The organism is Pedococcus sp. P1_H8, from assembly GCF_056405175.1.
In genome coordinates this window covers 337,273-392,338 of the sequence record NZ_JBFUCP010000003.1, presented here as the reverse complement: position 1 = coordinate 392,338, position 55,066 = coordinate 337,273, and the positions used below count along the sequence as shown (strand labels likewise).

59 protein-coding genes and 4 tRNA genes (2 of these 63 running past the window's edge) are annotated in these 55,066 nt (G+C 69.8%); 29 read left to right on the top strand and 34 right to left on the bottom strand.

The features are described 5' to 3' along the window. The 3 genes from AC1DYG_RS05360 to AC1DYG_RS05350 form a co-directional block, all read right to left on the bottom strand. Positions 1 to 45, bottom strand: the start of a protein-coding gene (locus AC1DYG_RS05360; protein WP_477638848.1) for an RNA polymerase sigma factor. The gene continues 1,095 nt to the left of window position 1, outside the view; the window shows 45 of its 1,140 coding nt (coding positions 1–45); its start codon is at positions 43 to 45; its stop codon lies beyond the left edge, outside the window. A 7-nt stretch (positions 46 to 52) separates the two neighbouring features. Then, positions 53 to 466 carry a YciI family protein gene (locus AC1DYG_RS05355; RefSeq protein ID WP_477638847.1) on the bottom strand — a complete coding sequence of 138 codons (414 nt, stop codon included), beginning with the start codon at positions 464 to 466 and terminating at the stop codon, positions 53 to 55. 98 nt (positions 467 to 564) lie between these two features. Further along, positions 565 to 1,497, bottom strand: a complete 933-nt coding sequence (locus AC1DYG_RS05350; RefSeq protein WP_477638846.1) for a lysophospholipase — start codon at positions 1,495 to 1,497, stop codon at positions 565 to 567. 231 nt (positions 1,498 to 1,728) lie between these two features. Here AC1DYG_RS05350 and AC1DYG_RS05345 point away from each other — a divergent pair, with 231 nt between their 5' ends. Further along, the gene (locus AC1DYG_RS05345) at positions 1,729 to 2,280 is read left to right on the top strand and encodes a dihydrofolate reductase family protein (RefSeq protein WP_477638845.1); all 552 of its coding nucleotides are present in this window, start codon (positions 1,729 to 1,731) and stop codon (positions 2,278 to 2,280) included. Positions 2,281 to 2,332: 52 nt separating this feature from the next. On the opposite strand, the gene AC1DYG_RS05340 is transcribed toward AC1DYG_RS05345, so the two are convergent. Then, positions 2,333 to 3,904, bottom strand: coding sequence for a LuxR C-terminal-related transcriptional regulator (locus tag AC1DYG_RS05340; RefSeq protein ID WP_477638844.1), 1,572 nt, complete (start codon positions 3,902 to 3,904; stop codon positions 2,333 to 2,335). A 427-nt stretch (positions 3,905 to 4,331) separates the two neighbouring features. On the opposite strand from AC1DYG_RS05340, the gene AC1DYG_RS05335 reads away from it, so the two are divergent. Next, positions 4,332 to 4,976 carry an RNA polymerase sigma factor gene (locus AC1DYG_RS05335; protein WP_477638842.1) on the top strand — a complete coding sequence of 215 codons (645 nt, stop codon included), beginning with the start codon at positions 4,332 to 4,334 and terminating at the stop codon, positions 4,974 to 4,976. Between the two features lie 9 nt (positions 4,977 to 4,985). Here the strand turns inward: AC1DYG_RS05335 and AC1DYG_RS05330 are convergent, their stop codons facing one another. Then, complete coding sequence (locus tag AC1DYG_RS05330) at positions 4,986 to 5,663, bottom strand: NADPH-dependent F420 reductase (RefSeq protein ID WP_477638841.1); 678 nt, start codon at positions 5,661 to 5,663, stop codon at positions 4,986 to 4,988. Between the two features lie 140 nt (positions 5,664 to 5,803). Then, a tRNA-Leu gene (locus AC1DYG_RS05325) sits at positions 5,804 to 5,886 on the bottom strand. 195 nt (positions 5,887 to 6,081) lie between these two features. Here AC1DYG_RS05325 and AC1DYG_RS05320 point away from each other — a divergent pair. From AC1DYG_RS05320 to pknB, 7 genes are read left to right on the top strand one after another with little or no spacing between them, the layout of a single operon-like run. After that, complete coding sequence (locus AC1DYG_RS05320; protein ID WP_477638840.1) at positions 6,082 to 6,930, top strand: FhaA domain-containing protein; 849 nt, start codon at positions 6,082 to 6,084, stop codon at positions 6,928 to 6,930. Between the two features lie 9 nt (positions 6,931 to 6,939). After that, positions 6,940 to 7,440: an FHA domain-containing protein FhaB/FipA gene (locus AC1DYG_RS05315; RefSeq protein ID WP_477638839.1), complete on the top strand. Its 501-nt coding sequence runs from the start codon at positions 6,940 to 6,942 to the stop codon at positions 7,438 to 7,440. Between the two features lie 12 nt (positions 7,441 to 7,452). Then, positions 7,453 to 8,814, top strand: a complete 1,362-nt coding sequence (locus AC1DYG_RS05310; protein ID WP_477638838.1) for a PP2C family protein-serine/threonine phosphatase — start codon at positions 7,453 to 7,455, stop codon at positions 8,812 to 8,814. Next, the gene (locus AC1DYG_RS05305; RefSeq protein ID WP_477638837.1) at positions 8,811 to 10,187 is read left to right on the top strand and encodes an FtsW/RodA/SpoVE family cell cycle protein; all 1,377 of its coding nucleotides are present in this window, start codon (positions 8,811 to 8,813) and stop codon (positions 10,185 to 10,187) included. The genes AC1DYG_RS05310 and AC1DYG_RS05305 overlap by 4 nt, the downstream gene beginning before the upstream one ends. Beyond that, positions 10,184 to 11,641 carry a peptidoglycan D,D-transpeptidase FtsI family protein gene (locus AC1DYG_RS05300; RefSeq protein WP_477638836.1) on the top strand — a complete coding sequence of 486 codons (1,458 nt, stop codon included), beginning with the start codon at positions 10,184 to 10,186 and terminating at the stop codon, positions 11,639 to 11,641. The genes AC1DYG_RS05305 and AC1DYG_RS05300 overlap by 4 nt, the downstream gene beginning before the upstream one ends. After that, positions 11,638 to 12,897 (top strand): serine/threonine-protein kinase, encoded by a 1,260-nt coding sequence (locus AC1DYG_RS05295; protein ID WP_477638835.1) that lies wholly within the window; start codon positions 11,638 to 11,640, stop codon positions 12,895 to 12,897. The genes AC1DYG_RS05300 and AC1DYG_RS05295 overlap by 4 nt, the downstream gene beginning before the upstream one ends. Further along, positions 12,894 to 14,741, top strand: coding sequence for a Stk1 family PASTA domain-containing Ser/Thr kinase (pknB, locus tag AC1DYG_RS05290; RefSeq protein ID WP_477638834.1), 1,848 nt, complete (start codon positions 12,894 to 12,896; stop codon positions 14,739 to 14,741). Before AC1DYG_RS05295 ends, pknB begins: the two co-directional genes overlap by 4 nt. A gap of 40 nt (positions 14,742 to 14,781) precedes the next feature. On the opposite strand, the gene AC1DYG_RS05285 is transcribed toward pknB, so the two are convergent. Genes AC1DYG_RS05285 through AC1DYG_RS05270 form a run of 4 tightly spaced genes read right to left on the bottom strand, consistent with a single transcriptional unit; the run spans position 14,782 to position 17,121 of the window. After that, the gene (locus AC1DYG_RS05285) at positions 14,782 to 15,438 is read right to left on the bottom strand and encodes an aminodeoxychorismate/anthranilate synthase component II (protein WP_477638833.1); all 657 of its coding nucleotides are present in this window, start codon (positions 15,436 to 15,438) and stop codon (positions 14,782 to 14,784) included. A 13-nt stretch (positions 15,439 to 15,451) separates the two neighbouring features. Beyond that, a complete protein-coding gene (locus AC1DYG_RS05280) occupies positions 15,452 to 15,685 on the bottom strand; it encodes a hypothetical protein (protein WP_477638832.1) in 234 nt (77 codons plus the stop codon). A 3-nt stretch (positions 15,686 to 15,688) separates the two neighbouring features. Next, positions 15,689 to 16,372: a class E sortase gene (locus tag AC1DYG_RS05275; protein WP_477638831.1), complete on the bottom strand. Its 684-nt coding sequence runs from the start codon at positions 16,370 to 16,372 to the stop codon at positions 15,689 to 15,691. Beyond that, entirely contained in the window at positions 16,369 to 17,121 is a 753-nt protein-coding gene (locus tag AC1DYG_RS05270; RefSeq protein ID WP_477638830.1) for a DUF881 domain-containing protein, read from the bottom strand. The genes AC1DYG_RS05275 and AC1DYG_RS05270 overlap by 4 nt, the downstream gene beginning before the upstream one ends. 64 nt (positions 17,122 to 17,185) lie before the next feature. Here AC1DYG_RS05270 and AC1DYG_RS05265 point away from each other — a divergent pair, with 64 nt between their 5' ends. After that, positions 17,186 to 17,434, top strand: a complete 249-nt coding sequence (locus AC1DYG_RS05265) for a cell division protein CrgA (RefSeq protein WP_477617790.1) — start codon at positions 17,186 to 17,188, stop codon at positions 17,432 to 17,434. Positions 17,435 to 17,636: 202 nt separating this feature from the next. Here AC1DYG_RS05265 and AC1DYG_RS05260 read toward each other — a convergent pair whose 3' ends face one another. Both AC1DYG_RS05260 and AC1DYG_RS05255 read right to left on the bottom strand, forming a co-directional pair. After that, entirely contained in the window at positions 17,637 to 18,518 is an 882-nt protein-coding gene (locus AC1DYG_RS05260) for a rhomboid family intramembrane serine protease (RefSeq protein WP_477638829.1), read from the bottom strand. A 38-nt stretch (positions 18,519 to 18,556) separates the two neighbouring features. After that, positions 18,557 to 19,075: a peptidylprolyl isomerase gene (locus AC1DYG_RS05255; protein ID WP_457254409.1), complete on the bottom strand. Its 519-nt coding sequence runs from the start codon at positions 19,073 to 19,075 to the stop codon at positions 18,557 to 18,559. A 186-nt stretch (positions 19,076 to 19,261) separates the two neighbouring features. Here AC1DYG_RS05255 and AC1DYG_RS05250 point away from each other — a divergent pair, with 186 nt between their 5' ends. The 5 genes from AC1DYG_RS05250 to AC1DYG_RS05230 all read left to right on the top strand — a co-directional run bounded on the left by AC1DYG_RS05250 (position 19,262) and on the right by AC1DYG_RS05230 (position 24,188). Then, positions 19,262 to 20,641, top strand: a complete 1,380-nt coding sequence (locus AC1DYG_RS05250) for a MauE/DoxX family redox-associated membrane protein (RefSeq protein ID WP_477638828.1) — start codon at positions 19,262 to 19,264, stop codon at positions 20,639 to 20,641. Positions 20,642 to 20,658: 17 nt separating this feature from the next. After that, on the top strand, positions 20,659 to 21,540 hold the full coding sequence (locus AC1DYG_RS05245; protein ID WP_477638827.1) for a hypothetical protein: 882 nt from the start codon (positions 20,659 to 20,661) through the stop codon (positions 21,538 to 21,540). Positions 21,541 to 21,631: 91 nt separating this feature from the next. Continuing rightward, positions 21,632 to 22,231, top strand: coding sequence for a hypothetical protein (locus AC1DYG_RS05240; protein WP_477638826.1), 600 nt, complete (start codon positions 21,632 to 21,634; stop codon positions 22,229 to 22,231). 20 nt (positions 22,232 to 22,251) lie between these two features. Continuing rightward, a complete protein-coding gene (locus tag AC1DYG_RS05235; protein ID WP_477638825.1) occupies positions 22,252 to 22,791 on the top strand; it encodes a hypothetical protein in 540 nt (179 codons plus the stop codon). Next, on the top strand, positions 22,788 to 24,188 hold the full coding sequence (locus AC1DYG_RS05230; protein ID WP_477638824.1) for an LGFP repeat-containing protein: 1,401 nt from the start codon (positions 22,788 to 22,790) through the stop codon (positions 24,186 to 24,188). Before AC1DYG_RS05235 ends, AC1DYG_RS05230 begins: the two co-directional genes overlap by 4 nt. Here AC1DYG_RS05230 and AC1DYG_RS05225 read toward each other — a convergent pair. From AC1DYG_RS05225 to AC1DYG_RS05215, 3 genes are all read right to left on the bottom strand, one after another. Beyond that, positions 24,178 to 25,632 carry a selenocysteine-specific translation elongation factor gene (locus tag AC1DYG_RS05225; protein WP_477638873.1) on the bottom strand — a complete coding sequence of 485 codons (1,455 nt, stop codon included), beginning with the start codon at positions 25,630 to 25,632 and terminating at the stop codon, positions 24,178 to 24,180. The genes AC1DYG_RS05230 and AC1DYG_RS05225 overlap by 11 nt on opposite strands. Positions 25,633 to 25,646: 14 nt before the next feature. Beyond that, positions 25,647 to 26,948 (bottom strand): L-seryl-tRNA(Sec) selenium transferase, encoded by a 1,302-nt coding sequence (gene selA / locus AC1DYG_RS05220; RefSeq protein ID WP_477638823.1) that lies wholly within the window; start codon positions 26,946 to 26,948, stop codon positions 25,647 to 25,649. A gap of 15 nt (positions 26,949 to 26,963) precedes the next feature. Beyond that, a tRNA-Sec gene (locus AC1DYG_RS05215) sits at positions 26,964 to 27,059 on the bottom strand. A gap of 48 nt (positions 27,060 to 27,107) precedes the next feature. Between AC1DYG_RS05215 and selD the strand changes: the two genes are divergently transcribed. From selD to AC1DYG_RS05190, 5 genes are all read left to right on the top strand, one after another. Then, positions 27,108 to 28,100, top strand: a complete 993-nt coding sequence (gene selD, locus AC1DYG_RS05210; protein WP_477638872.1) for a selenide, water dikinase SelD — start codon at positions 27,108 to 27,110, stop codon at positions 28,098 to 28,100. Positions 28,101 to 28,173: 73 nt separating this feature from the next. Next, positions 28,174 to 28,494 carry a hypothetical protein gene (locus AC1DYG_RS05205; RefSeq protein ID WP_477638822.1) on the top strand — a complete coding sequence of 107 codons (321 nt, stop codon included), beginning with the start codon at positions 28,174 to 28,176 and terminating at the stop codon, positions 28,492 to 28,494. Between the two features lie 70 nt (positions 28,495 to 28,564). After that, entirely contained in the window at positions 28,565 to 28,999 is a 435-nt protein-coding gene (locus AC1DYG_RS05200) for an SRPBCC family protein (RefSeq protein ID WP_477638821.1), read from the top strand. Positions 29,000 to 29,112: 113 nt separating this feature from the next. Further along, entirely contained in the window at positions 29,113 to 29,316 is a 204-nt protein-coding gene (locus AC1DYG_RS05195; protein WP_477638820.1) for a YegP family protein, read from the top strand. 18 nt (positions 29,317 to 29,334) lie between these two features. After that, positions 29,335 to 29,835, top strand: a complete 501-nt coding sequence (locus AC1DYG_RS05190; protein WP_477638819.1) for a hypothetical protein — start codon at positions 29,335 to 29,337, stop codon at positions 29,833 to 29,835. 45 nt (positions 29,836 to 29,880) lie between these two features. Here AC1DYG_RS05190 and AC1DYG_RS05185 read toward each other — a convergent pair whose 3' ends face one another. Further along, a complete protein-coding gene (locus AC1DYG_RS05185) occupies positions 29,881 to 30,312 on the bottom strand; it encodes a hypothetical protein (protein ID WP_477638818.1) in 432 nt (143 codons plus the stop codon). A gap of 80 nt (positions 30,313 to 30,392) precedes the next feature. Here AC1DYG_RS05185 and AC1DYG_RS05180 point away from each other — a divergent pair, with 80 nt between their 5' ends. Beyond that, entirely contained in the window at positions 30,393 to 30,953 is a 561-nt protein-coding gene (locus tag AC1DYG_RS05180) for a TetR/AcrR family transcriptional regulator (protein WP_477638817.1), read from the top strand. Between the two features lie 15 nt (positions 30,954 to 30,968). Here AC1DYG_RS05180 and AC1DYG_RS05175 read toward each other — a convergent pair whose 3' ends face one another. The 15 genes from AC1DYG_RS05175 to dnaA form a co-directional block, all read right to left on the bottom strand. Then, positions 30,969 to 31,184 (bottom strand): PF20097 family protein, encoded by a 216-nt coding sequence (locus AC1DYG_RS05175; RefSeq protein WP_477638816.1) that lies wholly within the window; start codon positions 31,182 to 31,184, stop codon positions 30,969 to 30,971. Between the two features lie 82 nt (positions 31,185 to 31,266). Beyond that, a complete protein-coding gene (locus AC1DYG_RS05170; RefSeq protein WP_477638815.1) occupies positions 31,267 to 31,668 on the bottom strand; it encodes a hypothetical protein in 402 nt (133 codons plus the stop codon). 118 nt (positions 31,669 to 31,786) lie between these two features. Next, positions 31,787 to 31,975, bottom strand: a complete 189-nt coding sequence (locus tag AC1DYG_RS05165) for a hypothetical protein (protein ID WP_477638814.1) — start codon at positions 31,973 to 31,975, stop codon at positions 31,787 to 31,789. A gap of 223 nt (positions 31,976 to 32,198) precedes the next feature. Next, positions 32,199 to 32,271: transfer RNA gene (locus AC1DYG_RS05160), tRNA-Ala, on the bottom strand. Between the two features lie 63 nt (positions 32,272 to 32,334). Further along, positions 32,335 to 32,454 carry a DLW-39 family protein gene (locus tag AC1DYG_RS05155; protein WP_477638813.1) on the bottom strand — a complete coding sequence of 40 codons (120 nt, stop codon included), beginning with the start codon at positions 32,452 to 32,454 and terminating at the stop codon, positions 32,335 to 32,337. 43 nt (positions 32,455 to 32,497) lie between these two features. Beyond that, positions 32,498 to 32,574, bottom strand: a tRNA-Ile gene (locus AC1DYG_RS05150). Positions 32,575 to 32,772: 198 nt separating this feature from the next. Next, positions 32,773 to 33,294, bottom strand: a complete 522-nt coding sequence (locus tag AC1DYG_RS05145; RefSeq protein ID WP_477638812.1) for a DUF3566 domain-containing protein — start codon at positions 33,292 to 33,294, stop codon at positions 32,773 to 32,775. Then, positions 33,291 to 36,002, bottom strand: coding sequence for a DNA gyrase subunit A (gyrA, locus tag AC1DYG_RS05140; RefSeq protein WP_477638811.1), 2,712 nt, complete (start codon positions 36,000 to 36,002; stop codon positions 33,291 to 33,293). The genes AC1DYG_RS05145 and gyrA overlap by 4 nt, the downstream gene beginning before the upstream one ends. A 121-nt stretch (positions 36,003 to 36,123) precedes the next feature. Then, positions 36,124 to 38,133, bottom strand: coding sequence for a DNA topoisomerase (ATP-hydrolyzing) subunit B (gyrB, locus tag AC1DYG_RS05135; protein WP_477638871.1), 2,010 nt, complete (start codon positions 38,131 to 38,133; stop codon positions 36,124 to 36,126). Between the two features lie 521 nt (positions 38,134 to 38,654). Further along, positions 38,655 to 39,101 carry an acyl-CoA thioesterase gene (locus tag AC1DYG_RS05130; protein WP_477638810.1) on the bottom strand — a complete coding sequence of 149 codons (447 nt, stop codon included), beginning with the start codon at positions 39,099 to 39,101 and terminating at the stop codon, positions 38,655 to 38,657. Positions 39,102 to 39,158: 57 nt separating this feature from the next. Then, the gene (locus AC1DYG_RS05125; protein WP_477638809.1) at positions 39,159 to 39,668 is read right to left on the bottom strand and encodes a DciA family protein; all 510 of its coding nucleotides are present in this window, start codon (positions 39,666 to 39,668) and stop codon (positions 39,159 to 39,161) included. 100 nt (positions 39,669 to 39,768) lie between these two features. Next, positions 39,769 to 40,971 carry a DNA replication/repair protein RecF gene (recF, locus tag AC1DYG_RS05120; RefSeq protein WP_477638808.1) on the bottom strand — a complete coding sequence of 401 codons (1,203 nt, stop codon included), beginning with the start codon at positions 40,969 to 40,971 and terminating at the stop codon, positions 39,769 to 39,771. A gap of 29 nt (positions 40,972 to 41,000) precedes the next feature. Continuing rightward, on the bottom strand, positions 41,001 to 42,092 hold the full coding sequence (gnd, locus tag AC1DYG_RS05115) for a phosphogluconate dehydrogenase (NAD(+)-dependent, decarboxylating) (RefSeq protein ID WP_477638807.1): 1,092 nt from the start codon (positions 42,090 to 42,092) through the stop codon (positions 41,001 to 41,003). 97 nt (positions 42,093 to 42,189) lie between these two features. Continuing rightward, positions 42,190 to 43,323 (bottom strand): DNA polymerase III subunit beta, encoded by a 1,134-nt coding sequence (dnaN, locus tag AC1DYG_RS05110; RefSeq protein WP_477638806.1) that lies wholly within the window; start codon positions 43,321 to 43,323, stop codon positions 42,190 to 42,192. A 743-nt stretch (positions 43,324 to 44,066) separates the two neighbouring features. Next, positions 44,067 to 45,554: a chromosomal replication initiator protein DnaA gene (gene dnaA, locus AC1DYG_RS05105; RefSeq protein WP_477638805.1), complete on the bottom strand. Its 1,488-nt coding sequence runs from the start codon at positions 45,552 to 45,554 to the stop codon at positions 44,067 to 44,069. A 516-nt stretch (positions 45,555 to 46,070) separates the two neighbouring features. On the opposite strand from dnaA, the gene rpmH reads away from it, so the two are divergent. The 8 genes from rpmH (at position 46,071) to AC1DYG_RS05065 (ending at position 52,266) form a co-directional block, all read left to right on the top strand. Then, positions 46,071 to 46,208: a 50S ribosomal protein L34 gene (gene rpmH, locus AC1DYG_RS05100; protein WP_140739978.1), complete on the top strand. Its 138-nt coding sequence runs from the start codon at positions 46,071 to 46,073 to the stop codon at positions 46,206 to 46,208. Beyond that, positions 46,147 to 46,587, top strand: a complete 441-nt coding sequence (gene rnpA, locus AC1DYG_RS05095) for a ribonuclease P protein component (protein WP_477638804.1) — start codon at positions 46,147 to 46,149, stop codon at positions 46,585 to 46,587. Before rpmH ends, rnpA begins: the two co-directional genes overlap by 62 nt. Further along, entirely contained in the window at positions 46,584 to 46,844 is a 261-nt protein-coding gene (yidD, locus tag AC1DYG_RS05090) for a membrane protein insertion efficiency factor YidD (RefSeq protein ID WP_477638803.1), read from the top strand. The genes rnpA and yidD overlap by 4 nt, the downstream gene beginning before the upstream one ends. 101 nt (positions 46,845 to 46,945) lie before the next feature. Further along, on the top strand, positions 46,946 to 47,962 hold the full coding sequence (gene yidC, locus AC1DYG_RS05085; RefSeq protein ID WP_477638802.1) for a membrane protein insertase YidC: 1,017 nt from the start codon (positions 46,946 to 46,948) through the stop codon (positions 47,960 to 47,962). Between the two features lie 11 nt (positions 47,963 to 47,973). After that, positions 47,974 to 48,705, top strand: coding sequence for a Jag family protein (locus AC1DYG_RS05080; protein WP_477638801.1), 732 nt, complete (start codon positions 47,974 to 47,976; stop codon positions 48,703 to 48,705). Between the two features lie 40 nt (positions 48,706 to 48,745). Then, positions 48,746 to 49,537, top strand: a complete 792-nt coding sequence (gene rsmG, locus AC1DYG_RS05075) for a 16S rRNA (guanine(527)-N(7))-methyltransferase RsmG (RefSeq protein ID WP_477638800.1) — start codon at positions 48,746 to 48,748, stop codon at positions 49,535 to 49,537. A 423-nt stretch (positions 49,538 to 49,960) separates the two neighbouring features. Continuing rightward, entirely contained in the window at positions 49,961 to 51,055 is a 1,095-nt protein-coding gene (locus tag AC1DYG_RS05070; RefSeq protein WP_477638799.1) for a ParA family protein, read from the top strand. Positions 51,056 to 51,066: 11 nt separating this feature from the next. After that, positions 51,067 to 52,266: a ParB/RepB/Spo0J family partition protein gene (locus tag AC1DYG_RS05065; RefSeq protein WP_477638798.1), complete on the top strand. Its 1,200-nt coding sequence runs from the start codon at positions 51,067 to 51,069 to the stop codon at positions 52,264 to 52,266. 149 nt (positions 52,267 to 52,415) lie between these two features. Here AC1DYG_RS05065 and AC1DYG_RS05060 read toward each other — a convergent pair whose 3' ends face one another. The 3 genes from AC1DYG_RS05060 to trxB all read right to left on the bottom strand — a co-directional run. After that, entirely contained in the window at positions 52,416 to 53,669 is a 1,254-nt protein-coding gene (locus AC1DYG_RS05060; protein WP_477638797.1) for an N-acetylmuramoyl-L-alanine amidase, read from the bottom strand. A 339-nt stretch (positions 53,670 to 54,008) separates the two neighbouring features. Next, on the bottom strand, positions 54,009 to 54,335 hold the full coding sequence (gene trxA / locus AC1DYG_RS05055) for a thioredoxin (protein ID WP_477614208.1): 327 nt from the start codon (positions 54,333 to 54,335) through the stop codon (positions 54,009 to 54,011). A gap of 132 nt (positions 54,336 to 54,467) precedes the next feature. Then, a protein-coding gene (gene trxB, locus AC1DYG_RS05050; RefSeq protein WP_477638796.1) for a thioredoxin-disulfide reductase crosses the window boundary here: on the bottom strand, positions 54,468 to 55,066 show its 3' portion. The gene runs 406 nt beyond the window's last position; the window shows 599 of its 1,005 coding nt (coding positions 407–1,005); its start codon lies beyond the right edge, outside the window — the gene reads right to left on this strand; its stop codon occupies positions 54,468 to 54,470.

Sequence of the window (55,066 nt, the reverse complement as noted above, 5' to 3'; positions counted from 1 at the left end):
CACCTGCGGTGCGACGTGCTTGAGGAGCTCGTCGAGGTCGCTCACGGGTGCGTCACTTGGTGATGACTGGCGGCTCGGACATGAACGCCCGGACCTCGATCCACTCGTTGAGCGGGATGCCACCAGGGCCCGGGGCCGACGAGAGGAACGCCGCCGCCTCGTGCGCGCGCTCGACCGAGTCGACGTCGATCACCATCCAGCCGGCGATCAGGTCCTTGGTCTCGGCGAACGGGCCGTCGGTCACCAGCGGCTTGCCCTCGCCGTCGTACCGCACGAACGCACCGTCGGGTGAGAGCCCTTCGCCCTCGACGAACTCGCCCCGCTCGCGGAGGGTGTCGGCGACGTGGTGCATGAACCCGATGTGGTCCGAGATCTCCTGAGGAGTCCACTGGTCCATGGGGATGCAGCCCTGGGGACTGCGTTCCGGACCGCCTCGGTAGTGCTTGAGCAGCAGGTACTTGGCCATCGTCGTCTCCTTCGTCCGTGTCGGCCATTCTGGCCGCCATCACCCCCAGGACGGAGCCGTGGGCCCGTTCTCGACATGGTCGCGCACGACTTTTCTGGTCACGCCGTTGGGAGGTGGGCGTCGAGCCAGCCGACCACCTCGTCCATCACCTCGTCGCGGTTGGTCTCGTTCAGGACCTCGTGGCGCGCGTCGGGCCACAGCTTCACGCTGACGTCCTGGACGCCCACTCGGCGGTACTGGTCGGCGACCTGCTGGACGCCCTTGCCCTTGGCGCCGACGGGGTCGAGCGATCCGGAGACGAGGTGGATGGGCAGTTCCTTGGGCACGCGGGCCACGACCGAGTCCGAGTTGACCGAGGCGAGCCCGCGGAGCAGGTCGACGAAGAAGCCGGTCGTGAACACGTTGCCGCAACGCTCGTCGGCGACGTACTTGTCGACCTCCGCCTCGTCGCGGGAGAGCCAGTCGAACTTGGTGCGGTTCGGCTTGAAGGCCGCGCCGTACTGGCCGAACGTGAGCTGGTCCATCAGGCCGCTGGGGTGGTGGCGGCCGCGCAGCCGCGCCTGGGCGGACGCGAGCGCGAGTCCGACCTTGCCGAGGGCGCCGGGGTCGCCGGCCGTGCCGGACAGCACCAGCCCGTCGAGCTCCGCGCCGAACCGGGTCACGAAGGAACGGCTGAGGAACGAGCCCATGCTGTGGCCGAAGAGGAAGAACGCAAGCCCCGGGTTCTCCGCGCGCGCGTGCTCGGTGACCAGGTGCAGGTCATCCACCACGGTGTCCCACCCGTGGTCGTCGGCGAAGTAGCCCGCATCCTGGGCAGTGCGCGCCGTGGAGCCGTGGCCGCGATGGTCGCTCGCGTACACGGCATACCCAGCCGCCGTGAGCCGCTCACCGAACCGCGCGTAACGGTCCGAGTGCTCGGCCATGCCGTGCGCGACCTGGACCACGGCCTTCGGTGGGGCGTCGGGCAGCCACCGGTTGACGTGCAGCTGCGTGCCGTCGGATGTGGCCAGGGTGAGGGTGTTCGACTGCATCAGGCCTCGCTCTTTCGCTGGAAATCGCTGTGCTGGGACAGCGAACTGCGTCGCTGCGTGGGGGTGGTGGTCGCTGCGCTGACAATAGCCACGGGCCGCGCCGCCGGGCGGCGCCTTGCGCATTCTGTGGCGCTCCCCACGTGGCGCGTCGCGCGTTCTGCGGCGCGATGAGTTCTGCGCGGTGGCATGGTCTGTATCGACGAAACCACCTTCGTGCGAAAGGCTTCGACCATGACCAGAAAAGTCTCGGCCCACCTGTTCAACTCCGTCAACGGCGTCGTGGAGTCCCCGGACCAGTGGCAGTTCGACCGCTTCGGGCCCGAGGAGATGGAGATGATGGGCTCGGCCATCGGCGGCGTCACGGACGTCGTCATCGGCCGCAAGCTGTGGGACGAGTGGTCGCAGTACTGGCAGTCCGCGGGCGCCGACGACCCGTTCGCGCAGTTCATCAACCCCGTCCGCAAGCACGTGGTGTCCACGACGCGATCGGGTGACCTCGGCTGGAACAGCACGGTCATCGATGGCGACCCGGCCGCCCACGTCGAGGCGCTCAAGGAGTCCGAGGGCGGTGACATCTCGGTCGTGGGCGGCATCGACACCATCCGTTCGCTGTTCCTGGCGGGGGTCATCGACGAGCTGACGCTGACCACCCACCCCGTGGCTGGGGTGGGACGGCGACTGTTCGACGAGTCGGTGCCGGTCACCCGTCTCGAGCTGGTCACGAGCCAGGTCACCGCGGTCGGCAACGCGGTCCTGACCTATCGCCTGCGACCTGCGGACTGAGCTCCCGTTGCGGCCGCAGGACTGAGCTACCGGCTGGGGCCGCGGAACTGAGCTACCGGCTGGGGCCGCGGAACTGGGCTCCGGCCACCACCTCCGGCCGAGTGAGGACCAAGCCCACCAGCTGGGTCCGACTGGTCAGGCCGAGCTTGTCGCGGATTCCGTCCAGGTGTCCTTCCACCGTGCGCACGGTGATCACGAGGACGTCCGCGATCTCCCGGTTCGACAGGCCCCGCGCGACGAGGATCGCGATCTCCTTCTGGCGCTCGGTCAGGGCGAGGGCGATGCGGCGGTCGTCGTCGGGGGCTGTCGGGTCGGCCTCGTGCCGTCCCCGGGTGACGTCGGTGAGGAACTGGCCGGGAGACCCCGAGGCGACCTCGACCACGTCGACGGTGGCGATCGAGATGGCGGGCGTGACCGAGCCAGCCGATGGAATCGAGCCCACCTCCCCGCGCAAGGCCCCTGCCAGGCGCTCAACCGTCGTGCCTTGGCCACGGACCAGCACCGCGAAGTACCCGAACCCGAGGGTCGCCACGAAGCGATCTGACCCCCGCAACCGGTCAGCGAGCCCCACCATCACCGTGTCGGCCGCCTGGATGCCGTCCAGGTGGACGATCATCCCGACGTTGGTCACCTCGACGACCGCCATCACCACCTCGGCCCCCTGAGCCTGCCGTCCGTGCCACTCGAGGCTTCGCTGGACCCGGTCCTCCAGCTCGGCTCTCGTGGGCAGGCCCGTCATCGGGTCGCGCGAGAAGAACGGGTCGAGGACGCCCGGGGCTGACGCGGCGGAGTCGGGCAGCACCGAGTGGCTCCCCACGATGGAGACCACCTGGTGCGCATCATCGTGGAGGCCCCGGGCCGTGATCCTGACCAGGACGTTCCCGTCAGGCACAGGCACGACGACGGCGACGCTCAAGGTTTGCGCCCGCCCTTCGGCAATGGCGGCGATCCCGTCGCGCAGGGCTGAGCGCTGCTCCTCGGGGAAGCCCTGCAACCACTGCTCGATGGACCAGCTCCCTGCGGCGGCCAAACCGTAGTGGCGAAGGATGGAGGGCGACAGCCTGAGTCGCCCGTTCGCGGGTTCGTAGTCCCACGAACCGATCGGCTCCCGAATCGCGGCGCCGTCCTGGTCGGCGACCTGCACTGACCCGGTCGAGGTGGCCACGCCCAGGGAGTCGTGGATGGCCTCGCGGGCCGACAGCAGCAGTCGACGATCCGCCGGGCTGAAGTCGCGAGGCGAGTCGTTGAGGACACAGATGGTCCCGAAGACCTCACCGTCCGGCCAGTACACGGGGAATCCCAGGTAGGCCAGCAACCCGAGTCGGGCATCAGGGTTCTCCACCCACTCGGCCTCGCTGCGGCTGTCGGCCACCACGAGCTCGGCCTGGTTGGTGATGACGTACTCACACAGCAGGCCTGGTTCGAGACTCAGCCGCTCGCCGGGTTCGTAGTACTCCTGGTCGAGACTGGGCGCGGTCATCTCGATCCCACCGTCATCCGTGCAGCGGGTCACGAGCCCCAGCTTCACGTCCATCGACCGTGCGCAGACGGTCATCAGCTGCCGCCACGACCCCACCATCTCCTCCGATGGCGCGCGCGTGGCTACCGACTTCTGGTCCGGCATCTCCTCATCCCCCTGCGTCGAGTTGTCTCCCCACCCGTCCAGGTGCCCTGGGCGGCCCGCACCGCCGGCACACCAAGACAGGTAGTTCCCCCCGTGTGTGCGGAGATCTCGGTGGCCACTCTGGAGTTGTCCGTCCGCGCCACAGCGTTCGGCCCACAACTCGACAGAGACAGCACAACGTGTTGACCGGCCGAAGCCGACGTCCCTCGAAGGGTCGGGTCGACACCCCGGAGACGGGTGCCGTGACCACGGCCCCCCTGAGTTGGTCGCCTCACCCGTCCTCCCCTTCCGGGTCCGGGGTCGGTATGCCGTCGGCTTGCGTACCGGCCCGCCACCCCTGCAGACGCTCAACAACCAATCGAGAACTTAGCCCCGCCGAGTCGGTGTCAGCAACCGGCGGCTCCCGCCCCTTGATGAGGAGTACACGATGTCAGCTGCATTGCGACCGCTCGACGAGGAACCGCTCGGGACCACGCGCCCGACCGACGCCGAGGAGCAGCACGATCCCGCCGACCGTCACGCGGCCGGAGAGGAGGCCGACGCAGCGCTGATCCACGCGATCAGGGCCGGCGACTCCGCCGCCACCGAAGCGCTGTACATCCGCCACCACGCTGCGGCGCTCCGGGCGGCGAGGGGGATCGCGGGGGACGGTGTGGCCGAGGACCTGGTCTCCGAGGGCTTCACCAAGGTCCTCGTGGCCATCCTCCAGGGGGCCGGTCCGCAGCGCGCCTTCCGGGCCTACCTGAATGCGACGATGCGCAACCTCTACGTCGACAGCATCCGCAAGAAATCCCGGGAGTTCCTCGTCGATGACCCGGACGTGCTGGACAACGCGGAGCCCGACGCGGCGGACGCCTTCGTGGAGCACGTCGTGATGGTCGACGCCCTGGCGACGCTGCCGCCCCGGTGGCGGGAGATCCTCTGGCGGACCGCGGTGCTCGGTGAACCCCTGAAGGTGGCCGCAGCGAAGATGGGCCTGAACCCCAACTCCGCAGCCGCGCTGAACTTCCGCGCGCGCGGTGGCCTCCTCAAGGCCTACCGAGCCTGCCAGGAACAACCGGCCGCTTCGTAGGGACTCCGGTCAGCGGACGACCTTGAAGTTGAACTGCCCGGTGCCCAGTGCGCCCATGACACGAAGCCATAGAGGCAGCAGCATCTCGGCGCCACGGGCGGTCTCCAGCGCGCCGAGGTCGATGACGTCGTCGTGGCCGAAGGACTCCAGCAGCTCGACGACCTCGGCCTTGGCCTGCGCATCGTCACCGGACACGAAGACGGTGCTGGACTGGCCGAGAGACCCCGGGTCGACCATCAGCGCGGCAGTCAGCGTGTTGAGTGCCTTGACGACCTTCGCCCCGGGGTGAGCCCGCTGGATCTGCTCGGCCAGGGAGTCGGTGTCCTTGACGAACAGCGTGGGCGGAAAGCCTGCGGAGAAGTCGAGCGGGTTGGAGATGTCGAGCAGCACCTTGCCCGCGAGGTTGTCGGCTCCGGCCAGCCCCAGGACGTCGAGGGCGACGGTCCCCGAGGAGGCGTTGACGACCAGGGTGGCCCCGGCCGCGGCGGCGGCGAAGGTCGTCAGCTCGACTCCGGGGTGCGCGCTGCGCCAGGTGGTGAAGGGCGGATTGCCCATCTGGTCGGCATCGACCCGGGCGGCGGTCGCCTCCGGGTCGCGGGTGCCGACGGCCACGGAGTGGCCGAGCTCGTCGAGTCGGCCGGCGATCGCCTGGCCGACCGTGCCGGTGCCGAGAACTGCAATGTCCATGCGGAGATAGTAGGCACGCTCACGTGCGCGAGGGGGGACGCCGTCGCCTCCGCTTCGCTCCGGCTCCTCCCAAATCTACCGTGCCTGACCACAACGAAGAAGGACCCCCGATAAGGCATTGGGGGTCCTTCTTCGTTGTGTGCGCGAGGGGGGATTTGAACCCCCACGCCCTTTCGGACACTGCGACCTGAACGCAGCGCGTCTGCCGTTCCGCCACTCGCGCGTGGGAACGGCCAATTGTGGCGTACGCCCCCCGCGTTCGCCAAACTGGCCCATCACACCTCCGACGACGCATCCCGTCGGGCCGTCTGCACGGTTCGGCGCGGCGCGCATGACGAGTGCGCCCAGACCAGCCCGTTACGATCGGGTCGACATGTGACAACCCCAGCGCAGGGCAACAGGTGAGGAGGTGCGGACAGTGGGTCTGTTCGACCGGGTCGAGCAACGCCTCGAACGCGCCGTCAACGGTGCCTTCGCCCGTGCCTTCAAGTCCGAGGTCCAGCCGGTGGAGATCGCCTCCGCGATCCGTCGCGCGATGGACGACCGCGCTGCGGTGCTCGGCCAGGGCCGGACCATCGTGCCCAACCTGTTCACCGTGGAGCTGTCCGACACCGACTACGAGCGGCTCGGTGGCTACGACGAGGAGCTCGAGAACGAGCTGATCGCCGCCGCCCAGGAGCACGCCGAGTCCCAGCGCTACCAGCCCGGCGGTCCCCTGCAGGTGAACTTCGCGAGCGCCAACGACCTCGAGACCGGGGTCTTCCGCCTCCGCACCTCCACGGCCCGGCGGCCCGGAGCCGCCCCCAAGCGAGGCGAGGAGGGGTATGCCGCGACGCCGGCTCCCAGCCCCGCCGCACCGCCCGCGCCCGCGCCGGCCCCACGCCCGCGGCATACCGAGGACGACGGGTTGGAGGCGACCCAGATGCAGGCACCGGTCGCACCGCCCGCCCAGCCGCGCCGGGTCAACCCGGCCGATCGCCCGTGGCTGGACGTCGACGGCGAGCGTTACCCACTGATGGGCGCCATGACGGTGCTCGGCCGCGACGACAGCGCCGACATCATCCTCGACGACCCGGGAATCTCCAGGCGGCACAGCGAGATTCGCGTGACCAACGACGGGCCGCATCTCGTCGCGAGCATCCGCGACATGGGGTCGACCAACGGCACCTTCGTCAACAGCGAACGCATCACCAGTCAGCGCCTGTCCGACGGGGACCGGATCACGGTGGGGCGCACCTCCGTCATCTACCGCGCCGGGCGGCGGTGAACGCCACGCATGAGTGAACTCACCCTCACGATCATCCGCCTCGGGCTGCTCGTCCTCCTGTGGATCTTCGTCTTCAGCGTCGTCGGTGTGCTCCGGGGCGACATCTACGGCACCCGCGTGGTCAGTCGCACGCCACGCAAGCCCGCGACGGCGTCACGGCAGCCCGACTCCCGATCGGCATCGCCCGCGAAACCACCCAAGCGCCAACCACATTCGAGCGTGCCGCACTCCCTTGTGGTCACCCAGGGTCCGCTCACCGGCACGAGCCTTCCCCTGCGCCAGGCCGGCACCATCATCGGTCGCAACCCCGAGTGCGCCCTGATCCTCGACGACGACTTCGCCAGCGGCCGGCACGCGCGGATCTTCCACCGCGACAACGCCTGGTTCGTGGAGGACCTCGGCTCCACCAACGGCACCTTCGTCGGCACGGAACGACTGACCGGCCCTGTCCGGGTCGAAGCAGGAAGCACGCTGCGGATCGGCAAGACCGTCATCGAGCTGCGGCGTTAGGTAGCCACGACGATGCCCTTCGCCTTCCACTACGCCGCGCGCTCCGACGTCGGCATGGTCCGCTCGGAGAACCAGGACTCCGGGTATGCCGGGCCGCGCCTCCTGGCGATGGCCGACGGCATGGGCGGCCACGCCGGCGGTGACATCGCGTCGTCCACCGTGATCGGTGCGCTCGTCGACCTCGATGGTGAGGCCCTGGGCAGCAGCGAGGCGAGTTCGGCACTGCTGCAACGGATCACGGCGGCCAACCACCAGCTCGCCGACATCGCCAAGGCCGAGCCAGCGCTGCAGGGCATGGGCACCACCCTGATCGCCATCCTGCGGTCCCACAACAAGCTCGTCCTCGCCCACATCGGCGACTCCAGGGCCTACCTCGCCCGCGAGGGCAAGCTCACCCAGATCACGAAGGACCACTCGTTCGTCCAGAGCCTCGTCGACGAGGGACGGATCACCGAGGACGAGGCCATCGGGCACCCGCAACGCTCCCTGGTGACCCGCGTGCTCACCGGACAGCACGACGACGAGCCCGACGTCACCGTCCGTGAGGCCCGCATCGGCGACCGTTACCTCATCGCGTCCGACGGCCTCACCGACTACGTCGCCGGCGACACGATCGCCGAGCTGGTCCTCGCCGGACAGGCCCCGGGACCCACGGCCGACCGTCTCGTGGACCTCGCCCTCAAGGCGGGCGCCCCCGACAACGTCACGATCGTCATCGGCGACGTTGTGGACCTCACCAAGGTCACCGCACCGCCGACCCAGCCCCAGATCGTCGGGGCCGCGGCCACCCGCACCAGGGGCGGCACCCGACCGATCCCGGTGACCCCGGCCGCGAAGGCCGCTGCCCTGTCGCGTGAGGCCGCGGGTCACAGCGATGACGAGGACGGCCAGGACGTCACCCTCGCCGAGGAGGGGCCCGCCTCCGGACCGGCCAGGTGGCTGCGTCGCCTCGCCCTGCTCGGTCTGGTGCTCATCGTCCTCGGCGGTGGCGCGTATGCCGCGTACGCCTGGTCCCAGCACCAGTACTTCGTGGGCGCCCACCAGGGCAATGTCGCCATCTACCAAGGGGTTTCGCAGGACCTCGGACCGGTCAAGCTGTCGCACGTCGAGTCCCAGTCAGATGTCCTCGTGGCCGACCTCCCCGACTTCGAGCGCCAGCAGGTGCAGCAGACCATCGCCAAGGACTCGCTGGCCGACGCGCAGGCCCTGCTCAACCGCCTGCGCACCGACGCGCTGCGGTGCGCGGCGAGCCGGGCCACCGGTGGCGCCTGTGACGACTCCAGCACCCCGTCGCCCTCTACGACCACGTCCAGCACCACGTCCACCACCACGACCACGGCGCCGGCCACGGCTGCGACCACGACGACGAGATGACCATCGTCTCGAGCTTCGCCCCCCGGACCCGCCGCAACGTCGAGCTGGTGCTGCTCCTGCTGGCAGTGAGCATCGTCGTCCTGGCCTACGTCAACGTCGGGCTGTCCGTGTCCGGCGCGTTCCCCCCGGGCCTGGTCACCCACGGGGCCGGTCTGCTCGTCATCTCCCTCGCCTTCCACCTGCTGCTGCGGTGGAAGGCGGCGTATGCCGACCCCCTCCTGCTCCCGATCGTCACCCTGCTGAACGGGTTGGGGCTGGTCATGATCCACCGCCTCGACATCGCCGAGGGACGGGACATCAGCGAGGGCCTGGCCCTGCGCCAGCTCACCTGGAGTGCGCTGGCCGTGGCGATCGCCGCCGTCGTGCTGTGGTTCCTGCGCGACCACCGGATGCTGCGGCGCTACACGTTCACCGCGGCCGTCGTGGGTTTCGGCCTGCTGATCCTGCCGCTGATCCCCGGGATCGGTCGCACCGTCAACGGGTCACGGATCTGGATCGGGTTGGGGCCGTTCACCTTCCAGCCCGGTGAGGTCGCCAAGATCGTGCTGGCCGTGTTCTTCGCCGGCTACCTCGTGCAGACCCGCGACGCGCTGTCGCTCGCAGGTCGCAAGGTCCTCGGGTTCACCTTCCCGCGCGGCCGTGACCTGGGGCCGATCATCGTCGCGTGGGTGCTCAGCCTGCTCGTCCTCGTCTTCGAGAAGGACCTCGGCTCGTCGCTGCTCCTGTTCGGGCTGTTCGTGTCCATGCTCTACGTCGCCACGGAACGCACCTCGTGGATCGCGATCGGCATGACGTTGTTCTGCGGCGGGGCCTATCTCGCCTTCCTGGTGTTCGGGCACGTCCAGCAGCGCGTGCACCTGTGGCTCGACCCGTTCGCGCCCGACCAGTCGGACCAGGTGGCCAAGGGCCTGATGGGCATGGCCGCCGGTGGTCTGCTCGGCACGGGGCTTGGTCATGGGCGTCCTGACCTCACCTACTTCGCCGAGTCCGACTTCATCATCCCGAGCTTCGGCGAGGAGCTCGGCCTCGTCGGCCTGTTCGCGCTCCTGGTGCTCTACGTGCTGCTGGTTGAGCGCGGGCTGCGCACCGCGCTCGGAGTACGCGACGGTTTCGGCAAGCTGCTCGCCGCCGGGCTGGCGTTCTCGGTGGCCCTCCAGTGCTTCGTCGTCGTCGGCGGCGTCACCCGGGTCATCCCGCTGACCGGCCTGACCATGCCGTTCCTGTCCTACGGAGGCTCCTCCCTGCTCGCCAACTGGACCCTCGTCGCCCTGCTGCTGCGCATCAGCGACGTCGCCCGTCGACCCGTCGAGGAGGTCCAGCCCGGTCCGACCCCGTCCGGCGAGGCCAGGACCGAAGTGGTGGCGATCCGATGAACGCCCCCATCCGGCGGTTGTCGACCGTGGTCGCTCTGCTGTTCACGGCGCTGCTGCTCTCGTCGACCTACATCTCCTTCGTCCAGGCCAAGGCCCTCCAGGATCGCCCGGAGAACCGGCGCACCCTGCTGGCCAACTACGCCCGCGAGCGCGGCCAGATCCTCGTCGGCGGCATGCCCATCGCGAAGTCCACCGCCACCAAGGACGAGCTCAAGTGGCTGCGCACCTATCCGCAGGGCGACCTCTACTCGCACATCACCGGCTACTACTCGTTCACCTACGGCGCGGGCGGTGGGGTCGAGGGTGCCGAGAACAGCCTGCTCGCCGGGTCGTCCGACAAGCTCTTCTACCGCCGCGTCTCCGACATCCTCACCGGCAAGGAGCAGACCGGCGCGAGCCTCGAGCTCACCATCAACGCCAAGGCGCAGAGCGCCGCCGAGAAGGCGCTGGGCGACCAGCGCGGCGCTGTCGTCGCCCTCGACCCCACGACCGGTGAGATCCTCGCCCTCGTCAGCCACCCGGCATACGACCCCTCGGTGCTGAGCAGCCACGACACCGACAAGGTCGTCGCGGCCTGGAAGCAGCTCAACGCCGACCCCACGCAGCCGATGGTGGACCGCGCCATCGCCGGCAACCTCTACCCGCCGGGATCGACGTTCAAGATCGTCACCGCTGCGGCGGCGCTCGAGTCCGGCAAGTTCACCGAGGAGAGCCAGATCCCCGGCCCGGCCGTGCTCGACCTGCCGCAGACCAGCTCCGACCTGCCCAACGACTTCCGGGGCAACTGCGGGGCCAACAACAAGACGACCCTCACGCATGCCCTCGAGATCTCCTGCAACACCGCGTTCGGGTGGCTGGGCATGCAGGTGGGTGCCGACAACTTCCGCGCCCAGGCGGCGAAGTTCGGCATCGGTGACCGCCTGTCGGTGCCGATGTCGGTCACGCCGAGCTCGGTGCCGGCGGAGCTGAACCCGCCGCAGCTCGCGCAGTCAGCCATTGGTCAGTACGACGTGCGCGTCACGCCACTGCAGGTCGCGATGATCTCGGCGGCGATCGCCAACAACGGAATCGTCATGCGTCCCCACCTCGTCAGGAAGGTCACCTCCTCCGACCTCGAGGTGATCGACGAGACGCAGCCCGAACAGCTGTCGCAGGCCGTCTCGGCCGACACCGCGGCAGCGCTGACCCGGATGATGGAGGCCGTCGTCAAGAGCGGCACCGGCAGAGCCGCCCAGATCAGCGGCATCGACGTGGCGGGCAAGACCGGCACCGCGCAGCACGCCGCAGGCAAGGCGCCCCACGCCTGGTTCACCGGTTTCGCCCCGTCGAGCGACCCCAAGGTCGCTGTCGCGGTCGTCGTCGAGGACGGCGGCAACGCCGGCAACGAAGCCGCCGGTGGCCGGGTCGCCGCACCGATCGCCAAGGCCGTCATGGAAGCGGTGCTGGGCAAGTGAGCCACGAGACCGGTCAGGTGCTGGCCGACCGCTACCGCCTCGTCGAGCGCATTGCCCTCGGCGGGATGGGCGAGGTGTGGCGGGCCCACGACGAGACGCTCGATCGCGAGGTCGCCGTCAAGGTCCTCCTGCCCGGCAGCGCCCAGGACGAGGGCTTCCTCGAGCGCTTCCGCGCCGAGGCGCGACACAGCGGCGGCCTGAGCCACCCGAACATCGGCACCGTCCACGACTTCGGTGAGGAGGACGGCAGTGCCTTCCTAGTCATGGAGCTGCTGCAGGGTGAACCCCTCTCGACGCTGATCCGCGAGCGCGCCCCGCTGCCCCAGGCCGAGGTCACCGAGATCCTCTACCAGGCGGCGCTGGCCCTGCAGGCCGCCCACGAGGCGGACGTGGTGCACCGCGACGTCAAGCCGGCCAACATCGTCGTCGATGCCAACGGGTACGCCAAGCTCACCGACTTCGGCATCGCCCGCGCCCTCAACGAGGCACCGCTGACGCAGACCGGAGAGGTGCTGGGCACCCCTCACTACCTGGCTCCCGAGCAAGCCAAGGGGGAGGCGGCCGGCCCGCTGAGCGACGTCTATGCCCTGGCCGTCGTCGGCTACGAGATGATCACCGGCCAACGACCGTTCTCCGGCGACACGCTGGTGACCACCGCCCTGGCGCACATCAGCCAGCCGGCCCCACCGCTGTCCGACGACGTCGAGGAACCACTGCGCACCACGGTCATGGCGGCGCTGGCCAAGGACCCGACCCTTCGACCCCAGAGCGCAGCCGCCTTCGCCGAGGCGCTCAGGCTGCCACCCGGACAGGTCCCTGAAGACCTGGTCGCCGGCGCAGCCGCGGCCGTCGCACCCTTCATCGTGGGCGTCCCGGCCGACCTCGGACCCGAGGGGACCCTGCCGACCTCGGTCATGCCCACGTCAGCAGCCTCCGGAGCCGACATCACCACGGAACCCGACGCCGCGGACACGGCGGTGCACGACACCCGCCGGCCGGGGTGGCTGATCCCGGCCGCGGCGGCGGTCGTCGTCCTCGTCATCATCGCGGTGGCCATCGCCCTGGGCGGTCGAGGAGCCGGAGCGCAGTCGGGCAACCCCGGTGCCACCACGCCCAGCACTGCCACCACCTCACCAACCACTGCGACGACAACAAAGACGACGGCGAGCCGGACGTCGGCGCCCGTCACCACTGCCGCGCCGAAGACGCCCGCCCACGCGGGCACCGGCAAGGGCAAAGGGGGAAAGAAGAAGTGACTGCACCACGCCTGCTCGGGGGACGCTACGAGGTCGGTGAGCTCCTCGGCCGCGGCGGCATGGCCGAGGTCCACCTGGGTCACGACACCCGTCTGTCGCGACCCGTGGCGATCAAGATGTTGCGCTCCGACCTGGCGCGGGACCCCGCGTTCCTCGCCCGGTTCCGCCGGGAGGCGCAGTCCGCCGCCGGCCTCAACCACGCGTCGATCGTCGCCGTCTACGACTCGGGCGAGGACTACGCCACCGAGACCGGAGGCGCCAGCGTGCCCGTGCCCTTCATCGTCATGGAGCACGTCGAGGGACAGACCCTGCGCGAGCTGCTCAACGACAGCTCACCGCTCGCACCGGCCGAGGCAGCGCGGATCACCGAGGGTGTCCTCGACGCCCTCGCCTACAGCCACCGCATGGGCATCGTGCACCGCGACATCAAGCCGGCCAACGTCATGATCGGCCCACAGGGCCAGATCAAGGTCATGGACTTCGGCATCGCCCGCGCTGTCGCCGACGCCAACGCGACGATGACCCAGACCCAGGCCGTCATCGGCACGGCCCAGTACCTCTCCCCGGAGCAGGCACAGGGTCACCACGTCGACGCCCGGTCGGACCTCTACTCCACCGGCTGCCTGCTCTTCGAGCTCCTTACCGGGCGGCCGCCGTTCCAGGCCGACTCCCCGGTGGCCATCGCCTACCAACACGTCGGGCAGCCCCCGCCGCGTCCGTCGACCCTCACCCCCGGCATCGACCACGCGCTCGACGCCGTGGTCCTGCACGCCTTGGCCAAGGATCGCGAGTCCCGTTACCAGGACGCCACCGCCTTCCGTGCCGACCTGCAGGCGGCGCGCCTGGGCCGCCCGATCAGCGCGGCCGCCCGTGGCACTGCCGGCGCCGCCGCCAGCGCCGCCGACGCGACCGTTGCCCTCGCACCAGCCGGCGCGGCCGCAGCCACCACCGTGCTCCCGTCCGGAGGGACCTATGCCGCGCCGGCACCGGTGGGGTCCAACACGGCGACCCTCCCCGCCATCGGGCACGACCCCGACGACGAGCCACGCAAGCGGCGCGGCCTGGCCTACTTCCTGCTCGTCCTCGCCGTGCTCGGTGCCCTGACCGTGATCGGCGTGGCCGGGAAGGCCCTGCTCGACCGACCCGGGCAGAACCAGGCGAAGGTCGCCGTCCCCTCGGTGATCGACCTGCCCGTCGCCACGGCCGAGGCCAAGCTCCGCGCCCTGGGCCTGGTGCCCGAGCCCACCGACGTCAACAGCACCAAGGAGGTCGGCACCGTCGTCGACCAGAATCCGAGCGCCAGTGAGATGGTCACGAGCGGCAGCAAGGTGGGCATCAGCGTCTCGATCGGGCCGAACACGGTGGACCTGCCCGACCTCAAGGGCTTCAGCAAGGATGAGGCCGCCGCCCAGCTCGCCGACCTCAACCTCAAGGTGGGCACCATCAAGGAGGTCGACGACACCGGGCTCGACAAGGGCAAGGTCTCGACGACCTCACCGGCAGCCGGCGAGGCGGTGGCGGTCGGCTCGGCCGTCGACCTGAACGTGTCGTCCGGCAAGGTGACGGTCCCCGATGTCGTGGGCAAGACCCGCAACGAGGCGGCCGACATGCTCGGCGAGCTCGGGCTGAGCGTCAAGACGACCTACGTCGACAGCACCGAGCCGGAGAACACCGTGCTCAAGCAGAGCATCAAGGCGAAGACGAAGGTCAACGACGGCTCGACCATCACGTTGACCATCGCGCAGCCACCACCGCCAGTGCAGACGCCCACGACCCCACCCACGACGGCGACGACCACGGTGGTCCCCACGTTGCCCACGGGCACGACGACGACCCTGCCCTAGCGACGCGGTCCTGGCGACGCGGTCCTGGCGACGCGGTGCGTCAGCCGGCAGCGACAGCCCGCGCCACGCCCTCGGCGTCGCGGACCAGTGGACTCAGACCTGCGGAGCGGGCGACCGCGTCAGTGAGGCCGCAGAGGACCAGCCAGTTGGCGAGGATCCGGTGCCCGCCCTCGGTGAGCACGCTCTCGGGGTGGAACTGCACGCCGTGCAGGGGCAGGTCGCGGTGCCGCGCGGCCATGATGATGCCGGACTCGGTGTGCCCGTTGGCGACCAGGGTCTCGGGCAAGGTCGCGGGGTCGATCGTGAGGGAGTGGTAGCGCGTCGCGGTGAACGGCGACGGCAGCCCCTCGAGCACGCCGGTGTCGTCGTGCAGCACCCGGGAGGTCTTGCCGTGCAACAGCTCGGGCGCGCGGCCGACCGTAGCCCCGGTCACGACTCCGAGGGCCTGGTGGCCGAGGCACACGCCGAGCATCGGCTGGGCGCGCTCGGCGCAGGCCTCGATCATGGCCATCGAGACGCCGGCCTCCTCGGGGGTCCCGGGTCCGGGTGAGACCAGCACCCCGTCGAACTCCGCGCCGTCGGCGGGACCCACGGCGTCGTTGCGCACGACGTCGCACTCGGCGCCGAGCTGCTGGAGGTAGCCGACGATGGTGAAGACGAAGCTGTCGTAGTTGTCGACGACGAGGATGCGGGTCATCGGTCCTCCTCTGTCATCGGTACTGCCCTGTCATGCGTACTGCTCTGTCGTCGGCCCGGACCACGTGAGTGGGGGCACGTGGCGCGGTGTGGTCCACGGTGTTGTCGTTGAACGGCATCAGGGGGGCGATGCGCGGGAACAGCCACAGGAAGCAGAAGGCCACCACGAGGAGCACCAGCACCGCGGCGAGCAGCACCCGCACCGCGAGGGGACCGGGAAGCGCTCGCCAGATCGCGGCATACACCATCGATCAGGCTCCCTTCGGGGCGGCGAGGGTGCCGGCAGGCAGGCCCTCGGCGTGGGGGTAGGTCTTCACCAGCTGGGCGAACACGACGTAGCGCTGGGCCGCGCTGTACTTGGGGTGGCAGGCGGTCATCGTCAGCCAGCGCTCGGTGGGCTTCGCACCGGGTTTGTCAGGGACCGGGGCGATCACCTTCACGTCGCTGGGCGCCACGATCTCGTGACGCTTCACGGCATACACGCTGTAGGCCGCTTTGGTCTCGACCACGACCAGGTCACCGGTGCGCAGCGTGTCGATGTCGTGGAAAGGCCGCCCGTAGGTCGTGCGGTGCCCGGCGATCGCGACGTTGCCGACCGCCCCGGGAAGCGCGGTCCCGTCGTAGTGGCCGATGCCGTCCTGGAGGATGTCGCGGCTGGTGCCCTCGAGGAGGGGGCGTGCGTAGTGCGCACCGAGGCGCGGGATCCGCACGATCGCGAAGGCCGCACCGAACGGGACAGCCTTCGGCTGCTCGCCGGGGACGGTCGGCGCCGCGGCCGCGAAGTCGCGGGTCAGCGTCGAGACGGTCGCGTCCTGGGTGCGGTTGGCGGTGACATCGGTCCACCACAGCTGCCAGCCGACGAAGAGGAGCAGCAGCAGACCGGCCGTGACCATCAGGTCACCGGCGATGCCCAGGACCCAGCGGGCGACCCTCATCGGCCAGCCCGCGCGCGCTGCAGGTTGATCGAACCGGCATAGGCGGGGAAGGTCTGCTGCACGCTCGTCCTCACGTCGTATCCGACGCCGACCTCGCCCACCCACTGTCGGTAGATCGACACCGACGGGCTGCGTTCCAGCGCTCTCTTGAGGTTGGACTGGTTACCCATGGCTGAGATGACGTAGGGAGGGGAGTAGACCCGCCCCTGGAGGATGAGGGTGTTGCCGACGCAACGGACGGCGCTGGTGGAGATGATGCGCTGGTCCATCAGCATCATCGCCTCGGCTCCGCCCTCCCAGAGCGCGTTGACGACGGCCTGGACGTCCTGCTGGTGCACGACGTAGTCGTCGACGGAGATGCCGTCGGGCAGCACCGAGGGGACGTTCTTGGCATCGGTGAGCGACACCTGCACGGTGGGACCGGCCACGGCCTGGGTGCCGGCGGACAGCGTCAGCTTGTCGGCCTCGGTGGTCAGCTGGGTGACGCGCAGGTCACCGGGGGCCTGCTGGGCCGAGAGGCGGTCCACCTCGGCGCGCAGCTGCGCGAGCCGGCCAGCGAGTACGGTGTTCTCGCGGGTCTGGTTGCGGATCAGGCCCGGCAGGTCGCCGCTCGAGGAGCGCAGGTCGGTGCCTCGGGCGGTGGCCGCACTCAGGGCGAAGAGCAGTCCTGCGACCAGTGCCACCAGCGGAACGACGGCCGACCAGAGCGTGGGGCGACGCGTCAGCCACGTCAGCCGCTGGTCCGCCATGGCACTACGCTATGCCACACGTCGCGACGGTTGACGCTGCCGTCCGAGTTTCGAGGAGTGTTCCGTGCCTGAGTCCAAGGGTCGCGCCAAGCGCGCTTACACCCCGCCGAGCAAGCCCGCCAAGGCCAAGGTCGGCAACCCGCCCTGGTTCGTGCCGGTGATGCTGACGCTCATGGTCGTCGGCCTCCTGTGGATCGTCGTCTTCTACATCACCAGCCAGCGCTTCCCGGTGGAGTCGCTCGGTCGCTGGAACCTCGGCATCGGCTTCGGCCTGATGCTCTCGGGGTTCGCGATGACGACCCGCTGGCGCTGATCCCCACCGCCCTCTGACGAGGCCAAGCCCCTTCCTCCCCGCCCGACGCGGAGTTATCCACAGGTTTGTGCACAGCTGGGGACAAATGACAGGCGTGTAATCCACCCGGGTCCCGCCCGTCGCTATCCCATGCAAAAGGCGAGTTGGCGCCGGGTACAGGCGGCGCTAACTCGCCTTTTGCATGAGATAGCTCCGCGTCAGCTCAGCCGAGGAGCGAGGCCGGCGCCGCGGCATACTTCGCGACCGCGACGGCCACCACGAGGAGCAGCACCAGGGCCACACCCGGCCACTGCCAGCGGCGGCGTTCGCGTGAGGACGTCGCCGCGATCACGCCGGCCACGGCGGCGCCGGTGACCAGACCGCCCAGGTGGGCCTGCCAGGCGACGTTCGGGACGACGAAGCCGATCACGGCGTTGATGCCGATCGTGGCGTACATGCCGGCCGAGGACCGACCCAGGTGCCGGTTGAGCACCAGGAGCGCGCCGAACAGGCCGAACACCGCCCCCGACGCCCCGACGGCGCCGACGTACCACGAGCTGCGGTCGAAGCCGTCGAAGGGCACCGCCGGGGACAGCAGCAGGTAGCAGGACGACCCGCCGATGGCGCTGACGAGGTAGACCGCGGCATAGCGCGCTCCGCCGAGCAGCCGCTCGAGGTACTGCGCCCCCACCATCCACAGCGCCAGCATGTTGAACAGGATGTGCGTGATCGTCGCGTGGGCGAAGGCCGAGGTGAGGAAGCGCCAAGGCTCGTGCGCGCCGAGGTAGGGCACGAAGGAGATGTCGCGGCTCAGCCCCGGCCGGGCGGTCTGCAGCACGAAGACCAGTACGCAGATCGCGATGATCGTGTAGGACACGACGGGGGTGTCATTCACGTTGCCGCCAAAGACGGTCCGCGTGGTGCGGACCGTCTTGGCCTGCTGCTTCACGCAGTCGATGCACTGCACACCGACGGCGGCCGGTCGCTGGCACTCCGGGCAGACCGGTCGCGCGCAGCGTTGGCAGCGCACGTAGGAGACCCGGTCGGGGTGCCGCGGGCAGACTGGTGTCGTCTGCTGTTGCGGGTATGCCGTGGGCTCACTCATGCGCGGACCTTCGCCTTCGAGGGGTGGTGCGGTCGACGTCAGTCGTTGACGACGACCGACTCGATGACAACGTCCTCGACCGGCTTGTCGTTCGCMCCGGTGCGAACGGCCGCGATCTTGTCGACGACCTCACGGCTCGGACCGTCGGCCACCTCACCGAAGATGGTGTGCTTGCCCTGCAGCCACGCGGCATTGCCGACGGTGATGAAGAACTGCGACCCGTTGGTGCCCTTGCCCATCCGCTTGCCGGCGTTGGCCATGGCGAGCATGTAGGGCTTGGTGAAGTCCTTGTCGGGGCTGATCTCGTCGTCGAAGGTGTAGCCCGGGCCGCCGAAGCCCTGCCCGAGCGGGCACCCGCCCTGGATCATGAAGCCGGGGATGATGCGGTGGAACACCAGGCCGTCGAAGAACGGCGTGGGGTTGGATCGGCCGGCGTCGTCGCGGTACTCCTGCTCGCCCTTGGCCAGTCCCACGAAGTTCTTGACGGTCTTCGGGGCGTGGTCGGGGAACAGCGTGACGTTGATGTCGCCGTGGTTGGTCTTGAGGGTGACGTCCATGTCGGCCATCCTTCCATGCGGGGTCCGGTGAGATGGCCTTCAGTACCCCCGCGGGCTTGCTCACCAGCGGAAACAAGGCAGGATGGGTCGGGAGAAGTCGTCCGTCCGGCCGTCACGCAGGGCCCCCAGCGGCACTGGCACGCCGACCGTTCGGAGTCCATCACACGCCAAGTCACAGGAGGCACGGTGTTCCGCACCAAGACCAAGACTGAGCAGGCCAGCGAGGCTGTCAGCAGCTCCGCGCAGAGCGCGGCCGACTACGCCTCGTCACTCAAGGACCGCGTGGCTCCGGCCGCGGAGGTCGCCAAGGAGCGGGCCGTCCAGGCCAAGGACTGGGGCAAGCCGCACGTCGAGCACGGCATCGAGGCAGCCCGCGACTGGGCCAAGCCCCGCGTCGACCACGGCATCGAGGTGGCCGCGCCCAAGCTGCAGGGTGCCGTCGAGGGGCTGGCCCCCAAGGTCGACACCGCGCGCGACACCATCGTCGACACGTTGCTGCCCAAGGTCGCCGAGGCGATCGCGGCCGTGGCCGCTGCCTCCGCCGCAGCCAAGTCGGCCGCCACCGACACGGCTGACCGGTCCTCGGACGCCTACTCGGTCCTCAAGGGCGACGCCGTGGCCAAGCCGCGCAAGCGCAAGGGCAAGATCCTGCTGTTCCTCGGCCTGGCCGCCGCAGCGGCAGCCGCCCTCGCGGCATTCAAGAAGTCGGCACCCCGCGAGGACCCGTGGGCGACGCCGCTCGACGATCCCTACACCGCGCCGACGGCTGGCCGCGACTCCAGCGTGAGCACGACCAGCAAGGTCGCCAGCCTGACCGACGCCGCCAAGGACAAGGCCAGCAGCGCCGCCGAGACCGTCAAGGACAAGGCCACCGAAGCCAAGGACAAGGCCACCGAAGCTGCGTCCGACGCCAAGGACAAGGTCACCAGCAAGGCGGCAGTTGCAACCCCCGTTTCGCGACGCAACCGCCGTTTTGCGTTGGGGGGTGGGCGGACGCGGACGGTAACGTGGGCGCGGATGTGGAACTGGGTTGCGGGACCGTTCCTCGCTGCGGCGGGGCTCCTCATGCTGGCCGGGGTCCCCAAGGTCCGTGATCCGCTGCCCCTCGTGCGAGCGCTGCGCGCAGCAGGTATGCCGGCCGGTCGCCACCTGGTCCGCGCCTTGGCGGTCGTCGAGATCGCCGTCGGCGGCTGGGCGCTGATCGCGCCCGGACGGGTCAGCGCCGCCCTGGTGGCCGCGGCATACCTCGTCTTCACGGCGTTCGTCGCCCGGGTGCTCACGCGCGGTGGGGTGCTCGGGTCGTGCGGGTGTTTCGGCAAGCCCGACACCCCGGCGACACGCACCCACGCCGCGTTGACCGGCCTCGCGACCCTCACCGCCCTGGGGGTCGCCCTCGACCCTCCGGCGGGTGCCTGGTCGGCGGTGGACGCGGCCGGTCTCACGACCCTCGGGCTCGCGATCGTGATCGGCTTCCTGGCCTGGCAGGTGATGGCCGTCCTGCCGACCACGTCACCCGCCGCCATCCGCAGCACCGTGCCTCGCGAACTCCCGAACTCCCACGTCTGACCAGGAGAACTGCCCTGATGCTCGCCGTCGTCATCGCCGAAGCCGTGGCCATCGTGCTGCTCGGCGTGCTCGTCCTCGGGCTGCTGCGCAGCCACGCCCTCATCCTCAAGGCGCTGCACGAGCTCGGCGCGGGGCTCGAGCTGGAGCGCGAAGCCGGCACCGGCGTCACCACCGCCACCACCGGGGGCAAGCCGGGCCCCGTGCCGGTCGAGCTCGAGACGGGTGTCGTGCAGGCGACCCGCAAGGACTCCGCGACGGCCCACGACATCATCGGCACCGACCTGGACCGGGTGGAGCAGCGCGTCACCGTCACCACCGCCGGTTCGCGGACGTTGCTGGCCTTCCTCACCAGCGGGTGCAGCGTGTGCCAGACGTTCTGGGACGAGTTCCAGGGCTCGGTCGACGTTCCCGGCGACGGCGACCTGCGGGTCATCGCCAAGGGATCGGCCGAGGAGTCGATCTCGAGCCTGCGCACCCTGGCCGGGGACCGCGACGTCATCCAGTCCTCGGGTGCGTGGGTCGACTACGACATCCCCGGGTCGCCGTACTTCGTCTACGTCGAGGGCGGAGTGGTGACCGGTGAGGGTTCGGCGACCACGTGGGCGCAGGTCCGCGACCTGATGGCCCAGGGTGTCGCCGACAACGCCGAGGCGCGCGCGGCGGCCGGCCGCACCGGTCCCGGACTGCTCGTCGGGGCCCATGTCGGCAGTGATGTCGGCAATGACGTCGGACGGGGCGAGCGCGACAGTCTGCCCCGGATGGACGCCGAGCTGCTGGCCGCCGGCATCGGTCCGGGCGATCCGAGCCTGCACCGTTCGCCGGACGCCCAGCCAGCACCCGCCGCCGACCATGACCACCAGCACGACCACTCGGGTCACGACCACCAGCACCACCACTGAGATGTCCGTGACGGTGCTCGCCCTGGCCCTGGGTCTCCCGATGGCTGCGGTCGCCGCGGTCCGGGCGACCTGGTCCCCTTGAGGCGAGTCGATGCTCTCGAGCATCAGCCCGCTCGGCGAGCGGGCCCGTCACTCCCGCTGGTGGCTGACCACCACGGCATACCTCCTCGGGTCGTTGGCCGGGGGACTCGCGATGGGCGGCCTCGCCGCGGCCCTCGGCTCGGCGCTGCCCGACGCGGTGCGCACCTCGGGCTGGACCCTGGCGGTGGCCGCGGTCCTGCTGCTGGTCGGGCTGGCGTTCGACGTGCGCGGCGCCCAGTCCTTGCCGTCCTGGCGACGGCAGGTCGACGTGGCCTGGCTGACGCGCTACCGCGGCTGGGTCTACGGCCTGGGGTTCGGCGCGCAGCTCGGTTTCGGTCTGGTCACCATCATCACCAGCGCGACCACGTATGCCGTGGTGCTGCTGGCCGCCCTCACCGGTCACCTCGGTGCGGGGCTGGCGGTGGGGGCGACCTTCGGGATGGTCAGAGCGCTGCCCTCGCTGCTCATGTCGCGCGTCGAGGACCGCGAGGACCTGCACCGGGTCTTCATCCGCGTCGAGCAATGGACAAATCCGGCAGCAGTCGTCGCTAAGGTGGCTCTGGGAGGAGCGGCCGCGATCCTGCTGGCCGCCGCCGCATTGGCGAGTTGAGGGCAGTGGAGTTGAGAGCAGTGGCTGACAACTACGGTTTGCGGGCCGATGCGCCCCAGGGCTGGCAGGTGTCCGTGACCCGAAGGCCCGGCGCCGAACCGGCCCCACCTGCTCAGGTGGGCGCCCGCAGCGCCGCGCCCGCCACGCCGCAGGCCCCTCAGGCGGACGTGACTCGAGCGGTCCTGCACGCGTGCACCCGGCCGATGCCCGCCGACCGCGGCGACTTCGGCAGCAACGTCGTCGACCTGCTGGGTCCCGACGACGTCTTCGTGGCGCTGGTCGACTACGGCGCCGAGGTCGCTGACCAGGGGCTGTTCGAGAACCAGGGCCTGCCGCGCCTCGCGCCCTCCCAGTTCGGTCCCAACCGGCTCCAGCGACCCCTGCCGGGGCTGAGCGCCTCGCAGCACTTCTTCAGCTCCGGCGGGCGGGCCTTCTGCCTGTTCACCGTGGTGGGTTCCCACGCCCGACGGATGGCCTCGGTGCCACGCGCCGCTGCCCTGGTCGCCACGATCCGGATCACCGACCGGGCCACCCTCACCCGACAAGGAGGACGACCATGAGCACCCTGGACGACCTCAACGCCGGCCCCGGCGGGATGGCCGGCTTCGTGGGAAACCTGGCCCGGCGGCTGCGTCCGGTGTCACGCCGCGACGTGCTCGTCGGCGCCACCGTGGCAGCCACGGCCCTGGCCACGAAACCCAGGGAGTACGCCCTCACTCCCGTCGCGGCATACGCCACCATCTGCGGCCCGGGCAACACGGCGGGGACCGGCTGGACAGTCTTCTGCGCGACCATCAACAAGGGCGTCAACACCTGCCCGCCGGGCAGCTTCGCCGCAGGGTGGTGGAAGGCCGCCGACTCATCGTGGTGCGGGGGTGGCTACCGCTACATCGTCGACTGCAACGCCAGCTGCTCGAAGTGCACGACGGGGTGCAGCGACAACATGTGCGACTCCAGGTGCTGGAGCTGTTCGTGCGGCACCGGGTCGTCCGCGACCTGCGACCAGCGACGCATCTGCTGCAACGCGTTCCGCTACGGCCAGTGCAACACCCAGGTCAAGTGCAGCGGCGGCGTGCACTGCCGCGTCGTCAGCTGTCGGCCGCCCTACCAGTGGGCCAGCTGCACCACCACCTCCCTCAGCGACAACCGCACCAGCGAGCACAGCGCGCCGAGCCTGCCGAAGTGGAGCCCGCTGACGGCCAAGTACTACGCCATGGGTGAGCAGGGGTCCTTCCTCAAGGCGTCGACCGGTCCACAGCGATCCGTCGGCGACTCCCGCGGACAGTACGTCGCGTTCCAGGGTGGGCGCATCTGGTGGAGCTCGAAGACCGGTGCCAGGGCGCTGACGTCGTTCGCGGACTCGGTCTACATCGCGGACGGAGGAGCCAGGGGCCACCTGGGCTACCCGATCTCCGACAAGATCACCGGACTCACGGGGGGTGGCTGGATCCAGCTGTTCGAGAAGGGCGCCATCACGGACAGCGCCTCGACGACGACCCAGCTCGTGTGGGGCGCGCGCTGGCCCGCCTGGCAGGCCGCCGGCCGCGAGTCGGGCGTCCTCGGCTATCCCGTGGCGGCCAAGCAGGACCTCGGTGGCGGCGCGTGGATCCAACGGTTCCAGAAGGGTGCCATCACCGACTCGACGGCCACCTATACCCAGGTGGTGGCGGGGGCCATCTACGCCGCCTGGTACCTCGTGGATCGATACGTGGGACCGCTGAAGTACCCCACGTCCGCCGCCGTGACGACTGACCGCGGCTCGTACCAGGCCTTCCAGGGCGGCGAGATCTGGGGGCTGAGCGGGGCGACGGCCTACGAGGTCTACGGGAACGTCCTCGCCGAGTGGAAGGAGGCGGGTGGCGCAACCGGCAGCTACGGCTACCCGGTGAGCCGCACCCAGGCGGCCGGTGGCAGCCGGCTGACCTGCACGTTCGAGGGCGGCACGATCACCGCCTGACCCGCACCTCCCGACGCCCGTCGGCCAGGCGTCGCGTCACCATCGCGGCGTCGAGGCGTTCCAACAGGGGCACCGCCACCCGTCGGGACGTCCCCAGTGCCCGGGTGGCATCGCCCACGGCGAACGGCTGCGGCAGCAGGCGCACGACCTGCTCGGCGACCCCGACGGCGTCACCGGCGAGGACCATCCCACCCAGACGCACGATCTCGCCACGATCGGCCGCGGCGGCGAGGTCGCGGGCGGTGAGCGCCCACGCGTCGAGTTGGTCACGGGACGGTGCCTGCAACGGATGGGCCGACAACCACACCACCAGCGCCCGTATGCCGTCCGCTGCCGTTGGCGTGCCCGGCTGGGCGGATGCTGCCGGATGGCGGCGGGCGCGGCGCAGGGGTGGGTCCACCACGACCACCTCGACACCGGCGATCACCTCCCGCAGACCGGGGTCACGCAGCACCGCTCGGTCGCCGGGGACCAGCGGCACGGGCCGGGGCAACCGCAGCCGGATGTGCCCCTCGCCCAGTCGTTGGGTGCGGACGGGCAGGGCCGCCGTTCCCACGTGCAGGGTGAGGGTCCTCGGGAGCCGCGCCGCGGCGCCAGGCCCGGCCGCGGCGCCAGGCCCGGCCGCGGCGCTAAGCCCGGTCACGTCGATGACCGTCGCCGGGGAGTGCCATGACCCGTCCAGCAGCGCGTCGCCGCGCGAGACATCGGCGGCAGCCACGCCCCTGAGGTTGACCGCCACCCGAGCGGGGCCACTCACCGCCTCCACCTGCTCGCCGCACGACTGCAGGCCCCGCGCGGTGACCTGTCGATCGCGCAGGACGAGGACGTCCCCGACCCGGATCGTCCCGGCCTCGAGCGTGCCGGTCACCACTGTGCCGGCGCCCCGGATCGTGAACGACCGGTCCACCCACAGCCGGACGGGCGCCCCGGCGTCGGGTCGTCCCACAGCCGAAGCCGCGGCCAGGCGGCCCAGGGCAGCTCGCAGGTCAGTCAGGCCCTCGCCGGTCAGTCCGGACACGAGCATGGTCTCCGGCACCGGGATGCCCAAGGAGGCGAAACGCGTGACCGCCTCGCGGGCGGCTGCCTCGCCGGGTGCCACGTCACACCGGGTCACGACGAGCAGGACCTGGTCGATGCCGAGCGCCGCGATGGCCCGGGCGTGCTCCTGCGACTGTGGGCACCACCCGTCGTCGGCCGCCACGACGAACATCACCGCCCTGACCGGCCCGAGGCCAGCGAGCATGTTGCCCGTGAAGTGCTCGTGACCCGGCACGTCGACGAGGCTGACCCGGCGCCCGTCGATCTCGGTCCAGGCATAGCCGAGGTCGATCGTCAGGCCCCGTCGGCGTTCCTCAGCCCAGCGGTCCGGTTCCTGACCGGTGAGCAGGCGGACCAGGGTCGACTTCCCGTGGTCGACGTGACCTGCCGTCGCGACGACGGCCATCAGCGGCACACCCGTTAACCGACGACGTCGCGGATCGCCTGGGCCACCGACGGATCGGCGGACTCGGGGATGCAACGCAGGTCGACCAGGCAGTGACCCCGCTCGACCCGCGCCAGGACGGGCCGGGCCTGGAGACGCAAGGCCGCGGCATACGCCTCGGGGAGGGCAACGGCCCACCCGGGCAGGGTGTGGCCCGGGGCGCCACCGCCACCGACGACGCCGTCGGCGGGGACCGTGGTGGCCAGCCCGGGGGGCAACGCCGCGACGAGGGCGTCGCAGCGGGCCCGGAGCCGCTCGGGGTCCGCCTCGAGGGCCTCCCACACCGGGGGGCGTGGACCGCGGAGGGTGGCTTCGAGCGCGGCCAGGGTCGTCTTGTCGGCGCGGACCGCCCGGGCCAGGGGGTGGCGGCGCAGCCGCGTCACGGTGTCGACCTGGCCGAGCACCAGCCCGGCCTGCGGGCCCCCGAGCAGCTTGTCACCGCTGCAGGTCACGACCGCTGCACCGTCGGCCAGGGAGCGCGCCGCGTCGGGCTGGTCGGGCAGCAGGCGGTGCGGTCGGAGCAGCCCGCTGCCGATGTCGTGCACCACCGGCGGCCCCAGCGCGGCGAGGGCGGCCACCGGGACGGCTGAGGTGAACCCCTCGACGCGGAAGTTGCTGGGGTGCACCTTGAGGATGCAGCCGGTGTCCGGGCCGATCGCGGCCTCGTAGTCGGCCAGGGTCGTGCGGTTGGTCGTGCCCACCTCGCGCAGTCGGGCGCCGGCACTGGCAATGAGGTCCGGCAGCCGGAAGCCGTCGCCGATCTCGACCATCTCACCACGGCTCACGACGACCTCGCGTCCGGCAGCCAGGGCCGTGGTGGCCAGGACCAGGGCCGCCGCCCCGTTGTTGACCACGAGGGCTGCCTCGGCCTCGGGCAACACCTCGAGGATCGCCGCGATCGTGCCGCGGCCCCTGGTCGAGCGCCGACCGGTCGCCAGGTCGAGCTCGACGTCGACGGTGCCGGCGGCCGCGGTCATCGCCTCGACGGCGGCCTCCGACAGCGGTGCCCGACCCAGGTTGGTGTGGATGACGACGCCGGTCGCGTTGAGGACGGGGCGCAGCGTCGTGGACAGGGTGGGCAGAGCCGCGAGCGCCGCCGCAGCCACCTGGTCGGGCGCGATGCCCCCGGCCCTCGCTTCGTCCTGGGCGGCCTGGACAGCGGCCCGCACGGTGTCCCGCCCGAACCGCGAAATCGCCTGCGCCACAGCCGGTTCCGCGAGGACGCTGTCCGTGCGCGGCACGAGGCGACGGGCGTCCGTCGGGTGCGGCTGCGGCATACGACCTCCTGTCGGTGGCGGAGGCGGACGGGAATCGAACCCGCCCAGCCGAGGTGCTCGGCTGCACCGGTTTTGAAGACCGGGAGGGCCACCAGGCGCCTGTACGCCTCCGCTGGCGAGGCTAGCGTAGGAACCGTGACCGATCCGAGCGTGACCCCGATGCTCGCCGCCCCGCGAGAGCCCGTGCGGCTGACGCAGTATGCCGCGGGCGGCGGCTGCGCCTGCAAGATCCCGCCGGGCGAGCTCGAGGAGATCGTGCGCGGGCTCGGGGGGCAGGCCGCGCCCGAGCTGCTCGTCGGTCTCGACGACGGGGACGACGGCGCCGTCATCCGGGTCTGCGACGGCACGGCCGTGATCAGCACCGCCGACTTCTTCACACCCGTGGTCGACGACGCCTACGACTTCGGGCGAATCGTGGCGGCCAATGCCCTCTCGGACGTCTACGCCATGGGTGGCCGTCCGGTGCTCGCGATCAACCTGGTCGGCTGGCCGCGGTCGGTGCTGCCGCTCGAGCTGCTCCGTGAGGTGCTGCGCGGTGGCCTCGACGTGGCCGGGCAGGCGGGCTGCCCGGTGGCCGGAGGGCACAGCATCGACGACCCCGAGCCCAAGTACGGCATGGCCGTCACCGGAATCGCCGACCCGGATCGGTTGCTGCGCAACGACTCTGCGCGTCCCGGGCTGCCGATCTCCCTCACCAAACCGATCGGCGTGGGCGTCCTCAACAACCGTCACAAGGCCACCGGCGAGGTCTTCCCTCAGGCCATCGCCTCGATGGTCGAGCTCAACGACGTCGCGAGCGCGGCGGCCCTGGCGGCAGGGGTGGAGGCGGCGACCGATGTCACCGGGTTCGGGTTGCTGGGTCACCTGTTCAAGCTGCTCCGAGCCTCAGGGGTCGGGGCTGTGCTCGACGGGGCGACCGTGCCGGTGCTCGATGGCGCGTGGGAGGCCCTGCGCGCCGGCTTCGTCAGCGGGGGCACCCGGCGCAACCTCGAGTGGGTGCGCCCGCACCTCGACGGCGGAGCCTCCGAGGAAGTGCTGCTCATGTTGGCGGACGCGCAGACCAGCGGGGGCCTGCTCGTCGTCGGCGAGGTGCCAGGGGCGCCGGTCATCGGGCACACCGTGGCGGGGCCCCACCGGATCGAGATCCGCTGAACGCGGACCGATTCGCCGAACACGATTCGCCGAAAACCTTGTGAGTGAGTGCGGTTCGGCGCACGCTGGGGTCATGGCGAGGTACGAGCTCATCGCGCACAACCGGGCCGGTCAGCCGCACGGCCGTCCGGTGTTCGTCACGGCGGACAGCCCGGGCGAGGCCGTCATGCTCGGCGCTCCGACGCTGCGCCGCGTCATCGAGCGCGACCACCTCCACGCCGACCTGTATGCCGTGTACCGCCACCGCCGGGTCCGTGGGCGCCGACTCGTGGGGGCGTTCTCACCGGACGGTCCGGAGTCCGGGACGGCCGGGGTCCGCGAACCCCGGCGCCCGCTCCCCACCCCGCCGAGCCTGCGCGCGGAGGCCGAGTTGCCGGCATACCCGGACAACTGAGGCAGGCACTCCTCGGGCGCGACTCGCAGGCAGTAGCGTGTGCCCACTTCACCTTCCCCCGGAGGCCACCATGCCGCAGTTCGACCACACGCTGTCCGTCAGCGCCCCGCCGTCAGCCATCTTCGCGATCGTCGACGACTTCACCAAGACCCCGCAGTGGCTGTCCCGCTGCACCGGGATCGACAAGCTCGACGAGGGCGGCAACGACGTCGGCACCCGGCTGAAGTACCACTACAACGACGGTCGTCGCAGCGGCACGATGGACGGGCAGATCATCGCGCGCGAGCCAGACCGTCACTTCGCGATGAAGTTCACCGACAAGATGATGGACGTGACGGTCGACTTCGTCGCGGCGTCCGACGGTGTGGGCTCCACGCTGACCCACTCGATCGACATCGCCACCAAGGGAATTGGCAAGCTCTTCACGCCGATGATCAAGCGGAGCCTGCCCAAGCAGACGATGGACGCGATGACCAAGCTCAAGGCGATGGCCGAGGCCTCCTGAGGGTTGCGCACTGCAGGGCTCTTGGCGCTTCGCCGCAAAGGGTGCACACGGCATACCTGCCGCTCTAGGCTGCAATTGTTCGCTGGTGTTGGACCACTCACGGAGGTGCACTGATGGCGGGGAAGTTCGAGCTCTACCAAGACAAGGCTGGCAAGTACCGCTTCCGGCTCAAGGCCGGCAACGGCCAGGTGGTCGCCGTGGGCGAGGCCTACGAGACGAAGGCGGCTGCGCGCGCCGATTTCGGTATGCCGCGCGGGGCCAGGTCGTGTGCGCGCACGGTGCGCTCCTGCGTTCGCCGGAGTTGCGCACGGCACTGATGCCGCGAGGATGGCCCGGTGAGCGGCGAGCAGTGGAGGGCGTGGACGGCCCGCGTCGCCGTGGTGGTGGCGGGGGTGGTGGTCTTCGTCGCGCTGTCGCGGTTGTGGACGTTCGCCAACACCGACGACCCCACCCTGATCGAGAACGGCGCCATCGCACGGGTCGCGGCCAGCGCGTGCGCGCGGATGCGCGACACGGCGTCCGCAACCGCGGTGGCGACGACCGCGCCGATCCCCCAGCGCGTCGGCGCCATCAACGCGCAGAACGACGCCGTCGTCGACCTCGTCACCACGATGAACGGGATCGGACGGGCGCGGCTCGAGGCCGACCAGCCTGCCGCCGAGTGGCTCGAGGACTGGCAGCGGCTGGTGTCGGCGCGCGATGCCTATGCGCGCTCGCTGGCTGCCGGGAAGCCCACGCCGATGGCGCTGCCGACGATCGGGGGCAGGGGACTCGTCGAGCGGCTCAACAACGTCGGCCTGAACTGCCGCGTCCCCCTGGTGCTCCTGGCGCCCTGACCCGGCCGCAACCTGGGCGCCCTCCGGGGGGCTCAGGTTGCGGGGTCAGCCCTGGGTCAGCTCGGCGATCTGGGTGCGGGCGGCGGTGACCAGCTCGGCGTTCGTGTGGGCGTGACCCCAGAGGCCCCAGCCACCCTCGACGGCCTCGGTCAGCATCACCCAGGTCCGGCGCGCGAGGGCTTCGTCCCCGGCTGCGGCGACGACGATGGCCGTGAGCCGCTCGACGACGGCTAGCTGCTTGTCGCGGTCGAGGGCTCCGGCATTGGTGAGCACCTGCACCCGGACATAGCTGGAGTCGCCGTCGACGTTCGCGATTGAGTCGGCCGGCAGGTCGTGCACGAAGGCCGCGGTGTTCTTGCGGAACATCGGGATGTCCGGCACCTGCTCGACCTCCTTCACCGCGCTGGCGAGGTCGACGGCGAGCTGGTGCTTGTCGGCGAAGGTGCCGGGGGCGGCATACACATCGATCATGGGCATGGTGGACTCCTGATTCAAAAAGTAGGACGGTTGTCATAGTCCACTATGATGATCGCCATAGTCAAGGACGAGGAGGCCACGTGGGGAGTTCGGCGCGCCAGCGGATGGTGGACAGCGCGATCGTGCTGCTGGCCAAGGGGGGCTACCAGGCGACGTCGTTCTCGTCGGTGTTGGAGGTGTCGCAGGCGCCGCGCGGTTCGATCTACCACCACTTCCCGGACGGGAAGGACCAGCTCATCGCTGCGGCGGTGGAGCTGGCCGGGGCGAGGGCGGTCGCGGTGCTCGACAGCCTGGACGGGTTGCCTGCGCCGGAGGTCGTGGACGGGTTCATGGTGCTGTGGCGCACCGTGCTCGAGCGCTCGAACTTCGGGGCTGGCTGTTCGGTGCTGGCCGTCACGGTCTCGAGCGGGTCCGACGAGCTGCTCGACGCGGCGGCGGACGTGTTCCGCTCGTGGGGCGCGCGGTTGGCCAAGCTGTTGGAGCACGGGGGACTCGCGCGCGATGACGCGGCGTCCTTCGCAACGATGGTGATGGCCGCGTCGGAAGGGGCGGTCGTGCTGGCTCGGGCGCGACGCAGCCTGGAGCCGTTCGACCAGGTCGCGACCCAGCTCCGCGAAGACGCCGAGCGCCGGATGCGCTGAGTGCTTCAGGGTGCCTCAGCTCGCCCGGGGGATGACCACCGTTCCGCACTGTTCGCAGCGGAACGCGGGGGCGCTGTGGTTGAAGAAGCCCCGTGTCAGCAGGATGCCGGTCAGGTCACCGGCCAGTCCGCGCGCCTGCTTGAACTTCACGCCGGGCGAGCGCCCCACGACAACGCCTTCGCTCATGCCTGGCGTCGAGCAGGTCGGGCAGTCAGATGAAGTGCGGGTCACGATTCAGATCCTGCACCACGCGAGCACCCAGGGTGCGACCCTCGGTCGTTGACCGTCACCGTCACAGCGCAGGTAGCGCCCGCTAGGCGTGGGCGAGGATCTGGGTGACGGCGCGGTTGATGACGTCGAGACCCTCGCGGGTGACCGTCGGGCCGCCGCTGGTGGCGGTTGCGCGGTTGTGGCAGGCAGCACCCCACGGGAGTCCCGCCTGCTTGGCGAGGGCGCGGCCCATCGCCGGAACGGTCCCGACCTTGACGCCACAACGAGCGGCGGCTGTTTCGAAGACGTCCAGGGGCAGCTGGACTCCCTCGCCGACGGGCTGCGAGGGGAGGCCGAGCTGCCGGCAGAGGCGGTCGACCTGCTCCTGCTCGGAGACCCCACCTCGGGTGCCGCTGCCGTTCAGGCCGGGGAATGCGCGATCGTCATCACCGAGGCAGGAAGAGCACCATGCAGGGTTCATTCCATGTCGGCAGTCATCGCTCATGTGCTAACTGTACGTCCCTTGAGAGGCGCCTCCGTCCGCGACGAAGTGTGCGCCCCCCGCAATGGCACCCGGAGGGGTTGCCCGCAGAGTCGGAATGGGGCGCTCAGCGAGCTGGAAACTAGTCCACCCTGCCGTACCCGAACACGTGGCAGGTCAGGACATCGATCTCGCGACGCGGATCGCCGAAGAAGGCGCCGATTCGGTGGGTCACTCGCAGGAACGGTCGTTCGCGGGCGGCTCCGTTCTCGCGCCAGTTCGAATTGGGCACGACGAGGAAGAGGTGCTGGACGTCGTGGTTGTTGTTCACGGTGCCTCCCCGCTCCACCTCGGCAATGATTCCCTGACCATCGGCCAGCTTGAAGTAGAAGTCCGGGCGGGGCTTGGAGACGATGCCCGACTCCGGGGTGAGGAGTACCTCTTCGTCGAAGCTTCTCCGCGAGCGGGGCAGGCCGGGCCGGCGGCCGAACGGCGAAGGCCCCGCGCGGCATACCGGCGGGGCCTTGGTCTTGCGTTGTCGAGCGAATTCGCGGTGGAGCCAAGGGGACTCGAACCCCTAACCCCCTGCTTGCAAAGCAGGTGCGCTACCAATTGCGCCATGGCCCCGTCGGATCGCGGTCCGGCACGAGGCCGGCCCGGTCACCTGGGTTGGTTGCCCGGTGTTGATGCCTAGTTCGGGGAGTCCGTCGCCTCGGCCCAGAGGTCCTTCTCGGCCTGTTGGGCCTTGAGCTTCCGCTGGATTGCCGTGGCGCCGATGGCCGTCACGATGAGGAGCAGGAGCTTCTTCATGGGCCGTCGCCTTCCCTCGCTGAGCAACCGCGGGGATCGGGATTGGTGGGCCTAACAGGACTTGAACCTGTGGCCTCTTCCTTATCAGGGAAGCGCTCTAACCGTCTGAGCTATAGGCCCGTGAGCCCAATCTCCGCTGCGCCACAGGAGGTGGCGCGAGGCACGAGGTTACAGCACCGGCATCCGCACAACCAAAACGGTTCCGGCAGGCCGTCCCGGGCGCCGATCGTCACGCAAAACGGCCGTTGCGAGGCAACACGGGGGTTGTAACTCCCGGGTTGCGTCGCAACGGCCGTTTTGCGAAAAGCAGGGGTCGGGTCAGTCGTCGGTCAGGGTGAGCTGGAGGCCGCCGACCAGGGCCGAGCAGATGTTGTAGAGGAAGGCGCCGAGCGTCGACAGGGCGGTCAGCAGGATGACGTCGATGACCCCGATGACGATCGACAGGGACAGCACCCGGCCGAAGCCGAGGAAGTCCATGATGTCGAACGGGTTCTCCGAGTCGCTGATGATCGTGCCGACCAGGCGGTTGACCTCGCTGAAGACGCCCATGCCCGACAGGATCATCCACAGCACCGCCACCATCACGACGCCGGCGATGCCCAGGGCGACCGAGATGAGGAACGACATCTTCATCGCCGACCAGGGGTCGACGCGCGAGACGGTGAGCTTGACGCGACGGGCTCGGGCGGCCGCGGCGGCGGACTGAGGGCCCGTCGGACGACCCGGCGCACCGGCCGGACGTGAGGCTCCCGGGGTCGAGCCCGCCTGGCCCTGGCTCACACTGGGGGCGGAACCTCCCTGGGGGAGGGCCGACCTGCTGGTCTGGCCTGCCGTGCTCACTCGCTACCTCCACTGGCGTCGCTCTCAGGTGCGTCGGACGCCTGCTCGGCACCACCGGCAACCTGCTCGTTTCCAGACGACGGTACGGCATCAGCGGCTGCCGAGGCGTCTTCAGTGGTCGCGTCGGACGCATCAACTGCGTCACGCACGTCACCTGCGTCACCCCCGTCAACCGCGACGGCCGCTTCGCCGGTCTCCAGGTCGACGGCTTCGCCTGCCTCCAGGTCGGCCACCTCGCCCTCGTCCACGGCCCGCTCAGGGTTCCTGGCCAGCGCGACGACCGAGTCCCCGGTGCCGGGGTTGGCGAACTTCATGCCCTGGGTGTTGCGGCCGCGCCGCGTGACCGGGCTGACCGGCATACGGACGATGTTGCCCTTGCCCATGATGACCAGGACCTCGTCGTCCTCGCTCACCGTGAGGGCCCCGACGAGGTCGCCGTTGCGCTCGGTGATCTTGGCGACGGCGACACCGAGCCCACCACGGCCCTTGGCGTTCCAGTCGGAGGCCGGCGAGCGCTTGGCCATGCCGTTCTCGAAGACCACGAACACGTCGGGGTCTTCGCCCTCGTGGATGACGCTCAGCGACAGCAGCGAGTCGTCGCCACGGAACCGCATGCCGGTCACCCCGCTCGTCGCGCGACCCATCGGCCGCAGCTGGGCGTCGGTCGCGTGGAAGCGGACCGACTGCGCCTTGCGCGAGACCAGCAGCAGGTCGTCGGTCGGGGACGCGAGGTCCGCGGCCACGAGCTCGTCGCCCTCCTTGAGGTTGACGGCGATCAGTCCGCCCGACCGCGGGGAGTCGTAGTCGCCGAGGCGGGTCTTCTTGACCAGGCCGTTCTTGGTGGCGAGCACGAGGTAGGGCTGCTGGGCATAGTCCCGCACGTCGAGGACCTGGGCGATCTTCTCGTCGGGCTGGAACGCGAGCAGGTTGGCGACGTGCTGGCCCTTCGCGTCGCGCCCGGAGTCGGGCAGCTCATAGGCCTTGGCGCGGTAGACCCGGCCGAGGTTGGTGAAGAAGAGCAGCCAGTGGTGCGATGTCGTGGTGAAGAAGTGGTCGACCATGTCGTCGCCGCGCAGCGCGGCCCCGCGGACGCCCTTGCCGCCCCGGCCCTGCGAACGGTAGGCGTCGACCCGGGTGCGCTTGGCGTAGCCACCACGGGTGATGGTGACGACCACGTCCTCCTCGGGGATGAGGTCCTCCATCGACATGTCGCCGTCGAAGAACTCGATCCGGGTGCGCCGGTCGTCACCGAACTTGTCGACGATGTCGCCCAGCTCGGTGGACACGATGGACCGCTGCCGCTCCGGCTTGGCGAGGATGTCCTCGAAGTCCAGGATCATCGCCTCGAGCTCGTTGTGCTCGTCGATGATCTTCTGGCGCTCGAGGGCGGCCAGCCGGCGCAGCTGCATCTCGAGGATGGCGCGGGCCTGCAGCTCGTCGATGCCGAGCAGCTCGATCAGGCCGTCGCGGGCCGACTCGACGGTGGGCGAGCGCCGGATGAGGGCGATGACCTCGTCGAGGGCATCGAGCGCCTTGAGCAGACCACGCAGCACGTGGATCTGGGCCTCGGCCTTGCGCAGCCGGAACGCCGTCCGCCGCTGGATGACCTCGATCTGGTGCTCGACCCAGTGCCGGATGAAGGCGTCGATCGGCAGCGTGCGCGGCACCCCGTCGACCAGGGCGAGCATGTTGGCGCCGAAGTTGTTCTGCAGCTGGGTGTGCTTGTAGAGGTTGTTGAGCACGACCTTGGCCACGGCGTCGCGCTTGAGCACGATGACCAGGCGCTGGCCGGTGCGACCCGAGGTCTCGTCGCGGATGTCGGCGATGCCCGAGAGGCGGCCGTCCTTGATGAGCTCGGCGATCTTCTGGGCCAGGGTGTCGGGGTTGACCTGGTAGGGCAGCTCGGTGACCACGAGGCACTGCCGACCCTGGATCTCCTCGACCTCGACGACCGCGCGCATGATGACCGAGCCACGGCCGGTGCGGTAGGCGTCCTCGATGCCCTTGCGTCCCAGGATCAGCGCGCCGGTCGGGAAGTCCGGGCCGGTGATCCGGGCGAACACGGCGTCGAACGTCTCGTCGCGGGTGGCGTCCGGGTGGGCGAGCAGCCACTGGGCGGCGTCGGCCACCTCACGCAGGTTGTGCGGCGGGATGTTGGTGGCCATGCCCACGGCAATACCGGAGCTGCCGTTGACGAGCAGGTTGGGGAACCGGCTCGGCAGGACGACGGGTTCCTGGGTCTTGCCGTCGTAGTTGTCGCGGAAGTCGACCGTGTCCTGGTCGATGTCACGCACCATCTCCATGGCCAGCGGCGCCATCCGGCACTCGGTGTATCGCGGCGCGGCAGCCGGGTCGTCGCCCGGGCTGCCGAAGTTGCCCTGGCCGTCGACCAGCGGGTAGCGCAGCGACCAGTCCTGCACGAGGCGGACGAGGGCGTCGTAGATCGAGGAGTCACCGTGCGGGTGGTACTGACCCATCACCTCACCGACGACGCGGCTGCACTTGTTGTAGCCGCGGTCGGGGCGGTAGCCACCGTCGAACATCGCGTAGACGACGCGGCGGTGCACCGGCTTGAGGCCGTCGCGCACGTCGGGCAGCGCCCGGCTCACGATCACCGTCATCGCGTAGTCGATGTAGCTGCGCTGCATCTCGGTGTTGAGGTCGACCGCTTCGGTGCGGTCGTACTCGATCGGCGGTATCTCAGTCATGAATTCCCTTGTCCGTCAATGCAGTTCAACAGCCGTGCAGTTCACCAGCCGTGCCAATCACCAGCAGTGGGTATGCCGCGCGGCTGGTTTCACGTGGAACCTGACCACGCGGCATACCGGGTCAGATGTCCAAGAACCGGACGTCGCGGGCGTTGCGCTGGATGAAGCCACGCCGGGACTCGACGTCCTCACCCATCAGGATCGCGAAGATCTCGTCGGCAGCTGCGGCGTCGTCGAGGGTGACCTGGAGGAGCACCCGGTGGTCGGGGTCCATCGTGGTCTCCCACAGCTCCTGGTAGTCCATCTCACCCAGACCCTTGTAGCGCTGGATGCCCGCGTCCTTGGGCAGTCGCCAACCCTGGCCGAGCCCGACCTTGACCATGGCGTCGCGCTCACGGTCGGAGTAGGCGAACTCGTGGGGGTGGTTGCTCCACTTGAGGCGGTAGAGCGGGGGCTGGGCGAGGTAGACGTAGCCCTCCTCGATCAGCGGGCGCATGAACCGGAAGAGCAGCGTCAGCAGGAGGGTGCGGATGTGCAGGCCGTCGACGTCGGCATCGGCCATCAGCACGATCTTGTGGTAGCGCGCCTTGGTCTTGTCGAAGTCCTCGCCGATGCCGGTGCCGAACGCCGAGATCAGCGCCTGCACCTCGTTGTTGGCGAGCACCTTGTCGATGCGGGCCTTCTCGACGTTGAGGATCTTGCCGCGGATCGGCAGGATCGCCTGGTTGTGCGGGTTGCGACCACGCACCGCCGAGCCGCCGGCCGAGTCACCCTCGACGATGAAGACCTCGGAGATCGCCGGATCCTTGCTCTGGCAGTCACGCAGCTTGCCGGGAAGGCCGCCGGACTCGAGCAGGCCCTTGCGCCGCGTCGCCTCGCGCGCCTTGCGGGCGGCCATGCGGGCGGCGGCAGCCTGGACGGACTTGCGGACGATGTCCTTGCCCTCGACCGGATGGGCCTCGAGCCAGTGGCCGAACTCGTCGGTCATCGCGCGCTGGACGAAGCCCTTGACCTCGGAGTTGCCGAGCTTGGTCTTGGTCTGGCCCTCGAACTGCGGCTCGCCGAGCTTGACCGACACGACGGCGGTCAGGCCCTCGCGGATGTCGTCGCCGGTGAGGTTGTCGTCCTTCTCCTTGAGGAGGTTCTGCTTGCGCGCGAAGTCGTTGATGAGCTTGGTCATCGCTGCGCGGAAGCCCTCCTCGTGGGTGCCGCCCTCGTGGGTGTTGATCGTGTTGGCGTAGGTGTGCACCGACTCGGAGTAGGAGGTGGTCCACTGCATCGCCAGCTCGAGCGACAGTTGGCGCTCGGTGTCCTCGGACTCGATCGAGATGATCTCGGCGTGCACCGGCTCGGACTTCTTCGAGGTGACCAGGTGGGTGACGTAGTCGACGAGCCCGTTGTCGTACTTGTAGGAGACCTTGCGCTGCTTCTTCTCGCTGACGTCGACCGTGTCGGTGTCGTCGGCGGCACGCTCGGGCTCGCGCTCGTCGGTGAGGTTGATCCGCAGCCCCTTGTTGAGGAACGCCATCTGCTGCATCCGGGCGCGGATCGTCTCGAAGTCGTAGGTGGTCGTCTCGAAGATGCCACCGTCGGCCCAGTAGGTGATCGTGGTGCCGGTGCGGTCGGACGCCTCCATCTTCTCCAGGGGCGCGACAGCCTCACCGTGGTCGAAGGTGACCCGGAAGACGTGGCCCTTCTGGAAGACCTCGACGTCGAGCCGGGTCGAGAGGGCGTTGACCACGGACGAACCGACGCCGTGCAGGCCACCGGACACCTTGTAGCCGCCGCCGCCGAACTTGCCACCCGCGTGCAGCTGGGTCAGCACGAGCTCGACCGCGGACTTGCCCTCGGCCGGGTGGATGTCGGTGGGGATGCCGCGGCCGTTGTCGGCGACGCGCACCCCGCCGTCGGCCAGGAGCGTGACGTCGATGGTGTCGGCGAAGCCGGCCAGCGCCTCGTCGACGGAGTTGTCGACGATCTCCCAGACCAGGTGGTGCAGGCCGCGCTCGCCGGTGGACCCGATGTACATGCCCGGGCGCTTGCGGACCGCCTCGAGACCCTCGAGGACCGTGATCTGGCTGGCGTCGTACTCCGACCCGGGGGCAGCACCGGCGAGGTCGGCCTCGACCACCTCGCGAGCAGCCTCGGCCTGGGCGGCCGTGAGGTTCTCGGTGGTGGGGGCGGCTGTCGGGGTGACGCTGTCTGCCGGGGTGCTGGGTGCGGCGCTGGCTGCGGGGGTGTCGGGTGTGACGCTGTCTGCGGGGGCGTTCTGGTCTGGCGTGTGGTCAGCCTCGGACACGGTGCTCCTTCTCCGGTGGCACAGCAAACTCGGGATGTCCCCGTGTGCTCGCTGAACCCGCTCATGGCACGCGACCAGACTGGAACCCAGCTGGTCGCGAATTCACCTCAGAGTCTACCTGTCGGGACTGTCAGAACTCACGTCAGGAGGCCCGGGAACGCGGATTTGGGACAAAAAAGTGCCATCTCACGGGTGGGGATACGCGGACCGCCCCCAGAGCGCCCGATTCTGGCGTTTCTGGCCGCCGTTCGGGCCAGTCGTCGGCCCGTCGTCGAGCCAGTCGTCGGCCAGTCGTCGAGCCAGTCGTCGAGCCAGTCGTCGAACCTGGGTAAAGCCAGAGTCGAGTGGCCACTTCAGCGGGCGGCGACGGCTTCCTCGAGCTGGACCCGCACGACCGGCGGGATCGGGACGCTGGCCCGCGATTCCCTGTCGATGTAGACGTGCACCCAGTGGCCGAGCGCAGCGAGCTCGGATGACTGGGCGTCGAACAGCCCGAGGCTGTAGGTGATGCTGCTGCGTCCCAGCCGCTCCACCCGGACGGCGACGTCGAGGGGGTGCGGGTACTCGAGCTCACGGAAGAAGCGGCAGCCGGACTCGGCGACGACCCCGAGCTCGGGCAGCGCCATCACGTCGGCCCCGGCGCCGGTGATCAGCCAGCCGTTGATCGCCGAGTCGAACAGCTCGTAGTAGACGGCGTTGTTGAGGTGGCCGTACATGTCGTTGTCCGACCAGCGGGTCGTGACCCGCACCACGTGGTCGAAGTGCGCGCGGGTGAGCGTTCGGTCAGCATCGGCCGTCATCCGTCGATCCTAGGGATGCGCCGGCTCCAGGGGCCGTGGCGGCCCGCAGCGGCCAGCTCAGCCGTAGGTGTCGCGCGGGCCCGGGCCCGTGGAGCGACGAAATCCCTTGGACCACGACGGTGCGCTGGGGCCGACGATCTTCAGCGCGGTCACCGTGCCCTTGCCGACCTCCCCGTCGAGCCGGGACATGATCGAGGACTCCAGGAGCTTGAGCTGCGTGGTCCAGGCGGTCGAGTCGGCCCGAACGGTGAGGATCCCGAACTCGAAGGTCACCGGCGTGCAGTGCTGGGCGACCTCGTGACCGACGATGTCCGGCCACCGGCCCATCACCGACCCGACCGCCACGTCGACCTTCCACCCGCGGTCCGCCATCAACCGGTCCATCTGGTCGCCGAGCAGCAGCGGATCGCGCCGGTCGGGTTTCGATCCTGACGACTGCACGCCGATCTGCCTGCGCCGCATGGGCTTGAGGCCCGGTCGCAGGCCCTTCTCGCGGGCGGCCGCCCGGGCGCGCAACAGGGCGGCCTCGGCAGCGTCGTCGACCAGCGCGGAGGGGTCCGGTTCCACGCCGGGCGCCGGTTCGCTGCCCGGCTCGACGTCAGGTTCAGGTCCCGCCTCGGGTCCCTGCCCAGACCCCGGCCCAGGTCCCGGCCCCGGCAAGGTCTCGTCACTCACGCCTGGTCACCTCCCCGAGGCTCACCGCAAAGGTCTGTCCCACCAGGCTCTTGGGCACGTCGGCATCGACCGCGGCGGTGATGAGCACCTGCTCGCAGTCGGCGACCATGGCCGCGAGCCGCTCGCGACGGCCCGTGTCGAGCTCGGCGAACACGTCGTCGAGGATGAGGACGGGGTCCTCACCGAGGTCGTGCCGCAGCAGCTGGTATGCCGCCAGCTTGAGTCCCAGCGCGAACGACCAGCTCTCGCCGTGGCTGGCATACCCCTTGGCCGGCAGCTCGCCCAGCGACAGCACGAGGTCGTCCCGATGCGGGCCGGCGAGCGAGATGCCGCGCTCGACCTCCTTGTCGCGCACCTCCTCGAAGGTGGCCAGCAGCTCCGCGCGCAGCGCGTCGATCTCGGGGACCTCGCCGGCAGCCAGAGACGCGGCGGCTGCCTCGCGCAGGGAGCTCTTGTAGGAGACGCGCGCGTCGGACTGCCCGGCGCTCACCTCGTCGTAGGCCTTGGCCAGATAGGGACCCAGGTCGCGCAGCAGCCGCAGCCGGGCATAGAGCAGCTGCGATCCCACGGTGGCGAGGTGGTCGTTCCAGATGTCGAGAGTGTGCAGGGCGGTGGCGCGGGCGTCGTCGACCGGCTCGTCGACCGGCCGCGGGGGCGGTCTGCGCCGAGATCCCTTGCGCAGCAACGGTTGCGCAGACTTGAGCAACGCGTTGCGTTGCTTGAGGATCTTGTCGCAGTCGCTGCGCACCCCCGCCCAGCGGGGCTGGCGGGCGACCAGCAGGTCGTCGAGGAAGCGGCGGCGCTCCGAGGGATCGCCCTTGACGAGCGCGAGGTCCTCGGGCGCGAAGAGCACCGTGCGCAGCGTGCCCAGCACCTCCCGTGGCCGCGACACGGGGGAGCGGCCGAGTCTGGCCCGGTTGGCCCGGCCCGGGTTGAGCTCCAGCTCGAGCATCGTCTCGCGGCCGCCCCGCATCACGGCGCCGCGGATCACCGCCTGCTCGGCACCGAACCGCACGAGCGGCTGGTCCGTGGACACGCGGTGGCTGGACAGCGTGGCGAGATAGCCGATGGCCTCGACGAGGTTGGTCTTGCCCTGGCCGTTGAGGCCGACCAGCGTGGTGACACCGGGCTCGAGTGGGAGGTCGGCCGCGGTGTAACTGCGGAAGTCGGCAACCGTGAGGTGCCGGACGTACACAGGCGGCTAGGACTCGGCGCGCTGCAGGCTCATCGCGCTGCGCGCTTGCTCGCCGACGCCGACGATGCAGACCCCGACCGGGTCGAGCCGGTGCCGGAAGACGGGCCGGCCGCAGCCGCCTTGCGTCCCTTGGCGGCGGCCTTGGCGGGGCTCTTGGTGGGCTTCTCCTTCGTGGCGGCCTTGGCCGCCACCGCCGCCTCGTGCTTGGGAGCACCGTCGGCGCGGAGCTTCTCGCCCTCGGCGACCGACATGACCTGGTGTCCACCGAACCCGCCGCGCAGAGCCGCCACTGCCTGCATGGTCGGGGACTCCTGCTGGCGCGAGGCGAACCGGGAGAACAGCGACGCCGAGATGACCGGCATCGGGACGGAGTTGGCGATCGCCTCCTCGACGGTCCACCGGCCCTCACCCGAGTCGACGGTGTAGCCCGAGACATCCTCGAGGTGCGGGTTCTTCTCCAGCGCGTCGACGAGCAGGTCGAGCAACCAGGAGCGGACGACCGTGCCGCGGGTCCACGCCTTGAAGGCGCCCGGGACGTCGGTGACGATGTCCTTGGCCTCGAGCAGCTCGTAGCCCTCGGCGTAGGCCGCCATCAGTCCGTACTCGATGCCGTTGTGGACCATCTTCGTGTAGTGCCCGGCGCCGACCTTGCCGGCGTGGACGAAGCCCTCCTCGCGCGGACCCTCGGGCCGCAGCGCGTCGAAGATCGGCATCGCCTTGCGGACGTTGGCCGCCGAACCGCCGACCATCAGGCCGTAGCCGTTCTCCAGGCCCCAGATGCCGCCGCTCACCCCACAGTCGAGGTAGCCGATGCCCTTGGCCTTCAGGAGCTTCTCGTTCTCGAAGTCATCGGTGAACCGGCTGTTGCCGCCGTCGATCACCATGTCGCCCTTGTCGAGCAGCTTGGCCAGCTGGGCCACCGTGTCGGTCGTCGGCGCACCGGCCGGGACCATCACCCACACCGTCCGCGGGGCGTCGAGTGCCTTGACCAGGGCGGCCAGGGTCTTGACGTCCGCCACCGCGGGGTTGCGATCGAAGCCGACCACCTCGTGCCCAGCGCGGCGGATCCGCTCGCGCATGTTGCCGCCCATTTTGCCGAGACCGATCAGACCGAGCTGCATGTGACGACTCCCGTTCGTGTGGGTGGTGCGGTATGCCGCGAGGCCGGCCTCGCGGCATACCTCGCGGTGCGCGTGCTCAGGCTACGCCCGGGTGTGGTCAGCTCGCGAAGCGAACGGGCATCAGGACGTAGCGGTAGGAGCTGTCGGCCTCGCCGTCCAGCTCGTCCTGACCGGACAGCACCGCCGGGCGCGACGGCTGGGTGAAGGAGAACCGCGAGTAGTCGGTGCCGACGGCGCCGAGCCCGTCGAGCAGGAACTGCGGGTTGAACGCGATCTCGATCTCGGGACCGGTGAGGGTCGACTCGACGGCTTCGGAGGCCTGGGCGTCGTCACCGGTGCCGGCCTCGATGGCCACCTGGCCGTCGGAGAACTTCAGTCGCACCGGGGTGTTCCGCTCGGCCACGAGGGCCACGCGCTTGACGGCCTCGATGAGCTCGGAGGTCTTCAGGACGGCCTCGGTGTCGACCGTCGTGGGGAAGATCGAGGTGACCTTGGGGTACTCGCCGTCGAGCAGCCGCGTGGTGGTGCGTCGCTGCCCGGCCTCGAAGCCGACCAGCCCGTCGCCGCCGGCCGACGACCCGAGCGCGACCTCGATCGAGCCGGAGGCGCCGAGCGCCTTGGCCGTCTCGGACAGGGTGCGGGCGGGCACCAGGGCCAGGTGGCTGGCGTCGGTGGCCCCGGGGTTCCAGGTGAGCTCGCGCATCGCCAGTCGGTAGCGGTCGGTGGCGAGGAGAGTCATCTTCTCGCCGTCGATCTCGACCCGGACGCCGGTGAGGATCGGCAAGGTGTCGCCGCGGTCGGCGGCGATCGCGACCTGGGCCACCGCCTGGGTGAAGACGTCGCCGGCAATGGTGCCGCTGGCGGTGGGCGAGATCGGCAGCGTCGGGTAGTCGTCGGCCGGCATCTGCATGAGGCTGAAGCGCGACGATCCACAGACCACCGAGACCTTGTTGCCCTCGGTGGCGATGTCGACCGGCTTGCCCGGCAGGTTGCGGGAGATGTCGGCGAGCAGCCGGCCCAGGACCAGCACCGTGCCGCCCTCCGCGACCTCGGCCGCGACGGTGATCTTGGCGGAGACCTCGTAGTCGAAGGCCGAGAGGGTCAGGGTGCCCTCGTCGTTGGCCTCGATCAGGACACCGGCGAGCACCGGCACCGGAGGGCGGGCCGGGAGGCCACGGGCCACCCAGGTCACGGCGTCGGCGAGGACCTCACGTTCGACCCGAAACTTCACCGTGACTACCTGCCCTTTCGCACGCGGCCCCGCCGCCGAACTTCAAGAATGTGACTTCACAAATGTGATTGCGCACTGACCCTAGTGCTCACGATGCACTCGGCCAACCCGGATGGGGCAATCCGTCCCAGCTGTTTGTCCCTGTCATTTGGGTGAGTAGTGGCGTTGGGCTTGGCAGGGGGCTGGGTCTGGATTGGTACTCGGGGCTGGATGCTGATGGGAGATGGGTAGTCGTTGTCATAGGGGGTGTGGATCCTGTGGACGACGGACATCGGTGCAGGTCAGCGCGGCGCGTCCGGTGTGTATGCCGGGTGGACAACGGGTTGCACAACCTGGGTCGTCCTGTGGAGGCGTCGGCGGCGCCCACACGGTCTCCACACGGCATACCCCTGTTGTCCCCAGCTGGGTGCTGGTCGTGCACGGGTTGTCCACCGGTTGTCCACAGGGGTGGATCCGGGGGAAACGGCTGCGGAACAGAAATCATCCGTTTGGTGGATAGTCGTAGGGCCAAACCACATACCCACAGAGTTGTCCACAGGTGTGGACCATGGGTCGCGATCCGGAAATGTCGCAATCTGCTGCGGGATTCGTGCTCACCTGAGCACACCCTCGAGGAAGGTGTCGAGGAGGTGAACGGGCCCCCACACCTGTGCACAAGGCTGTGGACAAGCTGTTCCCCTTGGGGATTCCTCCTCTGCGGCACTCCTTCGTCGGCCGCAGGTGGAGTAGTCGTCGGAATCCGTCTAGCGGGACTGCTGCTTGATCCGGTTGGTCAGCTCGGTGACCTGGTTGTAGATCGCGCGGCGTTCGGCCATCAGCTGGCGGATCTTCTTGTCGGCGTGCATGACCGTGGTGTGGTCGCGGCCGCCGAACTGCTGGCCGATCTTGGGCAGGGAGAGGTCGGTCAGCTCGCGGCACAGGTACATCGCGATCTGACGCGCCGTCACCAGGACCCGCGAGCGGGAGGTGCCGCAGAGGTCCTCGATGGTCAGCCCGAAGTACGCCGCTGTCTGGGCCATGATCGTCGCGCTGGTGATCTGGGAGCCCTGCTCGTTGGGGATCAGGTCCTTGAGGACGATCTCGGCGAGGCCCATGTCGACGCTCTGTCGGTTCAGGCTGGCGAAGGCGGTGACGCGGATCAGGGCGCCCTCGAGCTCGCGGATGTTCGTCGAGATGCGGCTCGCGATGAACTCGAGCACCTCGTCGGGCGCGCTCATGCGTTCCTGGATGGCCTTTTTGCGCAGGATCGCGATGCGGGTCTCGAGGTCGGGCGGCTGGACGTCGGTCAGCAGGCCCCACTCGAACCGGCTGCGCATGCGTTCCTCGAAGCCGGACAGCAGCTTGGGCGGGAGGTCACTGGTGATGACGACCTGCTTGTTGGCGTTGTGCAGTGTGTTGAAGGTGTGGAAGAACTCCTCCTGCGTCTGCACCTTGCCCTGCAGGAACTGGATGTCGTCGATCAGCAGCACGTCGACATCGCGGTAGCGACGCTGGAAGTTGCTCGCCTTGTCGTCGCGGATGCTGTTGATGAAGTCGTTGGTGAACTCCTCGGAGTTCACGTACCGCACCTTCACGTGCGGGTAGAGGTTGCGCGCGTAGTGCCCGATCGCGTGCAGCAGGTGGGTCTTGCCCAGTCCGGACTCGCCGTAGACGAACAGCGGGTTGTACGCCTTGGCCGGCGCCTCGGCCACGGCGACGGCGGCCGCGTGGGCGAACCGGTTGCTCGCGCCGATGACGAAGGTGTCGAAGGTGTACTTCGGGTTGAGCCGGGTCGCCGACTCGTCGGTCATGCTGGGGACCTCGTCGCGCGGGCGGCGCTGCGGCTCGGCGGCCGGGGTCAGCGCGTAGACGTTGTCCACCGGTGAGTGGTGGGCGGGCGGCTGACCCTGTTGTGCGGTGAGGGGCTGGATCGAAAGCGGCTGCTCGTCGACATAACCCGTGGTGTCGTCACCGTGGTGTGCCTCGTCCAGGGAGGTGTCGACGGTCACGGCGAGCTGCACCTGCTCGCCGAACTGGGAGGACAGCGCCTGGGTCACCGCGTCGCGGACCCGTTGCTCGACGACGTCCTTGGTGTACTCGTTCGGCACCTTGACCAGGGCGGTTCCGTCGAGCAGGCCGGCGAGGCGGGCCAGCGTGAGGAACGCGCGTTCGCGGGCGGGAAGCCCGTCGGCGGCGAGGGTGGCGATGGTGTTCTGCCAGATCCGCGTGAAGTCCAGATCTGTGTCACTCACCGGTCCCACATCCCTTTCGACGGTTTGGCTGCCCTGTCGCAGGGTCATGGTGCCTGGTCCACCCTGTGCCTGATCGACACTGTGCCTTATCCACATAGTTATCCACAACCTGTGGGCAAGGGATGGGACGAGGAGGGACGGTAACAACAGCGACGCAGCGCGGCAACCGAAACGACGGAAATTGGGTCTCGTCCGGGGAAATTGATCCCCGTAGCACGGCGTGTCTGGGGGGAAATGCTCCAGAGTGGGTGCTATTGAGGGCCCTCCAGCCCGCCAGATGCCCGCAGGTATGCCGCGTGGCCGGCGCTGGTTTGACCCTGCGGCGGGCGCTCGCGTACCTTGGAACCGGCCTGTCGGCCGTTTTCGCATGCCCGTGACGCCCTGGATCGCATTGTGTCAGCCACCAAGGCTGGCGCCTTCCGCCAGGGACCAGCGCGGGTCTCCGATTGCGGCCGACCACCCAGCCGCCCATGCACTCAGCAGGCCACCCGGGCCTGATCAGTAACGGAGATCCTCGTGAGCAAGCGTACTTTCCAGCCGAACAACCGTCGTCGGGCCAAGACCCACGGCTTCCGTCTGCGCATGCGGACCCGTGCGGGTCGCGCCATCCTGTCGGCCCGCCGCGCCAAGGGCCGCACCGAGCTCTCCGCCTGAGGCCGACCCCGTGCTGCCCGCGGGGCACCGGCTCCGTGCGAGTTCGGACTTCGCGGCCACCTTTCGGGGGCCCGGGGGAGCCCGAACTGGCTCCACGCTGATCGTGGTCCACGCCAACCAGGCCGACGCGCGTGCGGGACAACCGCCGCGGGTCGGTTTTGTTGTCTCCAAAGCCGTGGGTGGAGCGGTGGTCCGCAATCGCACCAAGCGCAGGCTGCGCGCGCTGATGGCTGCGCGAGTGGGCTCGCTGCCGACTGGTGTCGATGTCGTTATCCGCGCGAATCCCGTTGCGGCACAAGCGAATTCGTCGTCACTTGGCGTCGAGTTGGACAGTCTCCTCGCCCGGGTGACCGCACGGCTTGGGGCGGTGCGCGCGTGACCTCAGCCAAACGCCTCGCCGCGGCGCCCCTGATCGGGCTGTTGCTGTTCTACCAACGCTTCATCTCACCGATGACGCCCCCCACCTGCCGGTACTACCCCTCCTGCTCGGCCTACGCGCTCACCGCGATCCGACGCTTCGGCCCGGTCAAGGGAACCTGGCTGGCCGCCAAGCGGTTGGCTAGGTGCCACCCCTGGGCAGCAGGTGGGGTCGACCACGTTCCAGCACGACCCACGCACGCCGCCCACGCCGCCTAGCGGCAGGCACCAGACCTGCCGGCCACGCGGCATACCCACTGCGCGGCCGGAACCACCGGTGAACCGTCACCTCGACGGCCCACCACCAGATTGAGGACGACATGAGTTTCAGTGACCTGATCTACCCGTTCGAGTGGATCGTTGCGTGGATTCTGTATGGCTGGCACCGGGTGTTCACGACGCTCGGCATCCCGTCCGACTCGGGCGTCGCCTGGACGCTGTCGATCGTCGGTCTCGTGGTGGTGATGCGGGCCGCGATGATCCCGCTGTTCGTCAAGCAGATCCACGCCTCACGGCGGATGCAGCTCATCCAGCCCGAGATGCAGAAGATCCAGGCCAAGTACAAGGACAAGAAGGACCCGGACTCCCGTCAGGCGATGACGCAGGAGACGATGGACCTCTACAAGCGCACGGGGACCAACCCGTTCAGCTCGTGCCTGCCGATCCTGCTGCAGTCGCCGTTCTTCTTCGGCCTGTTCCGGGTGCTCAACGGGCTCAAGAAGATCGCCGACGGGACGACCGACCCGATCGGCCCGATCACGGCGAAGCTCGCCGGTGAGGCAGAGTCCTCGACGTTCTTCGGTGCGCAGCTGTCCGACCGGTTCATCGGCGCCAACAGTCTGACCGTCCAGATCGTCACGGTCGTGCTCATCATCGCGATGTCTGCCAGCACGTTCACCACTCAGCGCCAGCTGATGATGAAGAACATGCCGGCCTCGGCACTGGACAACCCGTTCGCCAAGCAGCAGAAGATGCTGCTCTACCTGATGCCGATCTTCTTCGCGATCTCCGGTGTGAACTTCCCGATCGGTGTCCTCCTCTACTGGCTGACGACCAACGTGTGGTCGATGTGCCAGCAGTTCTACGTGATCCGCAAGATGCCCGCCCCCGGCTCCCTGGCCGAGAAGGCCATGCAGGAGCGGCGTCGCAAGAAGGGCAAGCCGATCGAGGAGTTCACCGTCAAGGGGCTCGACAAGGTGGAGGACACCGAGGCGCCCAAGCCGAGCGGCCAGCGCGTGCAGCCCTCGCGGAACAAGAAGAAGAAGGGCGCTGCAGGTCCGGCCAAGAAGCCGGCGGCTGGCTCCACCACAGACCCCAAGCCCCAGACCGACAACTGAGAGTGACCACCATGACCGAGCACAACAACACCGTCGTGGACGACACCCAGACCACTGAGACGTCCACCGACGAGAGCCTTGACCAGGACGCCGAACTGCGCGCCGAACGAGGCACCGACCCCGCGCCCCTCGACGCCGAAGCGAGTGGCTCCGGGGCGTCCTTTGCACTCGCGGGCGACTCGGACGACGCGACCGACGACGCGACCGACGACGCGACCGACGACGCGGCTGCTGACCACCACGAGCACGGTGCCCCGAGGCGCCGCCCGGCCAAGGTGGCTGACCTCGAGCGTGAGGGCGAGGTGGCTGCAGACTTCCTCGAGACCCTGCTCGACATTGCCGACCTCGACGGCGACATCGACGTCGACGTGGACGGCGACCGTGCTGCCGTGTCCATCGTCGACTCCGACGAGGGCCGGGTGCCACGGCGCCTGGTCGGCCAGGACGGCAAGGTGCTCGACGCCCTCCAGGAGCTCACCCGGCTCGCCGTCCAGGCAGCCACCGGAGAGCGCAGCCGACTGATGCTGGACGTGGCCGGCCACCGGGCCGAGCGACGCGCTTCGCTGGTCGAGGTGGCGCGGGGCGTCATCGAGCAGGTCAAGGCGACGGGCGAGAAGGCCGCGCTCGAGCCCATGACCGCCTTCGAGCGCAAGGTCGTGCACGACGAGGTGCTCGCTGCCGGTCTCACGTCCGAGTCCGACGGCGTCGAGCCGCGGCGCTTCGTCGTCGTCCTGCCGGCGTGATGGAGCTGCGGGCGGCCGTGTTTCACGTGAAACAGGGCGCATGACGTCGCACGAAAGCACTGACGACGGGCGCGGGACCGGTGAGACCGGGACCGCGCCCGTCGCGTCATCCACCGGTTCCACCGCTCCCCCGGCGGCTTCAGCTCTCTCGGGGGCTTCGGCTCCCTCGGCGCCACCGGCGGCGGGTGCCGTCTTCGGCGCCCACCTGGCCCTGGCCGAGCGGTTCGCCGCGATCCTGGCTGACACCGGTGTGTCCCATGGCCTGATCGGCCCTCGCGAGGTCCCCATTCTCTGGGACCGACACATCCTGAACTGTGCGGTCGCGCATCAGGCGTTCCCCGAGGGCGCCACCGTGGTGGACGTGGGTTCCGGCGCCGGACTGCCGGGCCTGGCTCTGGCGATCGTGCGACCCGACCTGCACCTGCACCTCGTCGAGCCGATGCTGCGTCGCACCACGTGGCTCTCGGCCACGATCGACGAACTCGGCCTCGCCAACTGCACGGTCCACCGGGGGAGGGCCGAGGAGTTTGACGGCGTGCTAACGGCGCCCTACGCCACGGCGCGAGCAGTCGCCCGCATCGACAAGCTCGCGCGCTGGACGTTCCCCCTGCTCGCCGACGGCGGCACCCTCGTGGCCCTCAAGGGCGAATCGGCCGCCCAGGAGCTGGCCGCCGAGGAGAAGGTGCTGCGCAGGCTGGGGATGCGCTCGGCGCAGGTCGTGACCTACGGATCCGAGTTGCTCCCCGTGGCCACCACCACACTGCAGATCACCGTGGGCCCTCGTCCGCCGGCCAAGCGCGCTGCTGCACGACGAGCCAAGAACCGGCCTTGATCGACCCGTATCCACAGGGCGCTGCCTCCCGCGTTGTGACACGTGCGCGAACTAGGGTTGGATGATGCCCATGGCCAACGAGGAGACTGCGTGAGCACAGCAACGCTGCAACTGTCCAGGGGACTCGGGTGGCCGCAACGGCTGGGCCGGGCCAGCAGCGCTCTCGGATGGCCGGTTGGTGACGGGATGTCGCTCAGCGAGCCGGTTTCACGTGAAACCGACCAGCTAACCGCCTCCACGGCGACGCACGATGAGCCTGCAGTGATCGGCGCGACGCTCACGACAGGGGACGCGGCCGTGACCGAAACCATCGCAGCGGCCGACGACACAGCCGCTGTTTCACGTGAAACAGACGAGCTCGCGGCTGGGGTGACGGCTGGCGACGCCGTCCATACTGAAGCGATCCCCGCGCAGGCGGTCCCCGTGGAGGAGACCCCCGCGGAGGCGACCCCCGTCGACGCGGAGAGCATGCGCGCTGAACCCCTCCCTGCCCGTTCCGGCATTCACCCCGCCGACTCTGCTGCGGCGGAGGAGGCGTTGGCCGCCGTCGTTTCACGTGAAACGGACGAACGCGACGAGCTGGCCTCCTCGTTGCCCAGAGCCGATCGAGATACCCCGCTGGCCCAGGCCGTTGCGGCCGATGCACGCAAGCGCATCGCCCTCACCGGCCGCGTCTTCCCGAAGCCGCCGGCGACGCGCGTCCTCACGGTCGCCAACCAGAAAGGCGGCGTCGGCAAGACCACGACCACCGTCAACGTGGCGGCCGCGCTGGCTCAGGCCGGCTTGACCGTCCTGGTCATCGACATCGACCCCCAGGGCAACGCGAGCACCGCCCTCGGCATCGACCACCATGCGGAGGTGCCCAGCATCTACGACGTGCTCGTCGAGGGGACGCCGATGGTGGACGTCGTCCAGGAATGCCCCGACATCCCGGGACTGTGGTGTGCGCCGGCCACGATCGACCTCGCCGGAGCGGAGATCGAACTCGTTTCGTTGGTGGCTCGGGAGACGCGCCTGCAGAAGGCGATCTCTGCCTACCTGCAGGAGGCGCCCACCAGTGAGCGCCCGGCTCCCGACTACGTCCTGATCGACTGCCCCCCGAGCCTGGGACTGTTGACGGTCAACGCGTTCGTTGCTGCCCAAGAGGTCTTCATCCCCATCCAGTGCGAGTACTACGCGCTCGAGGGCCTGTCGCAGCTGCTCAAGAACATCGAGCTGATCCGGAACCACCTGAACCCGACGTTGCACGTGTCGACCATCCTGCTGACCATGTACGACGGACGGACCCGCCTGTCGGCGCAGGTCGCCGACGAGGTGCGCAACCACTTCCCGGAGCAGGTCCTGCGCAACACGGTCCCGCGCTCCGTGCGGATTTCGGAGGCACCCAGTCACGGCCAGACCGTGATGACCTACGACCCCAACTCCAGCGGCGCTCTGTCCTACCTTGGCGCCGCTGCCGAGCTTGCCGATCGCGGCGCCGCCACCGCCGACCACTCGACCGCGTCCACGCAGAACTGAGAGAAGACACCATGAGCGAGAAGCGCCGCGCCCTCGGCCGGGGCCTGGGAGCCCTCATCCCCAATGCACCGACCTCCCCCAACGGCCGTCCCGTGGACGTCTTCTTCCCGGACCAGCGCCCCGGCGCGACCGCGTATGCCGGCGGGTCGCCGGCGGGGCGTGACGGCGCCGTTGCAGGGGGCGGAACGGCCACCACCACGATGGAGCCGACCACCGACGCGACGGACCGTGAGGACGGGGTGTCTTCGACCGACTCAGACGCCTCGGGCAACGGGCAGAACGGATCCGATGGTGCCACCGGATCCGGTGGTGCCAGCGGCTCGAGCGACCCGACAGAGACGGACAACCCGCACGGCCTGGCGCCGGTGCCGGGAGTCTCCTACGGCGAGATCCCGGTCGAGCAGATCCGCCCCAACCCGCGTCAGCCCCGGTCGGTGTTCGACGAGGACGACATGGCCGAGCTGGTGCACTCCATCAGCGAGATCGGCGTTCTCCAGCCCATCGTCATCAGGCCCATTCCTGCAGGTCAGGGGCCTGACCAGCTCGACAATGCCCCCGAGGGCGTGCTCTACGAACTCATCATGGGTGAGCGCCGCTGGCGGGCTTCCCAAGAGGCCGGGCGCGCCACCGTGCCGGCGATCGTCAAGGAGACCGAGGACGACGACCTCCTGCGGGACGCCCTCCTGGAGAACCTGCACCGCAGCCAGCTGAACGCGCTCGAGGAGGCCGCGGCATACCAGCAGCTGCTCGAGGACTTCGGTTGCACCCACGACGAGCTCGCCGCCAGGATCGGCCGGTCACGGCCGCAGATCTCCAACACCCTGCGGCTGCTCAAGCTTCCGCCGCTCGTGGCTCGCCGCGTCGCTGCCGGCGTGCTGTCGGCCGGCCACGCGCGTGCGCTGCTGGCCCTGCCTGACGGTGCCGCGATGGAGCGCGTCGCGCAGCGGATCGTGGCCGAGGGCCTGAGCGTCCGCAACGTCGAGGAGATCGTCGCGGTCGGTGGCCCGGACGACGTGGCCAAGCCGCGTCGCCCACGCGCGGGCAACCGGCACCCCCAGCTCGACGACCTGGCGGCCCGGCTGTCGGACCGGTTCGACACCAGAGTCAACATCGCCCTGGGTCAGCGCAAGGGCAAGCTGACGGTCGAGTTCGCCTCCGTCGAGGACCTCAACCGGATCGTCGACATGCTCGGCCTCGACCGCCGGGCCTGAGTTCAGCACGCGACTCAGCACAGGTTGGCTCGCTCAGCAGACGTTGCAACCTCTGCTGAGCGAGCTAAGGTCTGCTAGCAGAGGTTAGGGAAAACGCGGGGGGGCGCGGGGGGAATTGCGTTGGGGGAGTAGCCGATTCGTGGCGGGGGTCAGCTGTGCGAGGCGAGGTAGGCGCGCAGGTCGCCAAGCCTCAGGACACCCGTGGTGGCGGTGTCGTCGTCGCCCAGGTAGAGCCGCTGAAGGCTGACCAGGACGGCCTCTGCGAGCGTGTCGCGGAACACCGGGTCGGCCAGGCGGGCGGCGTCGCTGGGGTGCGACAGGTAGCCGGCCTCGATCCGCACGGCCGGCATCCGGGTCTGTTGCAGCAGGGCCCAGGAGCGGCCGTGCGAGCGGCAGTTCTCCAGGCCGGTGCGGGCCACGACCTCGCGCAGCACCAGGTCGGCGAGGTGCTCGCCGACGGCCGACCACGACGTCTTGCGGTCGCGGCCGAAGAAGAAGGTGGCGACGCCGCTGGCCTCGCCCGCGTCGTGGGAGTCGCAGTGCAGCGAGAGCACGAGGTCTGCGCCGGCGTCGTTGGCCAGGGCTGCCCGCTCATCCTCGGTGGGGCAGGTGTGCTCCGTGCGCGTGTAGACGACCGAGACGCCGATGGCGGTGAGCCGACCCTCGATCCGGCGCGCGAGGTCCATGACCAGCTCGGACTCGACCAGCCCGTGGGCCGCCGCGCCGGTGTTGCTGCCACCGTGGCCCGGGTCGAGCACGACGGTGCGACCGCTCAGGCTGTGCCCGGAGCGGCGAACCAGCTCCTGCTCGCGGAGCACGTTGGCCGAGCCACCGGACACCGAGCGACGCAGGTCCTTGAAGGCCCGGAGCGTGTCGGGACCGACCGACCCGTCACCCGAGAGGCCGTAGGCGCGCTGGAAGCTGCGGACCGCCCGCTCTGTCTCGGGCCCGAACCGGCCGTCGACCCGCCCCGCGGCGAAGCCGAGGGTGTTGAGCCGCTCCTGCAGAGTCACGACGTCCTCGCCGCGCAGCAGGTGGCCCGGCGTGTGCATGAGGATCCGGTCGCCGAGGACCCAGCGGGCACCGTCGATGGCCGTGAACGTCTCGACCCCGACGACCCCGTCGACGATCAGGCCCTTGTGCTGCTGGAAGGCCCGCACCGCGCGTTCGAGGGACGCGTCGAACAGGGCCGGGTCGAACCTTCCCTGGTCGCCCTGGTCGCCCTGGTCGCCCTGGTCACCGGGCGCGCCCTGGCTGCCGCCTCCGGTCTCGCCCTGGGGGGCACCCAGGTGGGGAGGTTCGGGCAGCTGGTCGAGGGGGAGGGCGGCCAGCCGGGCTCGCACGTCGACGACGGCCGGTCCGTGGCTGCCGAGGCCGAGCAGGCCGCTCTTGCTGTCGGACACTCGGCCTCCTCTGGTGATCGGCGCTCCCGGCCAGGGTCCTGACCGGTGCGCGCGTGGTTGTCTGTTCGGGCGGGCGCTGTCTGTTCGCGTGCTGTCTGTTCGCGTGCTTGTCCGTGGCGTGTTTGTGCAGGTCAGCGGGGTGCGTCCGTGGGGCGGGCATCGTGGCCGACGCCCGAGCCTAAGTCAGAACCCGGCCGCGGACCAACCGGACGCGTGCTCCGAATGCCTGGTCGAGAGGTCTCCTCCGGGCGCCCGGCTCGCACGCGTGGTTCGCACGTCCGAGACGACGATGCCGGCCGCACCCACGGGGGGCGCGACCGGCATGCGGTCACTGGTTGCTCAGCCGAGGTAGTCGGCGAGCTCGCGCACCAGCTTGGGCTTGGGCATCGCCCCCACGAGCGTCTTGACGACCTCGCCGCCCACGTAGACGTTGAGGGTCGGGATGCCGGTGATGCCGTAGCGGCTGCTCACCGCGAGGTTCTCGTCGGTGTTGAGCTTGACGATGTCGATCTTGTCGGCGTGCGCGATCGCCAGCTCCTCGAGGACCGGGGCGACGGCGCGGCACGGGCCGCACCAGGGCGCCCAGAAGTCCACCAGGACGGGCTTGTCGTTCTGGAGGACGTCGACCTCGAAGGTGGCGTCCGTGGTGTCCTTGATGGCTCCCACTCGGGGGCTCCTTTCGGTGGTGCTGCGGTTGGGGCTGGATGGGTGGTGACTCGGGTATGCCGTGCGGCTGGGGCTGCCTGTCAGGATCCCAGCGGGGTGTGACAGGCGGATCCGCGGTTCAGGGGTCTCAGGTCAGTGCGTCAAGGCCGGCTCATCGGTGAGGACGGCGTCGCTGGTGGGGGTGCCGGCGTGCTCGCGGTCGGCGAGGAAGCGCTCGGCGTCGAGGGCCGCGGCGCACCCGGAGCCGGCCGCGGTGATGGCCTGGCGGTAGGTGTGGTCGACGAGGTCGCCGGAGGCGAAGACGCCCGGCAGGTTGGTCAGCGTGGTGCGGCCCTGGACGAGGACGTAACCCTCGTCGTCGAGCTCCACGACACCCTTGACCAGCTCGTTGCGGGGGTCGTGCCCGATCGCGACGAACAGGCCGGTGACGGGCAGCTCACGGGTCTCGCCGGTCTCGGTGTCGCGCAGCGTGATCCCGGTCAGCTTGGCGTCACCGTGGATGGCGTCGACGGCGGAGTTCCAGGCGAACTTGATCTTGTCGTTGGTCAGGGCGCGCTCGGCCATGATCTTGGAGGCACGCAGTTCGTCGCGGCGGTGCACGATCGTCACCGAGCGGGCGAACTTGGTGAGGAAGGTCGCCTCCTCGACGGCCGAGTCGCCACCGCCGACGACGGCGATGTCCTGGTCGCGGAAGAAGAAGCCGTCACAGGTCGCACACCACGAGACCCCGT

Bases quoted from the DNA above. Each gene is read 5' to 3' on its own strand.
- AC1DYG_RS05355 (WP_477638847.1), bottom strand. From the start codon at position 466: ATGGCCAAGTACCTGCTGCTCAAGCACTACCGAGGCGGTCCGGAACGC.
- AC1DYG_RS05350 (WP_477638846.1), bottom strand. From the start codon at position 1,497: ATGCAGTCGAACACCCTCACCCTGGCCACATCCGACGGCACGCAGCTG.
- AC1DYG_RS05345 (WP_477638845.1), top strand. From the start codon at position 1,729: ATGACCAGAAAAGTCTCGGCCCACCTGTTCAACTCCGTCAACGGCGTC.
- AC1DYG_RS05340 (WP_477638844.1), bottom strand. From the start codon at position 3,904: ATGCCGGACCAGAAGTCGGTAGCCACGCGCGCGCCATCGGAGGAGATG.
- AC1DYG_RS05335 (WP_477638842.1), top strand. From the start codon at position 4,332: ATGTCAGCTGCATTGCGACCGCTCGACGAGGAACCGCTCGGGACCACG.
- AC1DYG_RS05330 (WP_477638841.1), bottom strand. From the start codon at position 5,663: ATGGACATTGCAGTTCTCGGCACCGGCACGGTCGGCCAGGCGATCGCC.
- AC1DYG_RS05315 (WP_477638839.1), top strand. From the start codon at position 6,940: ATGAGTGAACTCACCCTCACGATCATCCGCCTCGGGCTGCTCGTCCTC.
- AC1DYG_RS05310 (WP_477638838.1), top strand. From the start codon at position 7,453: ATGCCCTTCGCCTTCCACTACGCCGCGCGCTCCGACGTCGGCATGGTC.
- AC1DYG_RS05305 (WP_477638837.1), top strand. From the start codon at position 8,811: ATGACCATCGTCTCGAGCTTCGCCCCCCGGACCCGCCGCAACGTCGAG.
- AC1DYG_RS05300 (WP_477638836.1), top strand. From the start codon at position 10,184: ATGAACGCCCCCATCCGGCGGTTGTCGACCGTGGTCGCTCTGCTGTTC.
- AC1DYG_RS05285 (WP_477638833.1), bottom strand. From the start codon at position 15,438: ATGACCCGCATCCTCGTCGTCGACAACTACGACAGCTTCGTCTTCACC.
- AC1DYG_RS05280 (WP_477638832.1), bottom strand. From the start codon at position 15,685: ATGGTGTATGCCGCGATCTGGCGAGCGCTTCCCGGTCCCCTCGCGGTG.
- AC1DYG_RS05275 (WP_477638831.1), bottom strand. From the start codon at position 16,372: ATGAGGGTCGCCCGCTGGGTCCTGGGCATCGCCGGTGACCTGATGGTC.
- AC1DYG_RS05270 (WP_477638830.1), bottom strand. From the start codon at position 17,121: ATGGCGGACCAGCGGCTGACGTGGCTGACGCGTCGCCCCACGCTCTGG.
- AC1DYG_RS05260 (WP_477638829.1), bottom strand. From the start codon at position 18,518: ATGAGTGAGCCCACGGCATACCCGCAACAGCAGACGACACCAGTCTGC.
- AC1DYG_RS05245 (WP_477638827.1), top strand. From the start codon at position 20,659: ATGCTCGCCGTCGTCATCGCCGAAGCCGTGGCCATCGTGCTGCTCGGC.
- AC1DYG_RS05240 (WP_477638826.1), top strand. From the start codon at position 21,632: ATGCTCTCGAGCATCAGCCCGCTCGGCGAGCGGGCCCGTCACTCCCGC.
- AC1DYG_RS05230 (WP_477638824.1), top strand. From the start codon at position 22,788: ATGAGCACCCTGGACGACCTCAACGCCGGCCCCGGCGGGATGGCCGGC.
- AC1DYG_RS05225 (WP_477638873.1), bottom strand. From the start codon at position 25,632: ATGGCCGTCGTCGCGACGGCAGGTCACGTCGACCACGGGAAGTCGACC.
- selA (WP_477638823.1), bottom strand. From the start codon at position 26,948: ATGCCGCAGCCGCACCCGACGGACGCCCGTCGCCTCGTGCCGCGCACG.
- selD (WP_477638872.1), top strand. From the start codon at position 27,108: ATGCTCGCCGCCCCGCGAGAGCCCGTGCGGCTGACGCAGTATGCCGCG.
- AC1DYG_RS05205 (WP_477638822.1), top strand. From the start codon at position 28,174: ATGGCGAGGTACGAGCTCATCGCGCACAACCGGGCCGGTCAGCCGCAC.
- AC1DYG_RS05200 (WP_477638821.1), top strand. From the start codon at position 28,565: ATGCCGCAGTTCGACCACACGCTGTCCGTCAGCGCCCCGCCGTCAGCC.
- AC1DYG_RS05195 (WP_477638820.1), top strand. From the start codon at position 29,113: ATGGCGGGGAAGTTCGAGCTCTACCAAGACAAGGCTGGCAAGTACCGC.
- AC1DYG_RS05185 (WP_477638818.1), bottom strand. From the start codon at position 30,312: ATGCCCATGATCGATGTGTATGCCGCCCCCGGCACCTTCGCCGACAAG.
- AC1DYG_RS05170 (WP_477638815.1), bottom strand. From the start codon at position 31,668: ATGAGCGATGACTGCCGACATGGAATGAACCCTGCATGGTGCTCTTCC.
- AC1DYG_RS05155 (WP_477638813.1), bottom strand. From the start codon at position 32,454: ATGAAGAAGCTCCTGCTCCTCATCGTGACGGCCATCGGCGCCACGGCA.
- gyrA (WP_477638811.1), bottom strand. From the start codon at position 36,002: ATGACTGAGATACCGCCGATCGAGTACGACCGCACCGAAGCGGTCGAC.
- AC1DYG_RS05130 (WP_477638810.1), bottom strand. From the start codon at position 39,101: ATGACGGCCGATGCTGACCGAACGCTCACCCGCGCGCACTTCGACCAC.
- gnd (WP_477638807.1), bottom strand. From the start codon at position 42,092: ATGCAGCTCGGTCTGATCGGTCTCGGCAAAATGGGCGGCAACATGCGC.
- yidC (WP_477638802.1), top strand. From the start codon at position 46,946: ATGAGTTTCAGTGACCTGATCTACCCGTTCGAGTGGATCGTTGCGTGG.
- AC1DYG_RS05080 (WP_477638801.1), top strand. From the start codon at position 47,974: ATGACCGAGCACAACAACACCGTCGTGGACGACACCCAGACCACTGAG.
- rsmG (WP_477638800.1), top strand. From the start codon at position 48,746: ATGACGTCGCACGAAAGCACTGACGACGGGCGCGGGACCGGTGAGACC.
- AC1DYG_RS05065 (WP_477638798.1), top strand. From the start codon at position 51,067: ATGAGCGAGAAGCGCCGCGCCCTCGGCCGGGGCCTGGGAGCCCTCATC.